General features: G+C 52.5%; 51 protein-coding genes and 1 pseudogene (2 of these 52 cut by a window edge). 20 read left to right on the forward strand and 32 right to left on the reverse strand.

Translation table 11 applies throughout. The annotated features are described in order from the left end of the window. The 4 genes in view from GW579_RS15835 to GW579_RS15850 are tightly spaced (at most 13 nt apart) and all read right to left on the reverse strand, a layout consistent with a single transcriptional unit that may run on beyond the window. Positions 1 to 4, reverse strand: partial view of an ABC transporter substrate-binding protein gene (locus GW579_RS15835; protein WP_165060054.1) — the 5' end (the start) only. It extends 1,505 nt beyond the left edge of the window; only the first 4 of its 1,509 coding nucleotides appear in the window; the start codon lies at positions 2 to 4; its stop codon lies beyond the left edge, outside the window. Positions 5 to 17: 13 nt separating this feature from the next. Further along, positions 18 to 1,256, reverse strand: a complete 1,239-nt coding sequence (locus GW579_RS15840) for an MFS transporter (protein ID WP_165060057.1) — start codon at positions 1,254 to 1,256, stop codon at positions 18 to 20. A gap of 4 nt (positions 1,257 to 1,260) precedes the next feature. Further along, on the reverse strand, positions 1,261 to 2,082 hold the full coding sequence (locus GW579_RS15845; RefSeq protein WP_165060060.1) for an ABC transporter ATP-binding protein: 822 nt from the start codon (positions 2,080 to 2,082) through the stop codon (positions 1,261 to 1,263). Continuing rightward, positions 2,079 to 2,900 carry an ATP-binding cassette domain-containing protein gene (locus tag GW579_RS15850; RefSeq protein WP_206738946.1) on the reverse strand — a complete coding sequence of 274 codons (822 nt, stop codon included), beginning with the start codon at positions 2,898 to 2,900 and terminating at the stop codon, positions 2,079 to 2,081. Before GW579_RS15850 ends, GW579_RS15845 begins: the two co-directional genes overlap by 4 nt. Positions 2,901 to 3,234: 334 nt before the next feature. Here GW579_RS15850 and bamA point away from each other — a divergent pair, with 334 nt between their 5' ends. Then, positions 3,235 to 5,655: an outer membrane protein assembly factor BamA gene (bamA, locus tag GW579_RS15855; protein ID WP_165060063.1), complete on the forward strand. Its 2,421-nt coding sequence runs from the start codon at positions 3,235 to 3,237 to the stop codon at positions 5,653 to 5,655. A 283-nt stretch (positions 5,656 to 5,938) separates the two neighbouring features. Here the strand turns inward: bamA and GW579_RS15860 are convergent, their stop codons facing one another. From GW579_RS15860 to GW579_RS15910, 11 genes are all read right to left on the reverse strand, one after another. After that, positions 5,939 to 7,309, reverse strand: a complete 1,371-nt coding sequence (locus GW579_RS15860) for an efflux transporter outer membrane subunit (protein ID WP_165060554.1) — start codon at positions 7,307 to 7,309, stop codon at positions 5,939 to 5,941. A 5-nt stretch (positions 7,310 to 7,314) separates the two neighbouring features. Continuing rightward, positions 7,315 to 10,425 (reverse strand): efflux RND transporter permease subunit, encoded by a 3,111-nt coding sequence (locus tag GW579_RS15865; RefSeq protein ID WP_165060066.1) that lies wholly within the window; start codon positions 10,423 to 10,425, stop codon positions 7,315 to 7,317. Continuing rightward, positions 10,425 to 11,567, reverse strand: a complete 1,143-nt coding sequence (locus GW579_RS15870) for an efflux RND transporter periplasmic adaptor subunit (RefSeq protein ID WP_152326627.1) — start codon at positions 11,565 to 11,567, stop codon at positions 10,425 to 10,427. The genes GW579_RS15865 and GW579_RS15870 overlap by 1 nt, the downstream gene beginning before the upstream one ends. A gap of 113 nt (positions 11,568 to 11,680) precedes the next feature. Then, positions 11,681 to 12,172, reverse strand: a complete 492-nt coding sequence (locus GW579_RS15875) for a PadR family transcriptional regulator (RefSeq protein WP_152326626.1) — start codon at positions 12,170 to 12,172, stop codon at positions 11,681 to 11,683. Positions 12,173 to 12,436: 264 nt separating this feature from the next. Beyond that, positions 12,437 to 13,018: a PqiC family protein gene (locus GW579_RS15880; RefSeq protein WP_165060069.1), complete on the reverse strand. Its 582-nt coding sequence runs from the start codon at positions 13,016 to 13,018 to the stop codon at positions 12,437 to 12,439. Then, the gene (locus GW579_RS15885) at positions 13,015 to 14,613 is read right to left on the reverse strand and encodes a PqiB family protein (protein WP_165060072.1); all 1,599 of its coding nucleotides are present in this window, start codon (positions 14,611 to 14,613) and stop codon (positions 13,015 to 13,017) included. The genes GW579_RS15880 and GW579_RS15885 overlap by 4 nt, the downstream gene beginning before the upstream one ends. Next, a complete protein-coding gene (locus GW579_RS15890; protein ID WP_165060074.1) occupies positions 14,606 to 15,259 on the reverse strand; it encodes a paraquat-inducible protein A in 654 nt (217 codons plus the stop codon). The genes GW579_RS15885 and GW579_RS15890 overlap by 8 nt, the downstream gene beginning before the upstream one ends. After that, positions 15,223 to 15,843, reverse strand: coding sequence for a paraquat-inducible protein A (locus tag GW579_RS15895; protein WP_338105857.1), 621 nt, complete (start codon positions 15,841 to 15,843; stop codon positions 15,223 to 15,225). The genes GW579_RS15890 and GW579_RS15895 overlap by 37 nt, the downstream gene beginning before the upstream one ends. A gap of 22 nt (positions 15,844 to 15,865) precedes the next feature. After that, positions 15,866 to 16,528, reverse strand: coding sequence for a DUF3313 domain-containing protein (locus tag GW579_RS15900; protein WP_152326622.1), 663 nt, complete (start codon positions 16,526 to 16,528; stop codon positions 15,866 to 15,868). A gap of 227 nt (positions 16,529 to 16,755) precedes the next feature. Further along, a complete protein-coding gene (dctP, locus tag GW579_RS15905) occupies positions 16,756 to 17,793 on the reverse strand; it encodes a TRAP transporter substrate-binding protein DctP (RefSeq protein WP_165060077.1) in 1,038 nt (345 codons plus the stop codon). A 524-nt stretch (positions 17,794 to 18,317) separates the two neighbouring features. Then, on the reverse strand, positions 18,318 to 20,690 hold the full coding sequence (locus tag GW579_RS15910) for a TonB-dependent receptor domain-containing protein (protein WP_420821552.1): 2,373 nt from the start codon (positions 20,688 to 20,690) through the stop codon (positions 18,318 to 18,320). A 426-nt stretch (positions 20,691 to 21,116) separates the two neighbouring features. Between GW579_RS15910 and GW579_RS15915 the strand changes: the two genes are divergently transcribed. The 4 genes from GW579_RS15915 (at position 21,117) to GW579_RS15930 (ending at position 25,337) form a co-directional block, all read left to right on the forward strand. Then, entirely contained in the window at positions 21,117 to 21,728 is a 612-nt protein-coding gene (locus tag GW579_RS15915) for a TetR/AcrR family transcriptional regulator (RefSeq protein WP_152326618.1), read from the forward strand. Between the two features lie 175 nt (positions 21,729 to 21,903). Beyond that, the gene (locus tag GW579_RS15920) at positions 21,904 to 22,716 is read left to right on the forward strand and encodes a siderophore-interacting protein (protein ID WP_165060083.1); all 813 of its coding nucleotides are present in this window, start codon (positions 21,904 to 21,906) and stop codon (positions 22,714 to 22,716) included. A 237-nt stretch (positions 22,717 to 22,953) separates the two neighbouring features. Beyond that, positions 22,954 to 24,684, forward strand: coding sequence for a tannase/feruloyl esterase family alpha/beta hydrolase (locus GW579_RS15925; protein ID WP_235937402.1), 1,731 nt, complete (start codon positions 22,954 to 22,956; stop codon positions 24,682 to 24,684). Between the two features lie 107 nt (positions 24,685 to 24,791). Further along, positions 24,792 to 25,337 carry a PadR family transcriptional regulator gene (locus GW579_RS15930; RefSeq protein WP_152326616.1) on the forward strand — a complete coding sequence of 182 codons (546 nt, stop codon included), beginning with the start codon at positions 24,792 to 24,794 and terminating at the stop codon, positions 25,335 to 25,337. A gap of 63 nt (positions 25,338 to 25,400) precedes the next feature. Here the strand turns inward: GW579_RS15930 and GW579_RS15935 are convergent, their stop codons facing one another. The 3 genes from GW579_RS15935 to GW579_RS15945 form a co-directional block, all read right to left on the reverse strand. After that, positions 25,401 to 26,753, reverse strand: a complete 1,353-nt coding sequence (locus GW579_RS15935) for a glycoside hydrolase family 10-like protein (protein ID WP_165060089.1) — start codon at positions 26,751 to 26,753, stop codon at positions 25,401 to 25,403. Between the two features lie 104 nt (positions 26,754 to 26,857). Further along, on the reverse strand, positions 26,858 to 27,658 hold the full coding sequence (gene map / locus GW579_RS15940) for a type I methionyl aminopeptidase (protein ID WP_420821546.1): 801 nt from the start codon (positions 27,656 to 27,658) through the stop codon (positions 26,858 to 26,860). Further along, positions 27,651 to 27,905 carry a ParD-like family protein gene (locus GW579_RS15945; protein WP_104925134.1) on the reverse strand — a complete coding sequence of 85 codons (255 nt, stop codon included), beginning with the start codon at positions 27,903 to 27,905 and terminating at the stop codon, positions 27,651 to 27,653. Before GW579_RS15945 ends, map begins: the two co-directional genes overlap by 8 nt. Positions 27,906 to 28,064: 159 nt before the next feature. Here GW579_RS15945 and GW579_RS15950 point away from each other — a divergent pair, with 159 nt between their 5' ends. After that, positions 28,065 to 28,454, forward strand: coding sequence for a hypothetical protein (locus GW579_RS15950; protein ID WP_152326614.1), 390 nt, complete (start codon positions 28,065 to 28,067; stop codon positions 28,452 to 28,454). Positions 28,455 to 28,596: 142 nt separating this feature from the next. Here the strand turns inward: GW579_RS15950 and ampC are convergent, their stop codons facing one another. Then, positions 28,597 to 29,682 carry a class C beta-lactamase gene (gene ampC / locus GW579_RS15955; protein WP_152326613.1) on the reverse strand — a complete coding sequence of 362 codons (1,086 nt, stop codon included), beginning with the start codon at positions 29,680 to 29,682 and terminating at the stop codon, positions 28,597 to 28,599. A gap of 164 nt (positions 29,683 to 29,846) precedes the next feature. Between ampC and ampR the strand changes: the two genes are divergently transcribed. Further along, positions 29,847 to 30,725, forward strand: coding sequence for a LysR family transcriptional regulator AmpR (gene ampR, locus GW579_RS15960; RefSeq protein ID WP_165060091.1), 879 nt, complete (start codon positions 29,847 to 29,849; stop codon positions 30,723 to 30,725). 232 nt (positions 30,726 to 30,957) lie between these two features. Next, on the forward strand, positions 30,958 to 31,335 hold the full coding sequence (locus tag GW579_RS15965; RefSeq protein WP_165060094.1) for a hypothetical protein: 378 nt from the start codon (positions 30,958 to 30,960) through the stop codon (positions 31,333 to 31,335). Positions 31,336 to 31,476: 141 nt separating this feature from the next. On the opposite strand, the gene GW579_RS15970 is transcribed toward GW579_RS15965, so the two are convergent. Both GW579_RS15970 and GW579_RS15975 read right to left on the reverse strand, forming a co-directional pair. Continuing rightward, the gene (locus GW579_RS15970; protein ID WP_165060097.1) at positions 31,477 to 31,959 is read right to left on the reverse strand and encodes a glutathione peroxidase; all 483 of its coding nucleotides are present in this window, start codon (positions 31,957 to 31,959) and stop codon (positions 31,477 to 31,479) included. Between the two features lie 201 nt (positions 31,960 to 32,160). Next, on the reverse strand, positions 32,161 to 32,655 hold the full coding sequence (locus tag GW579_RS15975; RefSeq protein WP_152326609.1) for a 2-thiouracil desulfurase family protein: 495 nt from the start codon (positions 32,653 to 32,655) through the stop codon (positions 32,161 to 32,163). A 231-nt stretch (positions 32,656 to 32,886) separates the two neighbouring features. Here GW579_RS15975 and GW579_RS15980 point away from each other — a divergent pair, with 231 nt between their 5' ends. Further along, entirely contained in the window at positions 32,887 to 33,993 is a 1,107-nt protein-coding gene (locus tag GW579_RS15980) for an ABC transporter substrate-binding protein (protein ID WP_165060099.1), read from the forward strand. Positions 33,994 to 34,473: 480 nt separating this feature from the next. After that, positions 34,474 to 35,400: a hypothetical protein gene (locus tag GW579_RS15985; protein ID WP_165060102.1), complete on the forward strand. Its 927-nt coding sequence runs from the start codon at positions 34,474 to 34,476 to the stop codon at positions 35,398 to 35,400. Between the two features lie 199 nt (positions 35,401 to 35,599). Here the strand turns inward: GW579_RS15985 and GW579_RS15990 are convergent. Beyond that, a pseudogene (locus GW579_RS15990) lies at positions 35,600 to 36,071 on the reverse strand (GNAT family N-acetyltransferase). Positions 36,072 to 36,360: 289 nt separating this feature from the next. On the opposite strand from GW579_RS15990, the gene GW579_RS15995 reads away from it, so the two are divergent. Continuing rightward, positions 36,361 to 36,672 (forward strand): antibiotic biosynthesis monooxygenase, encoded by a 312-nt coding sequence (locus tag GW579_RS15995; RefSeq protein WP_165060108.1) that lies wholly within the window; start codon positions 36,361 to 36,363, stop codon positions 36,670 to 36,672. Positions 36,673 to 36,884: 212 nt separating this feature from the next. On the opposite strand, the gene GW579_RS16000 is transcribed toward GW579_RS15995, so the two are convergent. After that, the gene (locus GW579_RS16000; RefSeq protein WP_056770766.1) at positions 36,885 to 37,568 is read right to left on the reverse strand and encodes an O-methyltransferase; all 684 of its coding nucleotides are present in this window, start codon (positions 37,566 to 37,568) and stop codon (positions 36,885 to 36,887) included. A gap of 217 nt (positions 37,569 to 37,785) precedes the next feature. Between GW579_RS16000 and GW579_RS16005 the strand changes: the two genes are divergently transcribed. After that, positions 37,786 to 38,238 (forward strand): GNAT family N-acetyltransferase, encoded by a 453-nt coding sequence (locus GW579_RS16005; RefSeq protein ID WP_165060110.1) that lies wholly within the window; start codon positions 37,786 to 37,788, stop codon positions 38,236 to 38,238. 302 nt (positions 38,239 to 38,540) lie between these two features. Here GW579_RS16005 and GW579_RS16010 read toward each other — a convergent pair whose 3' ends face one another. Together GW579_RS16010 and GW579_RS16015 are read right to left on the reverse strand one after the other, a co-directional pair. Beyond that, positions 38,541 to 39,284, reverse strand: a complete 744-nt coding sequence (locus tag GW579_RS16010; RefSeq protein WP_165060113.1) for an LEM-3-like GIY-YIG domain-containing protein — start codon at positions 39,282 to 39,284, stop codon at positions 38,541 to 38,543. 586 nt (positions 39,285 to 39,870) lie between these two features. Beyond that, positions 39,871 to 40,524, reverse strand: coding sequence for a DUF421 domain-containing protein (locus GW579_RS16015; RefSeq protein WP_165060563.1), 654 nt, complete (start codon positions 40,522 to 40,524; stop codon positions 39,871 to 39,873). A gap of 211 nt (positions 40,525 to 40,735) precedes the next feature. Here GW579_RS16015 and GW579_RS16020 point away from each other — a divergent pair, with 211 nt between their 5' ends. After that, positions 40,736 to 41,731 (forward strand): LacI family DNA-binding transcriptional regulator, encoded by a 996-nt coding sequence (locus GW579_RS16020; RefSeq protein ID WP_165060566.1) that lies wholly within the window; start codon positions 40,736 to 40,738, stop codon positions 41,729 to 41,731. Positions 41,732 to 41,760: 29 nt separating this feature from the next. Here the strand turns inward: GW579_RS16020 and GW579_RS16025 are convergent, their stop codons facing one another. The 3 genes from GW579_RS16025 to GW579_RS16035 all read right to left on the reverse strand — a co-directional run bounded on the left by GW579_RS16025 (position 41,761) and on the right by GW579_RS16035 (position 45,526). Continuing rightward, positions 41,761 to 43,200: a glycoside hydrolase family 32 protein gene (locus tag GW579_RS16025; RefSeq protein ID WP_165060115.1), complete on the reverse strand. Its 1,440-nt coding sequence runs from the start codon at positions 43,198 to 43,200 to the stop codon at positions 41,761 to 41,763. Then, the gene (locus tag GW579_RS16030; RefSeq protein ID WP_165060117.1) at positions 43,197 to 44,447 is read right to left on the reverse strand and encodes an MFS transporter; all 1,251 of its coding nucleotides are present in this window, start codon (positions 44,445 to 44,447) and stop codon (positions 43,197 to 43,199) included. Before GW579_RS16030 ends, GW579_RS16025 begins: the two co-directional genes overlap by 4 nt. A gap of 218 nt (positions 44,448 to 44,665) precedes the next feature. Beyond that, entirely contained in the window at positions 44,666 to 45,526 is an 861-nt protein-coding gene (locus GW579_RS16035; protein ID WP_152326601.1) for a hypothetical protein, read from the reverse strand. 498 nt (positions 45,527 to 46,024) lie between these two features. Here GW579_RS16035 and GW579_RS16040 point away from each other — a divergent pair, with 498 nt between their 5' ends. From GW579_RS16040 to GW579_RS16055, 4 genes are all read left to right on the forward strand, one after another. Next, the gene (locus GW579_RS16040) at positions 46,025 to 46,837 is read left to right on the forward strand and encodes a fimbrial protein (protein ID WP_165060119.1); all 813 of its coding nucleotides are present in this window, start codon (positions 46,025 to 46,027) and stop codon (positions 46,835 to 46,837) included. Positions 46,838 to 46,925: 88 nt separating this feature from the next. After that, positions 46,926 to 47,426, forward strand: a complete 501-nt coding sequence (locus tag GW579_RS16045; protein WP_165060121.1) for a CS1 type fimbrial major subunit — start codon at positions 46,926 to 46,928, stop codon at positions 47,424 to 47,426. 75 nt (positions 47,427 to 47,501) lie between these two features. Next, positions 47,502 to 50,240 (forward strand): TcfC E-set like domain-containing protein, encoded by a 2,739-nt coding sequence (locus GW579_RS16050; RefSeq protein WP_165060123.1) that lies wholly within the window; start codon positions 47,502 to 47,504, stop codon positions 50,238 to 50,240. 9 nt (positions 50,241 to 50,249) lie between these two features. Then, complete coding sequence (locus GW579_RS16055; protein ID WP_165060125.1) at positions 50,250 to 51,413, forward strand: CfaE/CblD family pilus tip adhesin; 1,164 nt, start codon at positions 50,250 to 50,252, stop codon at positions 51,411 to 51,413. Positions 51,414 to 51,457: 44 nt separating this feature from the next. Here the strand turns inward: GW579_RS16055 and GW579_RS16060 are convergent, their stop codons facing one another. The 4 genes from GW579_RS16060 to GW579_RS16075 all read right to left on the reverse strand — a co-directional run bounded on the left by GW579_RS16060 (position 51,458) and on the right by GW579_RS16075 (position 54,031). After that, a complete protein-coding gene (locus tag GW579_RS16060) occupies positions 51,458 to 52,048 on the reverse strand; it encodes a LuxR family transcriptional regulator (protein WP_165060126.1) in 591 nt (196 codons plus the stop codon). 226 nt (positions 52,049 to 52,274) lie between these two features. After that, entirely contained in the window at positions 52,275 to 52,541 is a 267-nt protein-coding gene (locus tag GW579_RS16065) for a pentapeptide MXKDX repeat protein (RefSeq protein WP_165060128.1), read from the reverse strand. Between the two features lie 50 nt (positions 52,542 to 52,591). Then, positions 52,592 to 53,395: a molybdopterin-dependent oxidoreductase gene (locus GW579_RS16070; RefSeq protein ID WP_165060130.1), complete on the reverse strand. Its 804-nt coding sequence runs from the start codon at positions 53,393 to 53,395 to the stop codon at positions 52,592 to 52,594. Between the two features lie 9 nt (positions 53,396 to 53,404). Continuing rightward, positions 53,405 to 54,031: a cytochrome b/b6 domain-containing protein gene (locus GW579_RS16075; RefSeq protein ID WP_165060132.1), complete on the reverse strand. Its 627-nt coding sequence runs from the start codon at positions 54,029 to 54,031 to the stop codon at positions 53,405 to 53,407. Positions 54,032 to 54,185: 154 nt separating this feature from the next. Here GW579_RS16075 and GW579_RS16080 point away from each other — a divergent pair, with 154 nt between their 5' ends. From GW579_RS16080 to GW579_RS16090, 3 genes are all read left to right on the forward strand, one after another. Next, positions 54,186 to 54,908 (forward strand): response regulator transcription factor, encoded by a 723-nt coding sequence (locus tag GW579_RS16080; protein WP_165060134.1) that lies wholly within the window; start codon positions 54,186 to 54,188, stop codon positions 54,906 to 54,908. A gap of 3 nt (positions 54,909 to 54,911) precedes the next feature. Beyond that, positions 54,912 to 56,378: a sensor histidine kinase gene (locus GW579_RS16085; RefSeq protein WP_165060136.1), complete on the forward strand. Its 1,467-nt coding sequence runs from the start codon at positions 54,912 to 54,914 to the stop codon at positions 56,376 to 56,378. Positions 56,379 to 56,610: 232 nt separating this feature from the next. Further along, a protein-coding gene (locus GW579_RS16090; RefSeq protein WP_165060139.1) for a UbiD family decarboxylase crosses the window boundary here: on the forward strand, positions 56,611 to 57,671 show its 5' portion. It continues 436 nt past the right edge of the window; 1,061 of the gene's 1,497 nt are visible here — the first part of the coding sequence; the start codon lies at positions 56,611 to 56,613; the stop codon falls past the right edge of the window.

A 57,671-nucleotide genomic window follows, 5' to 3' on the forward strand; every position in this document is an offset into this window, starting at 1 on the left:
ACATCAGAAGTTCCTTGTCAGATTGCAGGAGGAGGCAGCTGGCGGCAGATTTTCCACATTGCCAGCGCGCTTAAAAACGGAACGGCGGCCAGCGCCAGCCAGGGGATCACCGCGCCGGGCGACGGCACCAGTGCGTCATCGAGCAATCCGCCGAGCAGGAAATTTCCCGCCAGTACCGCGATACCGCCCATCGAAGAGAGCGCCCCGTAATGCGCGCCAAGATTGTGCTGCCCGGCAAAACGCGGAATTAAATCCATGCCCACCGGCACAATCAGCATCTGCCCGATGGTCAGCAACGTGATCAGCAAGACCGACGGCAGCAGGCGCAGCCAGCCTTCCGGCGGCACCGTCCAGGCAAACATCGCCACGGTGGCGAAGGCGGAAGAAAGCAGAAGAAAACCGGCAGGCAAAATGATCTGCGCGCCCATGCGGCGGGAAAACCGCGCCAGCGGCATTTGCAGTACGATCACCAGAACCGATGCCAGCACAAACAGCGGCCCGAGATCTTGCTCGCCGCCGCCGGAGCGACGCAGTTCCACCGGCAGCGCCAGATACAGCTGGTTGTAGCTGAACAGATACGCGCTGTAGGCCACGATAAATGCCACAAAACGCGGCTGACGGAAGGTCTCCCACCAGGGCACAATTTTCAGCCCGGCGGTGCGTTTCGGCGCGGCGGGCAGGGTGAAAAACAGCACCACCAGCGCAACCATAAATAAGCCGGAACCGGCCAGCGCCACCGGCTGAAAGCCGTAGCCGGAAAGCAGTGAACCGAGCAGCGGCCCGAGCACTGCGCCGAGTTCCGCACAAACGGCTGACAGCGCAAACCATTCGGCGCGGCTGCGTTTACCGGCTTTCTCGCTGTGCGTTCCTGCCTGCGCCAGCAGGGCTTCAATCGATGGCGAAAACAGCGCGCCGCCGATGCCGGTCAGGCAGGCACCGAGTATCACCGGCGTCAGCGTGTCGGAAAGCCCGAGCAAAAGGTATCCGGCGATGCGCACCACGCAGCCGCAGAGGATAACCACCCGGGCACCGAAGCGGTCGGATAACGCGCCGCCGAGCAAAAACATCCCCTGCTGCGAGAAGGTGCGCAGGCCGAGCACCAGCCCGATCGCCCAGCCGGAAAGCAGCATGTCATCGCGCAGAAACAGGGCGAGAAACGGCACCACGGCGTAAAAACCGATGTTAAAGACCAGATTGCTGCCCAGCAGCAGCGGAGGCCAGGGCGCAGACGAGCGGGTTTGAGAGCGGGTGAACATCGGGTTATCCGTTAACGATCAAAGGTAAATGAGGAACAGCCGCCAGCAGCTGGCGGGTATGCGGGTGGCGCGGAGCAAGCAGCGCGTCCTGCGTCGGGCTGTCTTCGATAATTTCGCCATCGTGCATGATCAGCAGACGTTCGCACAGCCCGGCCACCATCGAAATATCGTGCGTCACCATCAGCAGCCCCATGCCGTTTTGCTGCGTGACCTGTTGTAAAAGCTGTTTGATTTGCTCACGCAGCGGTAAATCCAGCCCGCTGACCGACTCATCGGCAATCAGAAATTCCGGGCGGATCGCCAGTGCGCGGGCAATCGCCACGCGCTGTGCCTGACCGCCGGACAGCGCACCCGCCGCGCGATGCATCAGCATTTCCGCCAGGCCGGTCTGCGCCATCACCTGTGTCACGCGGGTTTTTATCTCTCCCTGAAAACCCAGACGCTTCAGCGGCTCAGCGATAATCTGCCCGACATTCTGACTGGGCGGCAGTGAACTGGCCGGATCCTGCGGAATGTATTGCACCCGCTGACGGTATTCCCGCAGCGAACGGGCAGAGCCGGGACGGACAGGTTTTCCGTCGCAAAACACATCGCCGCTGTCCGGTGCGTCCATCGCCAGCACAATTCTCAGGAGTGAGGATTTTCCGCAGCCGGAAGCGCCCACCAGCCCGACGCGCTCGTGGCGGCCAATGTGTAAGGATAAGTGTGAAAACAGCGGTGCTGATTCTTGTTTTTTCTGCCAGAAAAAGCCCGGAACGGCCAGTTTCCGGCTGACGTTGTGAAGATGCAAAAACGGTTCGGTGACGAGTTGCAGTGAAGGATTCATCCGATGGCCACCGCGCTTAACGTGGAGGCATTCCGGTGCAGCGCCGCGCTGTGTTTTGCTGCTGCGACCAGCCGTCTGGTGTAGGCGTGTTGCGGATTATTCAGCAGCTGCGCCATCGGGGCGGATTCCACCAGACTTCCGTTTTCCATCACCAGCGCCCGTCCGCAAAGTTGCGCGGCAACGGCGATGTCATGCGTGATAAACAACAGCGCGCGCGGTTGTTGTGCATTTTCACAGGCATCACGCATCACCTGCAAAACTTGTTGCTGTGTGAGCACGTCGAGCGCGGTGGTGGGTTCATCGGCCACCAGCAACGAGGAAGACGACTGCATCGCCAGCGCGATACACAAGCGCTGCCGCTGGCCGCCGGAAAGCTCTGCCGGATACCGTGCGGTAAAGTTTGGGATTTCACCCAGCCCGACCCGTTCAAGCATTTTGGCGAAATCATCAGCGCTGGCCGCTGGCAGGGCGAGATTCAGCTGTTTGCCGAGCGTCATCAGGGGATTGAGCGCGGTGGAGGGATCCTGAAATACCGTCGCCACGCGGCTTTGCGCGCCACGCGTCACTGGATGTTTACCACAGACTTCAATGCCGTTTACGCGAATGCTGCCGCTGAGCTTTGCGCCCGCAGGCGGCGTGCCGGTGATGGTTTTCGCGGTCAGCGATTTTCCCGAGCCGGAAGCGCCGAGCAGGCAAACCCGCTCGCCCGCGCTTACCGAAAAGCATAAATCCGTGACACGCTGTTCTCCGGCAATTTCCAGCGTCAGCCCCTTAACCTCAAGAACCGGTTCGACATTTTTTGCCCTGTCAGCAGTCATTCCCTTCAACCTGTGCATCGCGGTGGTGTTTTTGATATGTGATAACATAACAAAATGTGTCAATTTGATGCAAAAGGTTTTGTGAGTTTTTTTAGATCTGTTGCCTGCGCAGGGACAGGGGATTTTTATTATCAATATTAAAACTCCTCCTGTACGCCTCGCGAAAATAACGTAAGTAATACGTAACAGAATCCCACGTTTTCCGAAAATCAAAACGTCCACGATGAACCTCGGATATTTCCCACAGTCTGTTAGCGAGGTTATTTCTTCTGAAAGCAAAACTTTTTTGTTTTCAGGAAATTCGGTGAGTTGAAAAACGGCGTGCACGGATCACATGACAATGAAAAAATTACTCTTAGCGTCGCTGCTGTTGAGCAGCACGGCGGCTTTTGCGGCTGACGGTTTTGTCGTAAAAGACATTCACGTCGAAGGTTTGCAGCGCGTGACCGTCGGTGCTGCGTTGCTGAGTATCCCCGTGAGGGTGGGAGACACGGTATCGGATGACGATATCAGCCAGACGATCCGTTCGCTGTTTGCGACCGGAAATTTTGACGATGTGAAAGTACTGGAAGAGGGCAACACGCTGATTGTTCAGGTAAAAGAAAGGCCGACGATCGCCAGCATTACTTTCTCCGGTAACAAAGCCATCAAAGACGATATGCTGAAACAAAACCTCGAGGCTTCCGGAGTTCGCGTCGGCGATGCACTGGATCGCACCACCATTTCCTCGATTGAACACGGTCTGGAAGATTTCTACTACAGCGTCGGCAAATACAGCGCCAGTGTGAAAGCGGTGGTGACGCCGCTGCCGCGTAACCGCGTGGATGTGAAGCTGGTCTTCACCGAAGGGGTATCGGCAAGAATTCAGCAAATCAATATCGTGGGCAACAAAGCCTTCACCAATGACGACCTGATCGCGCACTTCCAGCTGCGTGATGAAGTTCCGTGGTGGAACGTGATCGGCGATAAGAAATATGAAAAACAAAAGCTGTCCGGCGATCTCGAAACCCTGCGCAGTTTTTATCTCGACCGGGGTTACGCGCGTTTTAACGTGGATTCCACGCAGGTCAGCCTAACGCCGGATAAGAAAGGCATTTATATTACGGTCAATATTACCGAAGGTGCGCAATATAAAGTTTCCGGCGTCACGCTGACCGGTTCGATGGCCGGACATTCGGCTGAGGTTGAAGCGCTGACCGCTATTCCTGCGGGTGAATTATATAACGGCGCGAAAGTCACCAAAATCGAAGGAGATATTAAAAATATGCTGGGACGCTACGGATACGCTTATCCGCACGTCACCACGCAGAGCGAGATTAATGACGCCGGTAAAACCGTCAGACTGCATATTAACGTGGATACCGGAAATCGTTATTCGGTGCGCCGGATCCGTTTTGAAGGGAACGACACGTCGAAAGACGAAGTGCTGCGACGCGAAATGCGCCAGATGGAAGGCGCGTGGCTGGGTAACGATCTGGTGCAAAAAGGCAAAGACCGCCTGAACCGGACCGGCTATTTCGAGACAGTTGATGTCGATACGCAGCCGGTGCCGGGCTCCACCGATCAGGTTGACGTGGTGTACAAAGTCAAAGAGCGTAACACCGGCACATTCAACGTCGGCGTGGGTTACGGCACGGACAGCGGCATCAGCTATCAGCTCGGCGTGACGCAGGATAACTGGCTCGGCAGCGGTAACACGGTCAGTTTTAGCGGCACGCGAAACTCATACCAGACGTATGTCGAAATCTCGGCGACCAACCCGTATTACACGGTTGACGGCGTCAGTCTGGGCGGCAAAGTCTTTTACAACCACTACGACGCCGAAGATAACGATCTGGCGGCGTACAACCTGCAAAGCTACGGCACCGGCGTTAATCTTGGCCTGCCGGTCAGTGAAGACAATACGCTGAATCTTGGGCTGGATTATGTGCACAGCACGCTCAGCGACATGGAACCGCAGGTGGCAGTGTGGCGCTATCTGAACGCCAGCGGCGTGCAGCCGGGCGTGGTGACCTCCGGCAACAGCACGGCGGAACTGCGCACCAACGACTTTTTTGCCAGCGTCGGCTGGGCGTATAACGATCTCAACCGCGGCTTCTTCCCGTCATCGGGCACGCGCGCCAGCTTAAGCGCAAAGGTCACAACACCGGGCTCGGACGACAGTTATTACAAAATTACGTTTGATGCCAACCACTACATTCCGCTGAGCGACAAATCCGACTGGGTGCTGATGGGCCGCGCGAAAGCCGGTTATGCCGCCGGACTGGGCGGTAACGACGTGCCGTTCTACGATAACTTCTACGCGGGTGGCTCCAGTTCGGTGCGCGGGTTCTCGTCCAACACCATCGGCCCGAAAGCGGCGTATTACAAATGTGCGACCACGGATACGTCGTATTCAACCTGCCCGGTGGAAAAATCCAGCGACGCCGTGGGCGGAAATGCGATGGCGATCGCCAGCGCAGAACTGTACGTGCCGACGCCGTTTATCAGTGAGAAATACGCCAGTTCCGTGCGCACATCGTTCTTTGTGGATTCCGGTACGGTGTGGGATACGAAATGGCAAAATACGGCAGCGACGGAAGCCGCAGGTATTCCGGATTACAGCGATCCGACACATATTCGTGTTTCCAGCGGTATTTCATTGCAATGGCAATCGCCTTTAGGGCCGCTGGTATTCTCGTATGCGCAACCACTGGTTAAATATGAGGGTGACAGCGCAGAACAGTTCCAGTTTAATATTGGTAAAACCTGGTGATAATATTAGCGACTTACAAAGTTATTACTTTATACAGACGCAATGAGGATAGAAACTGATACTGATTCAATTATAATGTGTGCATGATGTTTATTGAGCAACCATTTATGGTAAAACATCATGCCATTATAATATTGTTGGAGTTCTTCCTTCTTTGAGGCCGTCCCTGTACGGCCTCTTTTTTTATTTAAAATATCGGGATTTTTTATTTCTACTCTGCGATTCAATCAAAAAATACCGCATCCCTGCGGTATTCATTTTATCTCTCTTTAAACTCTTCGTGTTATTTCACCCCACCACCGAGCGACTGCCACAGCGTGATACGGTTTTCAAAATCGGTCTGCTGTAAGGCAATCAGATCTGCCTGTGCAGACCACAGCGAGCGCTGGTCGGTCAGTACGGTCAGGTAATCGCCTGCACCGGTTTCATAACTGCGGCGCGCGAGGTCATAACTGCGTTGCGACGCGGCGACGTATTGCTGCTGTGCATCCAGTTGTTCGCTGAGCGTTGCGCGACGGGCAAGGGCGTTAGCAACGTCCTTGAACGCGCTCTGAATGGATTTTTCATACGCAGCGATCAGGCCTTTTTTCTCGGCTTCGGCGTACCGCAGTTGCGCGGTATTGCTGCCGCCGGTGAACAGCGGCAGCGTCAGGCCTGGGGCGAATGACCAGACGTTAGCGCCGTGGCTGAACAGGTTCGACAGCGAACTGCTGCCGACGCCTGCGCTGGCGGTGAGGGACAGCGTCGGGAAGAAGTTTGCCCGCGCGGCGCCGATATCCGCGTTGGCGCTTTTGAGGTTATGTTCGGCTTCCTGCACGTCCGGGCGTCGCAGTAATACGGAGGATGAAACACCGGCGGGCACCAGCGCGATGGCCTCCGGCGACAGGTCTTCCAGCGTGCCCGGCAGCAGGTTTTGCGGCACGGTTTCCCCCACCAGCAGATTCAGGGCGTTGATGTCCTGCGCAACCAGCGTCTGATAGCTGGCGACGCTGGCGCGGGCGGACTGGTACACCGCCATGGATTCGCTGACATCCGGCCCGGAAGCCACGCCTTCTTTCTGGCGCAACCGGGTGATACGCAGTGAATCCGCCGCGCTTTTTTGCGTGTCCTGCGCGAGTTTCAGGTTGCTGTTATCCGCCGCCAGCGTGACCCACGCGGTGCTGGTTTCGGCAATCAGCGTCAGACGGGTGTTCTGCGCGGTGGACTCACTGGCCAGCCAGGTTTCTTTCGCCGCCGTGCTCAGGCTGCGGTTGCGGCCAAATAAATCAATCTCAAAACTGCTCACCGCGCCGTCGGCGGTGGCGGTGCCGGAAACCCCCGCATCCTGCGTGCGGCTGCGGGTTTGCGTCAGTTCCGCATCCACCGTCGGGAACAGGCTCGCGCGCTGCTCCCCGTAAAGCGCTTTTGCCGCTTCGATATCAGCAATCGCTTCCTGCATATCGCGGTTACTGGTCAGCGCCTTTGCGACCACCGCATTGAGGCGCGAATCGGTCATGATGTGTTGCCAGCCGGTGAGCACGGTTGTGGCGGCAGGCTGCGTTCCCTGCGCAGGCCAGACGGCAGGCACCGGCGCGGCAGGGCGCTGGTAGTGCGGATCCAATGAAAGACAACCGGCCAGCAGGAACGATAATGAAATAATACTCAGACGAAACATCATGCTTACTCCTGCGCGTCTTTGTGGCCGGTGAAGACTTTTTTCACCAGAACGAAGAACAGCGGAACAAAGAAAATAGCCAGTAATGTGGCGGTCACGGTGCCGCCGATAATGCCGGTACCAATGGCGATACGGCTGTTAGCCCCCGCACCGGTGGCAACCGCCAGCGGCATGACCCCGGCGATAAAGGCCAGTGACGTCATCAGAATAGGGCGCAGGCGGGTTCGCGCCGCAGAGAGCGCCGCCGCCGTTAACGTGCTGCCCTGTTTGAGCGCCGCCTCGGCGAATTCAACGATCAGGATGGCGTTTTTCGACGAGAGCCCGATGGTAGTCAGCAACGCGACCTGGAAATAGACGTCGTTATTCAGGCCGCGAAGTTCGGCGGCAAGGGATGCCCCAAGCAGACCGAGCGGGATCACCAGAATGACGGAGAAGGGGACAGACCAGCTTTCGTACAGCGCGGCGAGGCAAAGAAACACCACCAGAATCGAGATGCCGTAGAGGCTCAGCGCCTGCCCGCTGGCCAGCTTTTCCTGCAATGACAATCCGCTCCAGGCCCAGGTGGAACCGGCCGGGAGTTTATCTGCCAGCGCTTCCATTTTTGCCATGGCCGCGCCGGAGCTGTAGCCGCCGGTGTTTTCACCCTGAATCTCATAGGAGGTTGAACCGTTGTAGCGCGCCAGACTCTCCGGGCCATACGTCCAGTGCGTGGTGGCGAACGCGGAGAACGGCGTCATGCTGGTGCCGTCGCTGCTGCGGACAAACCATTTGTTCAGGTCAGCCGGTTTGGAACGGAACTGGCTGTCGCCCTGAATGTACACTTCTTTTACGCGGCCACGGTCAATGAAATCATTGACATAGGTTCCGCCCCACGCGCTGCTCAGCGTATCAGTGACGTCACTCAGTGTTAATCCCAGCGCCACGGCTTTGTTGTTGTCGATATCCACCTGAAGCTGTGGCATCTGCGGTAAATCATTGGCGCGGACCGATTGCAGCTCGGGGCTCTTCGCCGCCATTGCCAGCAGTTCTGTCCGCAGTTTCATCAGTTCTGCGCGGCTGGTGCCGCCAGCTGACATCAGCTCGAAGGTGAAACCGTTGCTTTGCCCCAGACCGTCCACCGACGGCGGTGTCATGGCAATGACTTTTGCATCGCGGATCACCGCGAGATCTTTCATGGCGCGTCCGGCGACAGACTGCGCGGTGTTGGCCGTGCCGGGGCGGTCGTCCCAGTTTTTAAGGGAGACGAAGGCCATCCCGGCGTTCTGGCCGCTGCCGCTGAAGTTAAAGCCGGTGATGGTGAAAATGACGTTAGTGTTGTCTTTTTCTTTATCCATAAACCACTGGGTGACGCGGGAGTTCACCGCTTCGGTGCGGTTCGCCGTAGCGCCCGCCGGCAGGGTGTACTGCACCATAATCTCGCCCTGATCTTCGGACGGCAGGAAGCTGGTCGGCAGTTGCCACATCAGCAAGCCCATCAGCGCCGCCATCGCACCGTAAATCAACACCATCGCGACCGGGCGACGCTGAACGTGCGTGACGCCATTTTCATAGCGATGCTCAGTGCGGGAATACAGGCGGTTGAAGCCGCCAAAGAAACCGGTGGTCGATTGCGGTTTATGGCGCAGGAAAGCGCCGCACAGCGCGGGTGTCAGGGTCAGCGCGACCACAACAGAAAGCGCCATCGCGGAGATAATCGTGACCGAGAACTGGCGGTAAATCACGCCGGTTGAGCCGCCGAAAAAGGCCATCGGCAGGAAAACGGCGGAGAGCACCAAAGCAATCGCCACCAGCGCGCCGGAGATTTCACCCATCGATTTCTCGGTGGCATCGCGGGCAGAAAGCCCTTCGTCGCGCATGATCCGCTCGACGTTTTCCACCACCACAATGGCGTCATCCACCAGCAAACCGATCGCGAGCACCATCGCAAACAGCGTCAGGGTGTTGATCGAATAGCCGAATAACGCCAGAACGCCGAACGTCCCGAGCAACACCACCGGCACCGCCAGCGCAGGAATGAGCGTGGCGCGCAGATTCTGCATAAACAAATACATCACCACGATCACCAGCAGGATGGCTTCGACCAGCGTTTTAATCACGTCCTGCACCGACACTTTAATGAATTCGGTGCTGTCTTTCGGATACGCGATGTCATAGCCCTTCGGCATGCTGCGCTGGTATTCGCTGAGGGTATTTTTCACCAGCGTGGCGGTGTCGAGCGCATTGGCACCCGGCGACAACATGACTGCCATGCCTGCGGCAGGATGGCCGTTCAGCTGAGAGGTTGCGGTGTAATCTTCACTGCCCATTTCAACGCGCGCGACGTCGCTGATGCGGACAATCGCGCCGCCGGTATTGCCTTTCACGATGATATTGCGGAACTGTTCCGGCGTTTGCAGGCGCGACTGCGCACGCACGGTGGCAGTCAGTTGCTGAGTACTTGAAGACGGCAAACCGCCGATTTTACCGGCAGAAATCTGTACGTTTTGCGCTTCAATCGCAGTCTGAACGTCTGAGGGCATCAGGTCGTAAGCCGCCAGTTTGGTCGGGTCCATCCAGATGCGCATGGCGTATTCCGCCCCGAACACCTGCAAACTGCCAACGCCGCTGACGCGCGCCAGCGGATCCTGCATGTTACTCACCAGCCAGTCGGCGATGTCCGAGCTGGTGGCTTTGTCGGTTTTGTCATACACCGCCATGATCAGCAGGAAGTTGGACTGCGATTTTGTGACGGTCACGCCTGCGGTCTGCACTTCCGTCGGCAGGCGCGATTCGGCCTGCTGCACTTTGTTCTGCACCTGAACCTGCGCGGTATCCGCGTTGGTGCCCTGTTTGAACGTCACCGTGATATCCACGGAGCCGTCAGAACTGCTGCTGGAGCTGAAATAGAGCAGATTATCCAGGCCGGTCAGCTGCTGTTCGATGACCTGCGTGACGCTGTTTTCCAGCGTTTCTGCGGATGCGCCGGAATACGTCGCCTGGATTTTAACGGAAGGCGGCGCGACGTCCGGGTACTGCGCGACCGGCAGCGTGCGGATCGCCATGACCCCGGCCATCATGATCAAAATGGAAATCACCCAGGCAAAAACCGGGCGACGTACGAAGAAGCGGGAAAACATCAGGCGGCTCCTTCTGTGCTTTGGGCTGCGGTGGCGTCGTTATTTACTTCCACCGGTTTGACGGTGTCGCCGGTTGAGACTTTGTCGCTGCCTTCCACCAGCACGCGGTCGCCTGCCTGTAAGCCTTTAAGGATCAGCCAGTTTGTGCCGCTGGCGTCGCCGGTCACGACATCACGTTGCTCGACTTTGTTTTCTGCGGTGACGACCCGTGCGGTGGCATCGCCTTTTGCATCGCGGGTGATGCCCTGTTGCGGTGCGAGAATGGCGTTTTCGACCACGCCTTCATCGACGTCAGCGCGGATAAACATCCCCGGCAGCAAAACGTGTTTCGGGTTGGGGAACACGGCGCGCAGCGTCACGGAGCCGGTGGCTTCATCGACAGCCACTTCGGTCAGCTCCAGACGGCCTTTTTCGGGATACACCGAACCGTCTTCCAGCGTCAGCGTCACGTTTAAGGTGTCACTGTTGGTCGCCAGCGCGCGTTTGCGCAGGCTGAGTAGATCCGCGCTGGAACGGGTGAGATCCACATACATGGAGTCGAGATTACGGACGGTGGCCAGCGCGGTGTCCTGCGCGGCAGAGACCAGAGCGCCCGGCGTGACGGATGAAATGCCAATCCGGCCCGCAATCGGCGATGTCACGCGCGTCCAGTCGAGATTAATTTTTGCCGTTTCCAGCGCCGCCGCTTTTTCATCAACGCTGGCGCGATCTTCCGCACAGGCTGACTGCGCGTCTTCGGCGTCCTGCTGCGACACGCCCTGTTCCTTCACCAGCACGGCGTAGCGTTTGGCTTTCTGGCAATCGGAAATCACCAGCGCTTTGGCACTTTTCAGCGCAGCGGCGGCCTGATCGTAGGTGGCTTTATAGGAAGACGGATCAATCTGGTATAACGCCTGACCGGCTTTGACCATGTCGCCTTCGGTGAATAAGCGTTTCTGAATAATACCGCCGACCTGCGGACGCACATCGGCGGTTAACGTGGCAGTGGTGCGCCCGGTTAATTCGCTGACCAGATTAAAAGATTGTGCTTTCAGCGTGACAACGCCGACGTCGACGGGAGAAGCAGATTGCTGAACGGTCTGCGAATTATCACAGCCGCTCAGCCCCAGGATAATGAATAATGGCAAAAATCTGGATGGCATTTTGGTGTCCGTAAATAATAAAGAAATAAAAAAGGCAAAAGGGATCCCTCGCGGCTTATTGGAATAAAGCAGCGGGGATAACGTCGGGTTTATTTAAATAAGGTCAGGAAAGTTTAAAGTTCGTTGATCTTTCGTGTCGCCTCATTGACGTATTCAATTATTTGAGCGTATTTCTCCGGTGTGACTTCTCCGTTATACGATTTAGCCCGTACCGTGATTTTTAAATTCTCTATGGCATAAATCAGTTCAGGCGCAGGCGGGGGATTGTTTTTAATCACCAGCGTTTTCATTTTTTCTTCAATAACGCGAATTTCTTTACGTTTGAGCGCCAGAAATGCCGAACCGTCAGGCGTCATGGTGAACTGCTTTTTACCGCCTTCAATGTCGGTGGCGGTGGCGAAACCCTCTTCGACAATCAGCGTTAAAATGGGGTAAATCACGCCGGGGCTGGGGATGTACGCGCCCATCGAATAGCCTTCGATGGTTTTAATGATTTCATAACCGTGCGCCGGGTTGATCTGAATAAGATGCAGCACAAATAACGTCAGTTCCTGACGCGTGAACAGCTTGCTTTTGCGGCGGGCGGCGGGCCCTGAGTTTGTCATCGGTTGTGCCTTCTGCCATGAACCGGAGGGTCTCAAGATATATCTTGTGCAGTTTCAGGGTCAAGATAGTTCTTGGGGCAAAAGGTAGTGTATGGATTACGTTAAGTTTATGTTTTAACTGATTTTTGAAGTCAGATTTTCACGACGGTTTTCCTCGTATTGACAAAACTTAACGTTATTCAATATCGCTAACTTATTGATTTAGAGAATGTTGAAAAATAATGTGACTCAGGCCGGTTTTACACTGTAAGCATTGCGAAAAAGTCAGCCGCAGCGGCGCTGAAGCACGGAGAAAGCGATGTCATCCGCCACGTCCTGCACCAGCTTCTGCCGGATCATCACCTGCTCCTGCATGCCGCCATTTATGGCGCGCTGATGTTGTGTCTGGCAGGTGAGTTGCCCGCTGTCTTGTCCGGGATCCAGCTGCCAGGAGGCGGCTATCGTCGCTTTCTCACCTTGCCAGACATCAAACTGTTCCACCGACACGCGGATACCGATCACCGGTTTGCCCGCCGGTGGCATCAGACTGCGGATGTCCGTCGTCTTCAGCGAACGCTCAAGCCGGGCGGTCAGCGCCGCCCGAATTTCCTCGGGCAGCGGCGCGGCCCAGAGTGCATTATCCGACATCAGCAGTTCGCCGTTGCGCTGATGGACCATCAGCTGCGGCTGATTGAGCCGCTCCGCCACGTTCACCGGTTTCAAGCGGATGACAAAAGGCGCGGCGCTGGCAGCCGCGGGGGCGGGACCGGCGGCAGTGGTCAGCGTGTAATAGTGCGGAGCGGAAGACGCACAGCCGGTTAAAACCAGCAGGGTAAGCGTCGCGTAAGCAGTTCGGGCAAGTTTCATGGCTGTTCCTTTTTGTCATTCTGTCTGCCGGTCAGCAGCGCCTGCGGCTGGCGCGTTAACAGGCCGGTCAGGGTGCGCAGCGAATACAGCGTGCGCTGGAATTCAGCCAGCGTTTGCAGCAGCGGCGAATCCTCCGCCAGCAATAACTGGGCGCGGGTCAGGGTCTGATTCATCGTGCTGAGCGTCTGCGTGGTTTGCGGCAGAACCTGGCTGTTCACCTGAATCAGCGTCTGGTTGAGATTGCCCAGCGTGGCGTTGAGATTATTGCCAATCGACTCAATGGGCATTTTCGATACCTTGCCGATGAGCGTGGCGAGCTGTTCCTGAAGGTGATCAAATCCGCCATTCAGCGTCGGAATGCGCAGCGGCCGCGCATTGATATCGTAAGAAACTGGCGCGGCGTTCGGAATAAAATCGAGCGAAATATACAACTGGCCGGTCAGTAAATTCCCGGTGCGCGCCTGTGCGCGAAGGCCATGTCTGACCATATCCCGCAGGAAAACGGCGGCCTGTTTCCGGGCATCTTTTTCTGGCTTTGGCAGTTTCTCCAGCACCTGACCGAGCCGGTTCGGGTATACCTCAATCGTCACCACCGAAATAAACCGTGAACCGGCTGGCTCGTAATCCAGATCGATGGCGGTCACTTTACCGAGTTTTACGCTGGAGAATTCCACCGGCGCGCCGGTTTTCATTCCGCGTAACGATTGCTGGAAACGCAGCTGAAGGATTTGCGGCGTGCCGTCCTGCGGTGCCATAGCGGACGCCTGATCGTCGGCCAGCGTAAAAACGCTGTGATCGGGGGAAGGTGTGGCGGCGGGAGCGGCGTCTGGTGGATTAGCAAAGGCAATGCCGCCGGCAATAACCGACGCCATGGTCTGCGTTTTCAGCTGTAACCCTTCGGAATCGAGCGATAAATCCAGCCCGCTGGCATTCCAGAACCGCGTGGCAGAGGTGACGAAACGGTCATAGGGTGCGTCGATAAAGACGTTAAGGCTGACGCCTTTGCCGTCAGGGCGCAGCGCGTAGGACGACACCCGGCCCACGGGCACGCGGCGGTAATAGACGGCGGAACCGATATCCAGCGAACCGAGATCGCCCGCAACCACTTCAAACTGCCTGCCGGGCATACCGTTGATGACCGCCGGTGGCGATTCCAGCCCCTGAAAAACTGAACCGGTTCTGCCGGATGTGCCGCTATCCAGGCTGATATACGCGCCGGAAAGCAGCGTGTCGATGCCCGAAACGCCGCCCATACCGACGTGCGGACGCACCACCCAGAAGCGGGTATCGGCTTTCGCCAGGTTTTCGGCATTCTTCATCAGTGACACTGTCACGAGTACGCGCCGGCTGTCCGGGCTCAGCGTGATGGATTTCACCAATCCGACGGTGACGTCTTTGTATTTCACCTCGGTTTTTCCGGCCTGTAATCCGCTTGCGGTCTGGAACGTGATCGAAATCTCCGGCCCGGCGGAGGCCCACATTTGAAAAAACAAAAACAGCCCGATTACCGCAGCGGCGGCAGGTACCAGCCAGACCAGCGACGGACGCCAGCGGCGCGGCGTGATTTCAGGTGCCGGAGAAACGTGTTCACTCATTCTTGTTATTTTCCCAAATCAAACGCGGGTCGAACTTCATGGCGGCAAGCAGGGTAAAAATCACCACGGCACCAAAAAAGACAATGCCGATGCGCGGTTCCGCACTGCTGAAACCGGGGAACTGCACCAGTGCGGCGACCAGTGCCACGACCATGACGTCGAGCATCGACCAGTAACCGATATATTCCGTCAGGCGGTACATCCGTGTGCGGCGAACGCGGCTCCTGGCCTGGCCTTTTCCGGCGGCAAGCAACAGCCCGCCGAGGATCAGGAATTTGGCGCAGGGCACGACCACGCTGGCGATAAAAATGACGGTGGCGACGCCGTATGAACCGGACGCCCAGAATTCTGCAATTCCGCCCGGAATGGTATTTTCACCGCCGTGACCGGCCAATGAGCTGTACATCACCGGCAGTAAATTGGCGGGTAAATACAACAGCAGGGCGGTCAGCAAAAACGCCCATGACTGGCTGCGGCTGTCGGGCTGGCGCGGGTGCAGCGCCGCATGACAGCGCGGGCACGGCAAACGATGAACGCCGGAAATATGCTCGCAGACCAGCCCGCAAACGTGGCAGCGGACGAGCCCCTGCGGTAACGCCTGTACGGGCATCACGGGCGGTAGCCGCGGAGGGTTTTGAGTGTCCATAACGGCTGGAAATCCTGATGATTGATCACGGGTAACAGCAGACATAAACCGAGCAATGCCCAGGTACCGGGGCCGGTGGTGATTTCAACCAGACCGGAGAGTTTGATAGCAGCAATCAGGATACTCAGCAGCGCGACTTCCGCCATGCTCCACGGTGCCAGCCCTGCGAGCAAACGCATGGCGGAGGCAAAACCGGGCGCGGCTTTTTTCCTGCACGCGTGAAATAACACCCAGCCGAGCAGCAAAATTTGCAAACACGGGCAGACAATCATCAGCAACGCCACCGGGATCGCCAGCGGCGACGCATAGCTGTGTGCCAGCGCCATCGCGGTTTGCCATAGCGTGGCCGCCTGCGACTGGCCGTGGAAGCCGATTTCCAGCACCGGAAAAACATTGGCGATGATAAAAAACAGCGCCGCCGTGAGGGTGAGCGCGAACCATTGTTCCAGACTCAGCCAGCTTCCCCGATACAACACCGCCCGGCAGCGCGGGCAGTATGCGGCCTCGCCGGGCCGCACGGATTTTCGGGTATACAGGCTGTCGCAGTGTTTGCAGATGATGTGCTGCGGATAGATTTTCATCATGAGCCCTTTCTGATTCAGCCGGTTATTTCAGCTGTTCCTGCAACTGATCCGCCCCTTTCTCCAGCCCGGTTTCTGCCGCACTCAGCGCGCCAAAAGTCGCCCCGATGTTCAGCGAGTTCGGGTACTGGCGGGAAATATAGGATTTGAGCAACTGATTGGTCGGCGCATCGTAGATTTCCACCGCATAACTCACCGAGCCGGTAAACGATCCTTGTTTGCCGCGGATTGACTGCACGATGTTGTACGGCCCGCCCATCAGGTCAAAGCGGGTGAACGTGCCAACAAACGGCGTACTGGTTTCCGCGCCGGTCAGCGTCAGGCGAATGCGCAAGGTTCCCGGCGTGATGGCGTTGGTCAGCGGGAACCGTTCCGCCACGCTTTTGCCGAAGACCTGCTGCATATGCGCCGCCAGTTGTTGTTTTTGTTCAGGAGAAACGTCATCAAACTGGGCATCCGCTCCCTGATAAATCACCACCGGATCCACAATGGCGCGGGAATATTTATTCCAGTCGACCGGCGTGTTGTAGCTGAAAGCGATATGCCCGGATTCATCCTGCGTGTCAGGTTTCATCCGGGAAGAAGAAGTGACCCCGGTGTAGGGCACAGGCTGGGTACTCGCGCACCCCGTTAGTAAACCTAAAGAAATCAAAGCTGCCAGCAGATAGCTGTTTGTTAACGCAGACATACGTCTTACCTTCTTATGAAAAAATGCAGCGGGATGTCGGTTTACTTTTTCATTAAACCGTACAGTACGGTACATTTATGAAGTAAGACAATTCTCCTGTCAAGAAAATGTACAGGTGGGTTCAGTTATGAAAGTAAAAAACCGAAAGTGTGACAAATAGCGGTTTGCGGGGAAGGGCGAACAAACGGGTTCCGGCAAAGGTGGTCACCTCTGCCGGAGCGATTTAATTACTTCATCTCATCTGCCAAAATTGCGCGGACTTTTTCCAGCACCGGAGCCGCCTGTGTCACGCCTGCTGCGGTTTGCTCTTTTGCCCACGCGGCCTGAATCTCCGGATAACGGCTCACCGTTTGCCAGTGTTCCACTTCGCTGTGCTGAAGTTCGCGGACGTTTGCGCCGCCTTTGCGCAGCGCATCCAGCTGGTTTATATAGCCGTTGTTCATCGCCTGACCGGCAGTTTTGTAGGCAGTTTCTGCGGCGCGGTGAATGGCATCCTGATCGGCTTTCGCCAGCCCGTTCCAGACCTTTTCATTCATCACCAGCAGATAAACGTGGCCGAGCCACAGCTCGCGCGAGACTAAAACCTCCGGTGCCATTTTCTGAATTTTCAGGTCATAACCGCTGTCCACGTTGACCATAATGCCGTCCAGCGCGCCGGTCTGAAACGCTTTCACCGTTTCCGGCCCCCACGGCATTGTTACCGGCTTCGCGCCCGCATTTCGCAGAAAATCCTGATGCCAGAAACTCGCTGAACGCCACGTCGTGCCCCGGATATCTTGCAGATTTTTCAGCGGATGCGTGCTGAAAAACGCCACCGGATAACCGGTACCGAAGAAAATGTTCACGACGTTTTCGTGATGTAACTCGGCAGGAAAAGCCGGAATTTCGGCGTAAACGCGGCGGAAGAATGCAATCTGTTGGTCACCGGTCGGCCCGGCGGGAAAGCTTTTAAAAATCTGATGCAGCGGCAGATCTTTGGCCGCGTATTCCGGCACAACGGTGCCCATATTCGCTGCTGAACCCTTACTGATTACGCTCAGCGCGTTATAACCGGTCGCCCGTTCGCTGCCCCAGTGCGCGTTAATTTTCAGACGACCCTGTGATTCTTTTTCAATCGCCGGGAAGAAAACGTCATTGATGAAGCGGGTGCGCGTGCCACCCAGCGGTTCATGATCGGTGTAGTTCAGCAGGGTGGTGGCGTTTACGCAGACAGGTGACAGCAACAGGGCGAGCACCAGCGCGAGCGGTTTTCTGATTAATTCCATGTAATCTCTCAGTGAAATGATGATGAGGAAAACAGGGAGTCTAGTCGTTTCCGGTGTGGGCTGTTGTGCGCGGCAACCATTTATTTGCTGATAATCAGACACAAAAGCGCCTCTGCGAAAAGCGACAGGGGCGTTAAAAAAACATCTCAGAAGCCATTACGGAACGGAATCCGGAATATGCCCCTGCATATCGACACGCATGACACCGTGGGTTCGACGTTGCCCCGCAGCCCGCAGAGACCGGCATATTGCAACAGGGCAATCACGTTGCAGACGGACTGTTTCTGAGCATTATTTGGCAGATAAATATGGGGGAATGCAGTCCCCTGAGTACGGGTAATCGGCATTTTTTTATTTCCTTTCGCTTTGGGACAGCATGGATGGAAATTAAAAACTAGCACCCGGGAAACGATGAAAAAATCTGCCAGATGGCCGCGGGGTATTGGCCATAACCTGCATCTTGAAACATAAAAAAGCGCCATGTTTTCACATAGCGCTCAGGTTTTCGGGTGATGAATTATCGCTTAGAAATCGACATTCACGCCCAGCTGGAAGCTGCGGCCTGGCATCACGGCCAGCGCTTTGTTGTATGCATCCTGATTGGTGGTTTCAGTCAGGTTGCGGCTGCTCAGGTAATCCCAGTACTTACGGTCGGTGATGTTATAGACGCCGCCGCTGAGTTTTACGTTTTTCGCCACTTTCCAGTAGGCCGTTGCATCAAGCAAACCGTAGCCAGGAACATTCATGTATTCCGTGGTGGAATCCGTGATCGGTGTACCGGCGTTGGTGTAGCTCTGACGGTTGGTCGCTTCGGCTTTTTTACCTTTCACGAAGGTTGCAGTCAGCGCCGTACCGTAGACACCTGACGGATCATCCCATGCCACACCGGCTACAAATTTCATTGGCGGAACGCTGTCGATATCAACGTATTTGTCACCCGCGTAGCTGGATTTGGATTCACCCTTGGCGTAACCCAGTGCGAAGCTGGTGCTCAGACCGTCAACGCTGCTGAACCACGTACCGTAGTTGATTTTAGTGCTCAGATCGCCACCGTAGATAAACGCTTCATCGCGGTTTTCGGCCTGATAAATCGTATAAATATTGGAAGGCACGTTGGTGAACATGCCCGGGCTGCCTGCGCGGGTGTAACGGGTGTTAGCGATGAAGTTTTTGTACGTGTTGTAGAACACGGCCGTTTTGAAGGTCACGCCTTCGGTCGCTTCACCTTTCATGCCCCATTCGAAGTTGTTGCTGGTTTCGGTTTTCAGATTGGTATTACCGATCAGCGCATATTGCTGAGAACCGGCATAAGAAGAACCGAGGTTCCAGGAGCCGTAAAGCTGGCTGGCATCCGGGAACTGTGCGCCGCGACGGTATTGCAGGTAAGTCATCAGCTTAGGCGTGATGTCATAGGTGAATGCCAGTGATGGCAGAACCTGCGTATCGGAGTTGGCTTTACCGTACAAAGTAGAAACCTGGCTTTCAGACACGGTGCTGTTAGACAAATCGGACAGGTCTGTCGCTTTCGTATTCTGGTACGCCACACGCACCGCAGGCACGATGCCGAAGTTATGGCCGTCGAGGTCAAACTTCATGGTGTCTTGCAGGAAACCGCCGAGAACGTAAGAACGGCTGTTGGCTTCCGGCTGCATGATGGTGGTGTAAACACTCTGGTCCGGGCTTTCGCGGAACGGACGTTCAGTGTTAGAGATGCGACCGTTGATCCCGGCACTCAGCTCGTGGCGACCCAGCGTTTTGAGCCAGCTGGTTTCCGCGCCATAGGTGCTGACGTCGTAATCGGAATAGACGTTCATCATCTCTTTGCTGGCGTTCGGCATGTACGTGTTGTCGTGCGCCTGGGTGTACTGGTAATAGACTTTGGAGACCACGGCGTCAGCGAAATCGTTGAACGGTGTCCATTCGTCTTTCAGGCTTGCGCCCCAGCGGCGGGTGTTACTTTGCTGCTGTGCGGTACCCAGAATGGAGCTGCCAGCGCTGTTCCACGCGTCGTAATGGGTGTGATTAATTTTCTCGTAGTAATCGAGCGTGCCGGTGAATTTATGTTCGTCGTTTGGCTGCCAGATACCGGACGTCATGATGGCGTTAGAGTGCCAGTTCGCCGGATAAGCGTCGTGCGTCCCGCTGTTGTTGCTGGTTTCCTGACCGTCGCGGCGGCTGATCGCCACAAGGCCACGCAGGGTTTCATCACCGGCAGCGGCAGTAATGCCGTTGTGCCATGAACGGTCTGAAGAATCATAATCAGACTGGTAACCGAAATAGGTTTCTTTACCCGGACGCAGGTAATCGTCTGCGGTTTTTGGCAGGAAGGAAACGGCGCCGCCGATGGAAGTGTTGGCGCGTTCGGCTGACGTTGCGCCGGATTCGATATCCACCTGGCCGTAAATATACGGGTCGATGTAATCACGGCCGATGCCGGATGTGCCTAAACCAGCGCGGCTGGCGTAGCTGCGGCCGGTAGCACTTGGCTGTGGAATGCCGTCAACGTCGATGCTGACGCGGTTGCTTTCCAGACCACGAATGTTATAGCCGGTGTAACCGCTGCGGTCGAAGCCGCTTTTGCCGTTGCCGGAACCGCCACTTGAGCCGGTCGCGGTGATCAGTGGCTCATAACGCATGATGGTACCGAAATCGTTACCGCCACGTTTTTGCATTTCAGCCGCAGTGATGGTGGTTTTTGAGCCCGGCGTTTTATCCGGCAGGGTCTCGGTGACGGTCATCACTTCTTCATTGTTCTGTGCCAGATCCTTCGCACTGCGCACCACCGGTTTCTTTTTGATGGTTTCTGTAGATTGCGCTTTGTTCTGTGCCAGATCGGTGTTGTCTTTAACGGCTTCCGCTGCGTTTACGTTAAAGGTGGTGGTGAGAATCGTCCCCATGAAAATGACGTTTTTCACCAAACCCTGCTGTGTAAAGGATTTGAACATTTGTTTTTAGTCCTGCACTAATTTTTTTAAGTTCTGCTCGCATTTACTGCCTTTCGACAAATTCAGACGCGCTTGTCATCTGCTTTAATCTTCCGTGAAAAAGCCGTTGTCCTTATAAAATATGGGTTTAATTACAGTCCTTACCCATTTCAGCTTTGTGCGAATGATAATGATACTGATAATTGTTATCAACAAAATGGTAAATAAAAATGCGCTTCTTAACGAAATCTTTGCACTTCGTTCTGAAAAATGGGCTACGCGGGTCGCTTTACAAGGCACAAACCCGTCGTTAGAGTGGGGACATCAGGGAACTGTACTGTACAGTTTCGCCGCGACGGTTTTTTAGCCGTGGCCGTAATAGCAACGTCAGGAGGGAAGATGAAAGTCCGCACCGAAGCCCGCAGGGAGGCGATTATCGATGCCGCAGCGCAATTGTTTCAGGAAACCGGTTACGAACGCGCGTCAATGAATGAGCTCGCCCGGCGTCTCGGCGGTTCAAAGGCCACGCTCTACAGCTATTTCCCGTCGAAAGAAGCGCTGCTGGTGGCGGTGGTGAAAGCCTATGCTACCGGGCATCTTTCCGACGCCGTCAGCGATCTGACCCAAACGTGGGCGGATGCCAATCTTGAAACCATCCTCACCCGTTTTGGCGAAAGAATGTTGCTGGTGCTGACCAATGATGTCTCCGCGCTGGCGGTGTATCGCATGGTGATCGCCGAGTCCGGGCATTCCGAAATCGGCACGTTGTTTTATGACGCCGGGCCACGGGAGAGCGTCGATATCCTGGCAAAATTCCTGGGCAGTGCGATGGAGCGAGGGCAACTGGCGCAGGCCGATGCGCATCTGCGCGCCTTACAGTTTCTGGCGCTGGTGACGGCGCAAACCAACACGCGCGTCTATCAGCGTAATCCGGCACCGCTGGAAATTGCGGAAATCCGCCAGATGGTGAGCAGCGCCGTCGATATGTTTTTGCGCGGCGCGGTGCGTTAATCCACCCGGTGCGTTCTGCTGCACAAACCGCCAGCCGGCCTTCTTCGCGATGGTCGGTTTTTTTTTGAAGTCGTTGCATAAAATATTACTAAGATATATCTTTCACTGAATTGAGAATCATTCACGTCCTGAGCGGGCTCGCGACGATAAGTTTCGCCACCTTGAGAGAAAAAATATGGAACACAAACGCACTGAATCTTCCGCCGCCAACCTGCCGGTGCGCGTTAAGAACGAACTGGTTTTCCGCCACATCACGGTAAAAAGCGCGGAAACGGTTTCCGGCTGTTTTAAACGCATTGTACTGAGCGGTGACGAGCTGAAGGGTTTTACGTCCCGCGGTTTTGATGATCACATCAAACTGTTCTTCCCGGCAAATCCGGGCGACATGATTGTTCCGCCGACCGCCACAGAAGACGGCATTGCCTGGGGCGAAGGCCCGCGTCCGGTTAACCGTGAATACACACCGCTGCATTTTGATGCGCAAACTAACGAACTGACGCTGGATTTTTATATTCATGACGGCGGTGTGGCCAGCGAATGGGCCGACAATGCCAAACCGGGGGATAAACTGATCATTGGCGGGCCGCGCGGTTCCCTGATTATTCCGACGACCTACCGGTGGCAGCTGTATCTTTGCGATGAAACCGGTCTTCCGGCAGTAAAGCGCCGCCTGCGTGAACTGAAAGAGGCGGCTGTAAACGCAAAAATCACCGTACTGGTGAAAGTGAAGGACGTGAGCTGCATCAGTTATCTGGATGAAGAAAAAGATTTCAACATCGAGTGGATCGTCAGCGATGAGCATAATGGCTATCGCGAAGATGATGCGGTTGTGCAGAAATTGCAAAGTCTGATGTTGCCTGAAAATGACTATTACGTCTGGGCCACCGGCGAAGGGAAATTCGTCAAAGGCCTGAGTGATTATTTCACCGAAACCCGCGGGCTGGATGCAAACTTTGTCCGCTGCGTGGCGTACTGGCATGCGAAATAATTTTCTGCGCCGGAACTGATTTACCCCTGTAAAGCGTGACGGAATATTTTCCCGCAGATAACGGAACGTATTTTCCCTGTTATCTGCGGTTTTTTATTTCAGTCGCTACGAATTAATACTTTGTTGCAACTGCCGCGCAAATCATTACGGCAGCCGCCCTGAACGCCATTATTTATTATTTCTGCCATCATTATAATTCTTATGACAAATTCTGAATCTTTATTCAAAGGAATGGTTATGAAATTAAAAAGCCTCAACGGGCGCTGGCGGGCGCTTTGTCTGTTACCTCTGCTGTTAGCCGGATATTCCTCTTTCAGTATCGCTGCTGATCCCGCAGCGCCTGCGCGGGAGGTGGTCAGGCCGGTGATGTCCTGCGCAAAACTTGCCGACGTTTCGCTGACCGACATTGGCGGCGAAGGCAGCCGGATCACGACCGCCAAAGAAATCACCGTGAACGGCGCAGCGGCCTGTGAAGTCGATGGCAATCTGCATCCTGAGATCGGTTTTCAGGTGATCCTGCCGGTTTCATCGTGGCAGCAACGCTATATGCAAATCGGTTGCGGCGGCCTTTGCGGGAATATTCAGCTGCAAATCGGCGCAGCAGCGGGTTGTACGCCCTTAAATACCAACGGTTTTGTTCTGGCCGCCACCGACATGGGCCATTCCATGAAGGAAGGTGACTTTGGTAAAGATCCTCAGAAACGCGTGGATTTCGCCTACCGCAGCCAGCATCTGACGGCGGAAGTGTCGAAAAAGCTGATCACGGCTTTCTATGGCCGCGCGCCTGCATATTCCTATTTTAACGGCTGCTCGGACGGTGGCCGTGAAGCCCTGATGGAAGCGCAGCGCTTCCCGCATGATTTCAACGGGATTATTGCCGGTGCCGCCGCGATGAATTTCCAGTCGCAGAATGCGGTTTATCACGCCTGGCAGGCGCTTTCCAATACCGGGCCTGACGGCAAACCGGTGCTGCTGGCCGCGCGTTTGCCGCTGATCCACAACGCCGTGCTCAAACAATGCGACGCGCGGGATGGTCAGACCGATGGCCTGATTGCCGACCCGCAAAGTTGCCATTTCGACACCTCGGTTCTGGCGTGTAAAACCGATCCGGCCACGCCGCAGGGATCGTGTTTATCCACCGCAGAACTGACGGCGCTGAACCGGTTGTATGCGGGGCCTGTAGATCCGAAAACCGGCAAAAAACTGATTGTCGGCGGCCCGATGCCGGGTTCAGAACTGGCGTGGGAAGGTGTCTTTGTGCCGGAAAAAGCCAGCGACCCGATTTTCAGCCAGATGATCGCGCTGTCGTCGCTTAAATACATGAATTACGAGAAAAATCCGCCAGCGGATTTTACGTTAAAAGACGTGAAGTTCACCGAAGCGGCGTTTGACGAACTGCGCAAAATGCATCCGCTTTATGACGCGACCAACCCGGATCTGACGGCGTTTAAAGCCGCCGGTGGCAAGCTGATTATCTGGCACGGCTGGGCGGATCAGCACATTTCACCGCTCAATTCCGTGGCTTATCATCAGGCCGTCGGCAACGTCATGGGGGCGGCGAGCCGCGATCAGTTTGAGCGTCTATATCTGCTGCCGGGCGTGCATCACTGCTCCGGCGGTGAAGGCCCGAGCCTGGTGGATTTCCTCACACCTATGATGAACTGGGTGGAAAAGGGCACTGCGCCGGATAACATCACCACGTATCAGGCGGCAAAAGAGCAGAAAACGTCGTTCGGGCAACCGCTGCCGGAACGCGGTAAAAAGCCAGCAACTGAAATCCGTCTGGAGAAAATCCCGGCAGATGCCGCTTCTCGCCCGGTTTTCCCGTACCCGGATTACGCAGTGTACAGCGGCAAAGGCGATGTGAATTCTGCCGCCAGCTATGTGCGCAAACCGCTGGCGACGCAGCCTGCGGCTTATCACTGGCTGGGCGAAGATTTCTATAAGCCTTTTACTTTCATGAACTAATGCCATCATAAAAACGCTCCCCTTCGCACGTGAAGGGGAGATTGTGGTCGGGGGCTTAACCCGTTATCTTTAGGGGATATCTTTACGCAATTTTAACCATGGTTCTGATGAAAAATAATCCTCTGGGCAACGACCGTCCTCCCGCCGGATCCGGCAACAAAGCAAACTGTATTGCTGCGAAAAAACACCGTCGTGAAAGAATGTTCGAAACCGGTGATATCCGCCTATTAATGCTGCATTTTCTGCAACAGCGTTCCGCCCACGGTTATGAACTGATCAAAGCCATCGAAGAGCTATCCAAAGGGGAATACACCCCGAGCGCCAGTATTATTTATCCGAACCTGACTTTTCTGGAAGATCAGGGACTGGTTCTGGCGAATCAGGAAGAAGGCGGGAAGAAGCAATATACGATCACCGCAGAAGGCGTGACATTGCTGAACCAGCAGGATGAATTACTGGCGACGGTGACTGAGAGGCTGCATTCGCTGGCGATCCTGTCAAATAACCGCAGCATTCCGGAAATGCAAAGGGCGATAAATAATATCCGTTCAGCGCTGAATTTAAGGCTGGCGAAAGGGCCGATCGAACAGGAAACGCTGTATAAAATCACCGATGCGTTAGATCGCGCAACCAAAGAAATTGAGCGCAGTTAAGGTTGAAAACGAAAAGCCCCCGGCGTCATTGCAGGGGGCTTTTTTTGTTTTATCCGCGCTGGCTTAATGGCCCCAGCGGCTTTTCAGGTAACGCACGGCTTCCTGCGTTTGCGGCTGGTTCAGGTAATTTTCCCGAAACAGAATGGTGCCGCTGATGCCCGGTAACGATTCGTTCATATCGAGCTGTTTCTTCAGCTCCGGTACGCCACCGCCGGTGGTCCATTCAGGCTCATTCTTAGACGGCTCGCCCACTTTATACAGCGCAATACCGATATACAGGCGCGTGTTGTTCGGTTTCACGACATCCGCCCACCATTTCGCCAGCACGTCATACCGCGCCGCCTTGCGGGAGAACGGCCAGTAAAGCTGCGGCGCAATGTAATCGAGCAAACCCTGTTTCACCCAGAGACGCGTATCGGCATAGGCTTCGTCATACGCCGCCGCGCCGCGTGTGTCGGAACCGGCAGGGTCGAACGACAGATTACGCCAGACACCGGCAGGGCTGACGCCGAATTCAACGCCCGGTTTCAGCTGGCGGACGGTGCGGGACACCTGTTCGATCAGCATCTGCGTATTGTGGCGACGCCAGTCCGCTTTTGAGCTGAATCCCTGACCGTATTTTCTGAACGTCATGCTGTCATCGAGCGCCGAGCCAGGGGTTTCGGCATAGAAATAGTCATCAAACTGCACGCCGTCGACCGGATAACGCGTAACGACTTCGGCCACGATGCTGGTGATCCAGTCACGCGCTTCAGGAATGCCGGGGTCAAGCACCAGACGATCGCCTGCGGTGCGGATCCAGTCGCGGTGCAGCACATAAACGCTCGCCGGACTGAGTGACAATGTACGATTCAGCTCGGCAATCGTTGAAGGTTTGGTATTCACCGAAACGCGGTACGGGTTGAACCACGCATGCACTTTCATGCCGCGCTTGTGCGCTTCATCAAGCATAAATTTCAGCGGGTCATAACCCGGGTCTTCGCCAATCGTGCCGGTCAGCATATCGGACCAAGGCAAAATTTTGGATTGCCACAGCGCGGTGCCGTCCGGTTTAACCTGGAAGAATACGGTATTGATGCCGAGCGATTTCAGATTATCGAGCTTGTCGGTGAGGGACTTTTTCTGCTGACTGATACGCTGTGCGGGGCTGCTGACATTCACCGAAGACACCGGTGGCCAGTCGAGACGGGAAACCGTCGCCAGCCAGACGCCGCGCACCGGTTCTTTATTCTGCTCACCTTTAGGCGCAAGAGGTTGCTTTGCGACCGGCGGCAGCGGCGTGACCAGTGATTTCGGCGGCGCGGATGAACAACTCGCCAGTAACAGCGCCAAGGCAATAAGAACGCCTGACTTTTTAGCCGGAGTTGCGAAGGGCAAAACAGGGGAAGAAGCGATGATAAACTCCGGGACTTTCATGTTGTTTTTCGAATGAAAACATTTTCGTAGTATTCGAATTAAAGTCAACCAGTCAGGCGCTTATCATCGCATCGGGCATGATCCGGATGCGGTAAAAATTCCGCTTATTCGTGCTCAGGCCACGGCGTCAGGATTTCGTAGCCATCTTTGGTCACGGCTACCATGTGTTCCCACTGTGCGGACAACGAGTGATCTTTGGTGACCACCGTCCAGCCGTCGGGCAGCACTTTATTCTGCTTTTTACCGGCGTTCAGCATCGGTTCGATAGTGAACAGCATGCCTTCCTGCAAAACCAGACCGCGGTTTTTTTCGCCATAATGCAGCACCTGCGGGTCTTCGTGATAACCCATGCCAATGCCGTGGCCGCAATACTCTTCCACGATGGAAAAACCTTCGCGTTTCGCGACGGCGGCAATGGCATAACCGACGTCACCCAGCGTTGCGCCGGGGCGGACGGCTTCAATGCCGGCCATCATGGCTTCATACGTGGTATCCGTCAGACGGCGGGCAAGAATGCCCGGCTCACCGGCGTAATACATGCGGCTGGTGTCACCGTACCAGCCGTCTTTGATCAGCGCGACGTCGATGTTAACGATATCGCCTTTCTTCAGTGCTTTGTCGGACGGAATGCCGTGGCAAATCACATGATTGACGGAGGTACAGGTCGTTTTCTGATAACCGTGATAGCCGATATTGGCCGGGATCGCCTGCAATTCGTTGACGATGAAATCGTGGCAGATGCGGTCCAGTTCATTGGTCGTGACGCCGGGCACAACGTAAGGCGTGATCATATGCAAAACCCGTGCGGCCAGTTTGCCTGCGATGCGGGCTTTGCTGATCCCTTCCGGCGTTTTGATCATCCGGTTATTGTTAACAAAATACGCGCTGTCTAAACCACTATTCATTACTTGCCTTCCTGTGTGTGCCGCCCACGTTTAACAGCGTACGGAAACTGTCGGTGTTCTCATCGGATTCCATGCTGCAACGCACCAGCAGCCGGGAGATTTCGCTGTGAGTCATGTCCGGATGGGTTTCCATTAACATGCCAATTTTCATCCAGTGTTCGGCCTGCGCGTTGATCGAACGCGTATAAGCCAGGCTGGCGATGCGTAAGTTTTCATGCATCAGTTCTGAAATCTTGATGATGCCCATAAGTGTGCCTCAGTAGTATACGAAACATATATGTTTTATATACTAACCGGAAAAAAGCCGCAGCTCAACCTGTGCCGCTCATGACACCTTTCCGGCGTTGACGTATATTGTGGCCAGTTTTCAATTTCTTATCGTATAAAACACATCTATAAGGTTCACATGAAATCTACAAGTAAGTTACTTATTGGGCTTGTCTGTGTCATGGCACTTTCCGGTTGCGCGCGTACCGAGCCGGTATTAACGCCGCACACCACGCTGACCACGCATAATTCAGAAAATCAGATCCGCACGGCGATTATCGACGCCGGGCAAAAACGCGGCTGGATAATGACGGATGGCGCGCCGGGCGTGATTAACGGCCACCTGAATAACCGTGAACACAAAGCGGATATCCGCATCACCTATAACACCACCGGTTACACCATTAATTATGTGGGCAGCACCAACCTGCTGGCAGAGAAAGGTGAAATTCACCGCAGCTACAACCATTGGGTGAACAACCTCGATAACGATATTCAGATCCGCCTGGCGTCCAGCGCGACGAAATAAGCTGTGGCCGGGGCACGTCGTTATTCATGACTGACTGTCAGCGAAAAGGCCTCCGTTGAGAAACGGAGGTTTTTTTTATTTCAGACAGGTACCTGTTTGTTACGGGGTTTCATACAGGAGTGCCGCATCGGTTTATTGCTGATTACTGCAATGCCTTTAAAATTTGCATCGCAGCTTTTACCCGCTCAGTGTTGGGGTAATTTTTATTCGCCAGCATAACGATGCCTGCCTGTTTTTCAGGAATAAAAGCCACATAGGCACCAAATCCGCCCGTCGCTCCGGTTTTGTGAACCCATGATGCATTTACACGCGGATGCGACTGCGCACTCCGTACCTGTTGCGGGCCCAGCGCGATCTGGTTATCTGCGCCGTTTACTGCCAGCTCAGCCTGAGCTGGCCAGTCAAGCATTTCCCAGCCCAGCCCCTGATAGAGTGCGTCGGTGCGATAAAAACGCGTTTGTGCCAGATCCAAAGCTTGCCGTAACGTCTTATCTGCCACGTCCTGCGGATCCATATTTGCCTGCATCCAGCGCGACATATCTTTTATCGAAGATTTCACCCCATAGGCTTCTGCATCCAGCATACCCGGCGATACACGAACGGGCTTACCCTCACGGTAACCCCAGGCGTAAGCGCTTTTGGCAGAATCCGGCACAGTAATGAAGGTGTGGCTGAGCTTTAAAGGCGTAAATACGCGTTGTTGCATGGCTTGCTCAAAGGAAAGTCCGGTAGGTTTGACCGCTAAAAAGCCAAAAAGACCGATACTGCTGTTCGCATACTGACGCGCGGTTCCGGGTGACCATTGGGGTTGCCACTGCTGATAGAAGTGTACCAATGCCTTCTCATCTGTGACGGCATCCGGGACCTGCAACGGCAGGCCACCTGCGGTGTAAGTCGCCAGCTGAAGCAGCGTGATGTCGTGCCACTGCGGTGTGTTAAGTGCGTGCCAGTATTTGCTGGCCGGATCCGTAAGCGCAATCTCGCCTTTCGTCACGGCGACGCCACCCAAAACACCCGTGAAGGTTTTACTCACTGAGCCCAGTTCAAAGAGGGTGTCTTCTGTGACCGGACGCTTTTGTGCTTCATCAGCCATGCCCCAGGTAAAGTAGTAGGGCTTTCCTTTAACCACCACCGCGACCGCCATTCCGGGAATGCCTTGCTGCTGCATCAGAGGCTTTATCGCCTGGCTCACGGTAGTTTCCACATCCGGGGCGGCTGCGTTACTCATTGAGCACACAGAGGCCAATACCGTCGCTATCAACGTTTTAGAAATTAACTTCACTGTTTTTAACCTTATGGTTTGTTGTCCCACCTGAATTTTGCCCAGTTTGACAGATTGCAACAAACTGTTAATTTTAGGGGCTGGTAAAAGAAAAACTTACAGGTGAAATCGTGGTTCGCCCTTACATCCCTTTAAATGCCCTGAGATCATTCGAAGCCGCCGCCCGCCATCTAAGCTTTACTAATGCGGCCTCAGAGCTGCATGTCACTCATGCGGCGGTCAGCCAACAGGTGAAATCACTGGAACAGCAGCTGGGCTGCCCGTTGTTTGTGCGTGTTTCACGCGGACTGATGCTGACCCCGGAAGGCGAAAGTCTGCTGCCGGTATTAAATGATTCTTTCGATCGTATTGCTGATACGTTGGATCGTTTCTGGGCAGGGCAAGTACGGGAAAAACTTAAAGTGGGTGTGGTAGGAAGCTTTGCCATCGGCTTGTTGTTGCCGCGAATGGATAATTTCAACCACCATCACCCGCACATTGAACTGCAACTTTCCACCCACAATAATCGCGTTGATCCTGCTGCGGAAGGTCACGATTACACCATTCGCTTCGGTAGCGGTGCCTGGCATGGCACAGAGGCACAGTTTATTTGCGATGCCCCCCTGTCGCCGCTGTGTATTCCCGCGATTGCGCGCCAGTTGCAGCATCCTGCCGATGTGCATAAATTTACCCTGTTACGCTCTTTTCGCCGTGATGAATGGAGCCACTGGTTGCAAAGCATTAATGAACATCCACCTTCTCCCGCGCAACCTGTGATGATATTTGACTCATCACTGACCATGATCGAAGCCGCGCTGATGGGGACAGGCATTGCGCTCGCCCCCTGTAAGATTTTCAATCACCTTTTACAAACGGAAAAACTCATCCGCCCATTTGCCGCTGAAATGAACCTCGGAGGCTACTGGCTGACACGGTTACAAACGCGCGCCGAAAGTCCCGCTATGAAGGCATTCTCCAGCTGGTTAAGTGCGCAATTTAGTGCGGAATGAAATAGGAGAGTTGTGTCAGGGTGTTATTGTTGAGCACTAGAAGAAGAAGGTCGAAAAAGAAGCCTTACATTTAATTGTTTCAGTTTCCGGAGGGGTTAAAATCATTGCCTGTGATAATCACCCGCAGAGTTTATTCAGGTTTTGAGCGGAGAGTTTTGAGTTTTACTCCTCAATCTGTTTATTGCAATATCTGATAATATTGCTCAAAGGTATAAACCTAAAGGGTCGCCTGATGCAGAGAACAAACCATAAAAAGATATTTATCCTTATATTTTTCTTACTCTTCGCTCAATTACTGAGCGGGTGCGTACTGACCCGGGTTTCTGAAAAATCGCATGCCAGAGAAGTCGGGAACCTGAATCTTATCGGAATGAGCATGGATGCGGCGAAAGAAAAATTAAGTAAAGAAGGGTTTGATTGCAGCGACTATCCTGAGACCAATAGGGTGCAAACCGAATCCGGCCCACGCACTTTAATACAGCTTGATTGTAGCAAACGAAGCTTAGAACTGATTTGTCCGCAAATACGCTATGCGGTACTCAATGTCGACCCCCAAAGCTTCAAAGTGGTATTGGTGGGAAAACGCATAACTGAACAAGCCTGTTTTTGATGATTAAATCCAGAGGTAATTAGCGAGTAAAAGACGGGGCTGCTTGCAAAAGGGAAAATATCTCACGTTAAGCCTTTTTTTAAGCAGACATCAGTTTTCCGGAATATCTCTAAATATGGACGGTTTGAATGACGGGAACACTTAGATTTCAAGTGCAGCAAGAATGAGGGGTTCCATTCTCTCTGGGGAGGTGAACGGGGCAAAACGTTTGAGCGGTTTGCCGTCGCGACCGATCAGGAACTTAGTAAAGTTCCACTTGATCCGTCCACCCGGCATGCCGGGTAATTGGTCTTTCAGGTAACGAAATACCGGGTGCGTATTTGCACCGTTGACTTCTACTTTCTCAAATATCGGGAAGCTCACACCATAGTTGATGTGGCAGGTCTGCGCGATTTCGTCGGCACCACCGGGTTCCTGATTACCGAACTGGTTGCAGGGGAAGCCAAGCACCACCAGACCTGAGGCGGCAAACTTCTTGTAGAGTGTTTCAAGCCCTGCGTATTGTGGTGTGAAGCCACAATGGCTGGCGGTATTCACCACCAGAACCAGTTTGCCAGCATAGTCGGCCATAGAAATGAGCTGGCCATCCAGGCGGGTGGCGGTAAGTTGATGAAAGGTGGTCATGTCAGTATCCTCAGAGCAGTTTTGCAAAATCGAACCAAAAAAACAACCAACAGGCCACCTTTGACCTGCTCAAGAGCCGTTCATTTGCCGGAAACACCTTACGATCCTTTATTGTGTTGTGGCACAAATTGGCCTGAGAAGGTGTGACGCCATTAATAAACAAAAAACTAATTCCTGTTCATACCTCAATGAAAAATATGTTCAGCGTTCTTTCTCATCAATCCAGGCAATGAGATCGGCCAGCCTCTTCTCAGAAAACACGGCTATCCCGTGTTCCGTGAGTAACGAAGCTGCGACACCCATACCTGACTTACGCTGGCCGCTAAATGAACCGTCATAGATGAATTGGCTACCGCATGTTGGACTACCGTCGGTTAACAGTGCAGCGGTACAACCTGACTCCTGAGCGGTACGTAGTGCCAGCCAGGCGGCAAGCTGATAATGCTCAGTGACGTCCTGCCCCGTAATTTCATGTATTCTGATCTGCGTCTGCATGACGTCTTTGCCATCAGTAGAAACAATCTCCGCCGGAGGACGTGGAATTGGCAATCCGGCGGCCAGTTCAGGGCAATGGATCACAAGACGCTGCTCTTTTTGCCAGCGCTGCAACTGATCGGTCATTTGTGCTTTCTCGCTTCCGTCATAGCGCACTTTGAACCCCATCAGGCAAGCACTTACCAGTATTTTATTCATCATCGTTATCGTCTGTGAGTGCAAATGAATGCCTGGATTATAACACCTTCTCATTTTACACTTTTCAATTTATTGAATTTCAGGAAATGTTATGGGAATAATACGGTGGTAGTGACAGAGCGGGATTTTCAATCTTTTTTGGCAACTTAAGTTAAATTAAAATCTGATAAATCTGTTTTTATAAATATAAATTTTGGCCTCAGATAATAATCACACAATACCTAAGGGAATTAAATGAAGTTACTTCAAGGCTTGCTTTTCATATTGTCCGTTGCAATAACCGGTCAGGCCAGTGCCGCCACCACCACGCTGACGGATGTGCTGGGAAATAAAATAACCTTACAGACGCCGGTGAAAAGGGCGGTATTGGGTTTCTATTTCGAAGATTATATGGCGGTGGGGGGTGAACAGGCGTTTGATCATATTGTCGGCATTTCGCGTGAAGCCTGGCATGGCAAAGTGCCTGCGAACTGGGATATGTATATTAAACACCGTCCTTCCATTGCCGACATTCCGGATATTGGCGAAATCGACCTGCACAATGTGTCGCTGGAAAAGTTAATCAGCCTGAAGCCGGATGTGGTCATTTTGGCCAGCTGGCAGTACGCGGCGCTGAAGTATGAAGTCACGCAACTTCAGAACTTGCATATTCCGGTTGTCGTGCTCGATTACAATGATCAGACGGTAGAAAATCATGTGAAATCTACGGAAATAATCGGGATATTAACCGGCCAGACTGACCGCGCCAATGAGCTGGCCCTGCTTTATAAAAATAACATCACACTGATTGAAGACAGGATCAGACAGGCAAATCTGCCTAAGCCAAAAGTCTACATTGAGTTTGGTAATAAAGGTCCGGCGGAGTATTCCTTCACCTATGGTGAAAATATGTGGGGCGTGATGCTGCGTCTTGCAGGCGGCGAAAATATAGCTGCGCCATTTGTTAAACAGTGGGGCGAAATTAATCCTGAGCAGTTGCTGGTCGCCAGACCGGATGTCATTTTTATTTCCGGCAGGGAAAACAATAAAGTTGATACAGCACTGGAAATGGGCATCGGCGTCAATGAAGCCACAGCAAGAGCTAAACTCAACGGGTTCGCCCACCGTGACGGCTGGGGTTCATTACCGGCGATTCAGAATGGCAAACTCTACGGTGTATATCAGGGGGCATCTCGTACGCTGGTCGATTTCACAATGGTACAGTTCATCGCTAAATCTCTTTATCCAGATTTATTTAAGGATATTGATCCGGTGAAAAACTATCACGATTATTACCAAAAATACCTGCCAGTTATGCCGGTGGGCACCTTTGCGTTATCGGCCAGCGGCGGACAACACTGATTGCTGATCTTTGTCGTTAAAATAAGCCCGGATTATCTCCTAATGCTTATCAGTTAAGCTTTTGACGAAAGCCGTAACGCCGGGCGTTGCGGCTTCTTTTTAGCGCTCTTGGGCAGTTTCTTACCCACTGACTTGTCAGTACAAAACTCTCTGCCATCTCCGGTATCTCTGATCGGCTGCCATAGATTTACACGGAACAATGTTAGTAACGTTCGCTGATGGCACGGAACGGAAATGCTGAAGTGAATCTTCCGCGATGAGCGAGGAGCGGAAGTTTGTACTTTTGCGCGCAAAACCGGGAATGTGTACGTACGGTGCTGCGTCAATAGAGAAAATTGAGTGGATGGTTTCGTCTGCAGGCAGAGGGGAGCTGATCCCGGTAGATGTTTTTCAGTTTGTCTGGTCGAAAATAATTAATACTATAATTTTTAGAAAGTTAAACTAAGCATGATGCATAAGACATGAAGCTAAGGGGCAGACATGACAGCATATTCCAATTCTGATGCGGCAAGGGATTTGCGCTCGGCCTTAGATAAGGCACCCGCTGGCGCTGTGAACGGAGAATGGTTCTTTATCACCGAACAGGCCGGAGTCTCCTCACAAACCGGAGGCTACATGTACGCAGACGGGAGTCATGTTGCAGAGGGTAACCACGCCATTCAGAAGGTCCGGGAGATTGTCGAGAAACTGGAAGCATCACGGGTACAGCCCTTTAATAAGGTCATCGTTCATTGGACAAGGTCTAAAATACCGTTGATACGGGGGCGCGTTACGGTTGAGACACTCTTCGATGAGACAATTGTGCCGCGCGGTCCTCAGGATCCGATTTATGAGGCTGCATCTGTAGCAAGGCGAGCCTTCTGGGAAAGGTATGGCCGCGTCTCAGAGGGTTTTAAGGCTGAGCGAGATGACGCGAACGTACACAACCAGACGAAATGGTTCGGGCCCCATCGCCGGGTGCTCGACATTAAGAACAACACCACATTAACGCTGGTCACTGATGGCCTCTCGACACCCTGGTGCGGCATTGCAGACCCGGAAAATGGCGTAGGATGTGAACTTTTCATGGAGTTCGACGCGTCGAATATTATCAGCCACCAGATTGATGACTGGGCTCATCTCTTGATTAACCTCGGGGATCTCGTTGCCGATGGGTATCAGGTTGCTGCCGACGTAGAAAAATATGGAGCAATCCTGTTTTGTACGCTTACAGATGAATATAACCCAATGACCCGAATCATCCTCAGCCGTGATACCCATAGTATTGATAAATTGCCTTTCGGTTCGGTTCCGCTCATTCGTGTCACGCCGATAGCAGAGTCAGAGATTGAAAATCTGGACCAATCCGATGAATGGGCATCAAGCGCAGCAAGACATGCTCTCGCTGAACGGCAGATAGCAATATAGACACTTATCACGAAGTTCTTTACGCCCTTACGAGGCAGAATGAGTTCAGTCGCCTTCGTTAAAGGAAGAACAGCATCAAATAATTGAACCTTGTTCCGCTATGAGCGAAGAGCGGACGTTAATTTTAAAGCTTTTAAGATCTACCCGCCGTGTTAACTGGGCATATTGATCATTGCGATAAGACAACGAACCACTATCTCTAGAGTTTTACAGACATTTCCATGCAGCGCAGTTCAGCCTGCGCCAGGGCAGATGAATACATACTTTCCCGCAAAAGTTTGAAACCATGCTTCTCATAAAAAAGCTGGGCATTAGGGGTTGAGGACAAAGTCAATTGCTCAAATCCACGTTCACGAGCTTCACTTTTGAAGGCTTCAATAATCTGACTACCTAACCCTTTACCTGTATATTGAGGTAACGTAAATACAGCCTCAACACTGCCTGAAGACAGATCAAGAAAGCCTGTAGCTCCCAGCCTGCCATCAGTGGCATCAACAACGAAAAAAGGATTCGCTACAATGACGTTTCTGTAGCTTTCAGGCATTTTTTTCCGGTGTCCAGGCTGCAATAACCGCATCATCGTAACTATTCTTACATCCGTAACGTATAGCCTGATTTCGAATGTTCCAGCATTCCTCTGCCTCCACAGGCACAGCAAGTCTGATCTTCATAGCTTTTCCTTGTACTTTTATTCTGCGAACCCCTTACATCTACCATAAAAGTTCTAAAGCATACCCATCGAATTTCAGTAAGGCGACAACGCCCGCTCCTGGCACGCAGCGGACATTGCTGACTGAGTTGAAGGTCCGTTGTGAGCGAGAAGCGGACATCCAGATCGGAATAATGGCTGCGCAATTATAAAAATATAACTCGAACTTTGGACCTTATCTTCAGATAGCTCACAATTTAATGCCTCCCAATGGTATGGTTCTGTTTTTGCCGATAAAAGAGGAAAAGCTAATGATTGTAAGAACCTGGCACGGCTGTGTTCCGCTTAAACATGCAGAAGGATTTGCAAAACACCTTGAAAAGACCGGTGTGGAGCACTCAAGGAGCATACCGGGAAATAGAGGCGTATTCGTGCGGAGGGAAAGCTTGGATGACTGGGAGCATTTCTTTCTGGCTACCTACTGGCAGGACTTGCATGCGGTAAAGGCATTTGCCGGAGAAAACTATCACGTGGCGGTAACTTACCCGGACGACAAAGAATTCGAGTTGCTTTCTGACCCCTACGTATTCCAACATTTAGTGGAAGCCCTTTCACCACTTTAGCCTTCCTGGGCCCGCATTTCAGTTGGCCCGATTTTACTTATAAGCGGAAAGTTCAGCTCATGGCACGAAGCAGACAAAGGCAAAACTTAGGGCTGCTTTGAGCGAGGAGCTGAAGCTCTGGGCATAATTCAAGCAGCACAGCTTTTGACAATCCTTTAGAAGTTGTGATTAAGAGCTGGCGGTGAGTTCGTTCTTCTTAGCGAAAAATATAATCACCGGGCTTTAACGATAGCCATGACGAAACCATCCCATCCTTTTTCACCAACAGTCTGTACTGCTGTAGCTTCAAGTCGCTCATCCTCAGAAATCATCTGAACAAACTCTCGCAGACCTTTAACGTTCGGATCATCACTGCTGGAGTCGATTACACCGCCACCGCGCACAGTGTTATCCCCAACGATAACAGTACCTTGTTGCGACAGTTTGATAGCCCATTCAAGATAGTGTGGGTTATTCACTTTATCAGCATCGATAAAAATCAGGTCAAAGGGGGCTTTAAGTGTTGGCAAGACATCAAGTGCTGCCCCAATATGCAACGTAACGCGCTCAGCCAGCCCCGCTTTGTTTATATTCTGGCGAGCAACCTCTGCATGATGCTCGTTGAATTCAATTGTCGTTACGCTTCCATGTGGTGGGAGAGCCCTGGCCATCCATATGGTGCTATAACCCCCAAGCGTGCCTATTTCAAGAACACGGACAGCACGTGACATACGAATGAAAATGGCCAGCATTTTCCCCTGCAAAGCAGATACATCGTGTGCGGGCAATCCTTGATCTATGTTATTAGCGAGAGTGTATTTTAAATCTGAGTCTTCAGGGGCGAGCTTTTCAGAAAACCAGGCGTCTACCTGTGCCCATTTATCAGAATCTCGCGAAGGATAATCAGGAATTCGCATATGAAATCTATTCTCCTTAAAAAAACCATATGAAATTTTAGCAGACATTTGTTACATCGGTTGGTACGCCTACTTTTTCGGAAGGTTAAAATCAGTAACGTCCGGTCCTGGCACGCAGCGGACATTGATGGCATTAGAAGTGTGAGAGTGCCATTGTCATACTGGACACAACCGTAATTCTGTTCAGATTATGCAGATTGAAATCACTGGGAGAATCATGGATATCCAACTCATAAACGTCACCCCGGACAGCCCAGGATTTGCTGAGTTAAAATCGCAGAGCATGGCTGAAGGATTTAACATGTTACGCCGACTGGAAGATAACTGGCTTAGCGGACAGAACCGCTTTGACAGACCCGGAGAAAAACTAATTGGGGCTTCTGTAGATGGATTGATCGTTGGCGTTTGTGGACTCAACGTTGATCCATTTACGCTAAAAACTGGCATCGGACGTCTGCGACATCTCTATGTAGACTCAGTATGGAGAAAAAGGCAGGTTGGCAGCGCCCTGCTCAGGGAGATACTTAAGGATTCTGTCCACTGGTTTGATTTTATCAACACAAACGCTCCTCCATCGGCATTCACCTTCTATGAACGAGCTGGCTTTGTTGCTTTAACTGGCATAGAAAAAGTCACGCACCATCTATGCCTCAGAGACCCAGCGCGTTAATACAGTCACGTCCTGGATAGACCGCATATTCTATCCAGTGAACCACTTTTCAGGAACGCCTGCCTAGATACAGCCCTGACGCAACTAAACCGAACCACTTTCAGGAAAATCAGAGCCATTACAGTTAAATCCGCGCCGCCCTGGACACACTGCGTTTTCTGACCCGGCATGCAGAACGGCGGCTGAAACATCTTCAGGAAATCAAAGGAACTGACTGGCAGCTTTGAGCGAGGAGCGGACGTTGGTAGCCTCGACAACATGACTCGCATTGAGGTGTATCAATCAACGGGAAGCTGGTCAGTTTATTGCGCCAGCCCGACCTTTACGAAAGGGCTACCATGACTACGCGATTTTTTGATTAGCTTGCCTACGTATAATTCTCTGATTTCTGGTGATGCGATTCGTCCAACAAACTCTGAACGGTTGGTTTCAGGGGGGATAACCAGTTCCCGGGTAAAGTACTGCTGAGAGCCTGCCTTTAACCAGCACTGTATCTCGTAAACTTCCATCACCAAACCGCCGTAGGTAGCGTATGCAAATTGTAGGTTTTCATCTTTTGGTACTTTTGCCCAGACGCCACGTGTAGCTTCATATAATGCAAGTGCACTCATGCCAGACTTGTAGGTGCTGTTTAGCAAAAAGGCAAGCCCAGCATGTTCAGGTGCGATCTCAGTCTCTTGCTTAAGAAGGAGATGGTTGAGCTCATCCAGCGTGATTCGCCCCATAAGGGAGCTGCTCCCTCGTACTTTGTTGGTCAGTTCTCCAACACCTAAGAGATCAATACATGTTGCTTCAACAAGCTTCGCGGTTGCCTCATCCATGCCATGGCGTAGTATGTCGATACCCAGATTTCCTGTTTTTAACAGATGATTAATTCGTTCTGATTTCGGAGAGCCATCATTATACTTTATATGATCAAGGCAGCGTTCTGACTTGCCTTTGCCTATATAAAATGGCTTTTTAGCTGCATCTTCAATGTCATAAAATGCATAAACATAGAACTTAGCCATCCCTAACGCTTTTGAGTATTTTGAATAATCTTTCAAACCTTGCTTCCTTAAAGCAAAAGTACTTAATTTTACTATCGGCACTATTCTTCAGACCTTAAGCGCAAAACAATTAGCGCATAGATTGACCTGCGCCCATTGATGAATATGGGCCAAAGTTAGCAACGACTGCTCCTGGCACAAAGCAGGCAAACAAATGACGCTGAAGGTCTGTTGAGAGCGAAGAGCGAAAGCTCGCAGCTGTCCTGCACGCTGATTTCATATTTACTGGCAGTTCTGATGGTTAGTTAACATGGCTCAGAGTAGTGAAGTTTCCCGCAGGTCGGACGATAATCGATAGCAATCATTCCGTTTTAAGCGTCTGCTGGTGCAAATAGAACTGTTGCGCAAAAGATAATCATGTATCACTTATTAAGAAGGGCTTTCATTCACTAAGCTTTCGTCACTATGTAATCATTAGAAACGTTACTGTCTACGATTCATTAATATCTTACTCTTCATGACATGCTCAAGGCAAAAGCAAGCAGCGCAAGGTCCGCTATGTGAAGCGGACCTTAAATCTCATCTGCCAACGTAAAAAAAAGCCGACCTAAGCAGCATCGCTTAAAATTATCCTGGTCAGCCACTACCTGCACACTTTCCCGTCGGACATCACCAGCGTCATTTCTCCCTGCCAGAACTCGGCGAGGAAGATTTCGCTGATCTGCGTCACGCCCAGTGAAGTGATTTTTTCATGCAGCCATTGTTCATCTTTCTGAATAGCGTCCAGCTCTGAGTATCTGATCCTGCCATCTTTAATCAGGATCACCGACGGCATGTCCGCGCCTTCGCAGACCGCGGTGATCTGGCCGCCCGGTTCGATTTGGGCATATTTCAGGTTCTGAAAAGAGTGAATGCCCTGCGCATGCAACTGGGACGCGACGTTCAGGATATCAATCTTGTTTTTTCGTTTTAGTATGTTTTCCATAATAAACTTCCCATCCTTGATAATAGGGATGGGATTACCAATCGCAAATGAACGAAAGATAAAAAATCTCTTGCTGACGGCATTTAGCAAAGATATCAGCATAACGCCGATAATAAGCACGATAATATACTGGTATAGCGGGATAACATCGTTGTAAATGACGCCGCCGATAATTCCACCCAGAACGAAGTTGCCGATAAAATCGACGGGTGTCATCTGAGAGAGCTGTGTTTTTCCTGAGAAATTCAGGTGTGAAATGACGATCAAAAAACCAAGGACGAATTTTGCCAAGACTAAAAGATAATATTCCATTAGGTTAACCCCCTCCACTTATAATTCAGTAATATATCACAACCCATTCAGGTATTCAGTGGTTCAACTGTTCTGGCTGATAGTCGAACAATATCCGGACATGTTTTCAGTTAAATATGTTCTTACCTCTCAATAGAAGGGTTTTTTAAGTGCGCAGCGGCCCTGTTTTTGTGTAGGATCTGCACATAGAAATATTATGAGCTGGAGAATTATGGCTTCTCTGAAAGAAGTGGCCCAACGGGCCTCAGTTTCGCTGATGACGGTGTCGCGCGCCATTAACGAGCCGCAACGACTCAAGCCGGAGACGCTGGCACGGGTGCGGGAAGCTATCGATGCACTTAATTATGTGCCCGATTTCTCCGCGCGAAAAATGCGCGGCAAAAGCAGCAAAATATCCACGCTTGGCGTGCTGGCGCTGGACACGGCAACCACGCCATTCTCCGTCGAGCTTCTTCTGTCTGTTGAACTCACCGCACGCGAATTTGGCTGGAGCAGTTTTCTTGTCAGCATTACCTCGCAGGCCGACAGCGAGCGGGCGGTGAGCCAGCTCCTTTCTCAACGCCCGGATGGCATCATTTACACCACCATGGGGCTGCGTGAAGTGAAAATTCCGCCGCGCCTTATCGGTAAAAATCTTGTACTGGCCAACTGCATCAGCCCTGATCATGAACTTCCGGGTTACATCCCTGACGATTTTGGCGGGCAGTATCAGGCCATGAAATTGCTTTTGCAAAAGGGATACCGGCATCCTTTGTGCTTTTATTTACCGGAATCCATTCCCGCCGGGATCCGCCGTCGCGCTGGTGCAGAGCAGGCCTGGCGCGAAGCCGGAATGCCGGCGGCACAACTTCGCCAGTTCCATATGGAACCCGGTGATGAACATTACCGTGACATTGTGCAGATTCTGGAAAGATTTGCGCCCGACGGCAAACCTGACTTTGACGTGCTGATTTGCGGCAATGACCGCATTGCTTTTCTGGCTTATCAGGTCTTGCTGGCGAAGGGGATTCAGATCCCGCAGCAGGTTGCCGTGCTGGGATACGACAATATGGTCGGTATCGGCGATTTATTTATCCCGCCGCTGACCACCGTTCAGCTGCCTCACCGCGAAATTGGCCGCGAGGCGGTGTTGCATCTGATCGAACAGCGCCCCAATCAGGGATTGATAAAAATCGATTCCCCTGTACTGGAGCGCGAGTCTTTATAACGTCTTTTCTTTCTACAATTTCCGCATAATCAACCTGCGCTCAGCGTCCAGAAGTCACCCTGAACTAAGGTTGCTTTACCGTATGTAGCAAAAACGGAGAGGGCGCGCTGGCCGGGTTGTGGATAAATTCTGCTGCTGAACGTCGCGTCTCCCTGATTGACGAAAACTTCCACCGACGAACGGTCGATGAAAATGCGTAAATCCAGAAGCTTACCCGGAGGCAGTGCGGTGCTGCGGGCGTCTTTGATCCCGTGCATCGGGAAGTCCCTTTCCAGACAGAGTCTTTGCGCCTGTGTATCCACAAAAAAGGATACGCCTTCGCCGAGTTTTATCCCGAAGCTTTCCGCATCTGACGCGGCCAGATCCCATTGCATGATGATCTCCCCGGTCTGTGCGTCTTCCATCAGAGGGCGTACGTCGTTTCTGAGCACGCAAGGGGTGACCGGATAATGTTCACGGCGCAGCGTCCGAACTTCTTCCACCGGCATCATGCGCACTTTGCCATCACGCAGCGTCAGTTCACGGGGCAATGTCATACAGCCCGCCCAGCCTTCTGCTTTTGACGGCATCACGGATTCCCACATGTCCATCCATGCGATAACAATCCGCCGTCCGTCGGCCGCCGTAAATGACTGCGGCGCGTAGAAATCATGGCCATGATCCAGCTCGGCAAAGCCTTCCGTAATCATGAAGTCCTGGCCCGGTTTCCACGATCCGCGCAGGCATCCGCTCTGGAATAAATTCTGATAATCATAGCCTTGCGCTTTGATCCCTTGCGGAGAACACATCAGAATATGTTCATCGCCGAGCGGAAAGAAATCCGGGCATTCCCACATATAGCCGGTATGGCTGTCCGCTTTGGCCAGTACGCGATCCAGTTCCCACTGTTGCAGGCTCTTGCCTTTATAGAGCAGTACCTGCCCGCAGTCGCTGTCATCGCGCGCGCCGATCACCATCCACCAGCAACCGTTTTCACGCCAGACTTTCGGGTCACGAAAATGCATGATGTTATCCGGCGGGGCGAGCACCACGCCCTGTTTGGTGAAATGAATGCCGTCCTCGCTGGTGGCCAGGCATTGCACTTCGCGGATGGCACTGTCATTGCCTTCACCATTGAGCCAGACATGGCCGGTGTAAATCAGGCTGAGTATGCCGTTGTCATCCACGGCGCTGCCGGAAAAGCAACCATCGCGGTCATCATCGTCGCCCGGCGCCAGCGCAACCGGGAGATGTTGCCAGTTCACCATGTCCTTGCTGACGGCGTGCCCCCAGTGCATTGGCCCCCAGTTTTCACTGAACGGGTGGTGCTGATAAAAAGCGTGGTACAGGCCCTGATGAAAAATCAGACCGTTCGGGTCGTTCATCCAGCCAGCCGGTGGGGCAAGGTGGAAGAGTGGGTAGAATGCATCGCCGCGTTTTTCTGCCGCATCCTGCAAAGCGTGCTCAGCACGTTCAAGTCGCTGTTTCATACGTTTTCGCCCTTTTTAAAGTCCATTGAACAGGGAGTCCGGCTCTTATCACCGGTGAGAAGGAAAGCGGAAATCAGAGTGAGGGAAAGTACCAGCGTGCCCAAAATCATGTAGGTGTCGGCGAAGCCGATCACGTCATAGCCTTTGCCCGCCAGCGGTGAAAATACACTGGCGCAGACCTGCGTAATGAACTGAAAACCCACGAGATAAAGCGTGGCAGAAAGGCGAGGGTCAAAGCGCGTGGTGATGTACTTAAACATGGCGATCAGTAGAATGGGTAATTCCACCGCGTGCAGGAGTTTCATGCACGAAATCGTGACCGCATCGGCGGCCAGTCCGGAACCAAAGACGCGCAGAGCCATAATCAGACCGCTCAGCAACAAGCCGTTTTTAGCGCCAATCTTATTGACCACAAACGGTGCAAGGAACATCCCGCCCGCTTCCAGAAATACCTGGAAGGAATTCAGGAAGCCGTACATCTCGTTGCCGTTTCTGACGTCCGGGAAAAGTGACGCGAAGTACACCGGGAATTGCTGGTCATACACGTTATAAACGCTGACGCCGGTGACAAACACAATCAGCGCCCAAAAGCGGGGCTGGCGGAACAGGTCAATGGCGTCGGACAGGTGCAAATTACCCGGTTTGCCGTACTCGAGCTGGCTCAGAGCATCGGTTTTGACTTCGCGTAATCCCCACAATAACAACAGGAATATCAGCGCGGAACAGGAGCCCATCCAGAAATTAAGATTTGGATTGATGTTAAAGAGCATTCCGGAAAAGAACGTTGCAGCCGCCCAGCCCAGCGATCCCCACATTCTGGCTTTGCCAAACTCGAAGCCTAAAATGCGGCTTACACGTTCGGTGTACGACTCCAGCGCCCCAATTCCGGCAAAAAAAGTGGCGCCGACATAAAGCCCGCCGGCCAACGCACCCGCTAAAATATTGGCCTGTAACAGCGGGGCAAAAATAAAGATGAAAAAGGGGCCACTGAGCAGCAACAAAAAACCAATGGCCCAGAGCAGGTTTTTGCGTAACCCCAGCTTATCCTGAATAAAACCGTACAACGGCTGAGCGCACAGCGCCGTCAGGGCGATGGCAGAAAATAATAATCCGGTGTCAGCACCCCGCAGACCAATCTTCTGACTTAACCAGAGTGAGATAAGCGAGAAGGCTGATGACCAGGTGTAGAAAAAACAAAAAAGTAATCCGCTAAGCAATGTGTAAGGACTTCGGTTGCTGTTCTTCATATGTGTGTCCGTTCATTATTAGAATGTGTAGACCACATTGTTAACGTTAACTTTTAGTTTTTCACAGATGTTGTAGGGCGAGTTTATGATGTTAATCACAAGTGTTAACGTTAACATAATTGAAGTGTGATCTGAACCACAATTTTTGGGGAGTGAGTTTTCAAGCCACCGGTTTTATCCCGCACAGAGGCCCGGAGAGGCCGCACAAAACAACGCAATCAGCAGGGGCGTTGTGTCATATCTGGCAGACCGCTAAGCCCATACTCGACCATCGCCATGTAAACGGAAAAATAGCTGAGCACCATTTGCATGAAGGTCAGATGCAACACGATCGTGTTATTGGCAGAGTCGAGCCTCAGCAGACCACCGGCCTCTGCGGCTTTCAGACATCGTTTAATGTGTGAGCGGGAAACCCCGCATTTTAGCGAAGCTTTCAGATAGTTATACTCGATTACCGCATTCTGCTGACGGATGCTTTCGATGTACAAATCCATCAGCATCATGTGCCCGGCATCCCTGAAAATGAACTCCTTACAATCGGGGACCATATCGAATAAATAGATCTGATTGAGGATGATTTCCGAATACTTCCGAAAATAATCAGCATTGAAATTTTCCATCTTCAGGCAGCGTGAAACATCGAAATCCGGGTACAACATGCCATAGGGGATCATCATGGTATTAATGAGCGCGCGGGTTTCATCCTGCGCTCTTGATGTCACCGTATAGTTCAGCTTTCGTTTATCCAGCGGGTCCTTTTTAACTTCCATTCGCCCGCCCACACGAATAAAGAGCAGGAAAGAGTCAACGGTATTTTCACTGATTAATCCCGTTGTCTTACAAAAGTCTTTCACTTGTCGGAGAGTAGGATTCTCTGTCGTGAAAAAATAGGTCATGACAGCGGTTCCAATAATAAATCGATTGGCTTTGAAAATAACCTTAAAGTAGAGAGGTTTAGTCAGATAAAGTTTAAACATAAGTTTGTAATGTTTCTGCATGACTAACTCTATATCCTTATGCGATTTAATCTCCTCTGCACGATGAGAAATTAAATCCCTGAGTTCTTGTTTGCTCTTCATTTCGTTTCTTACTTTTCCCGATGTCATATTACAAATTAAAAAATATCGCAATTATTACTTAGCGTTAATTTAAGTCGTGTTGAAAAACAGTTTAGAATGCTATATCGCGACGGGGGTATTGCGTGTTTTTGTTAAAAGCTGAAAGGTCTGATTTTCCTCGCTAAGTATAATCCTAACACCGCATTAACGAATTTGCATAAGAGTTGATCTTATTTTGCCCGGTGATATTACTTTTTTAAGTAATGGCATTTTTATTATTTTTAAGATTTTAATTAATGGTTTCATCGGGTTATGTCGGTTTTCTAACGGGAGTTTTTTTAGAGTTATCCCCTCTGGAAAAATTAACCACAAAAATGGACAGTGACTTAACAAACGCCATGTGAGAATTTTCTTATCGCCAGGTTATTCCCGTGGGCTCAGAAGTCCGGATTAACAGGCAGAACCCTCTGGAGAGGGAATCGCCGGCACGTTTTTTAATGGAATTTATAAGGATTTATCATGGATGAGTCACGTCATCAGTCCCTGCGACACAACATTTCTCTTGGGCAATTTTATAAAAAAAAGATTGCCGGGATACTGCGTTTCTCACTGATACCCATGACTTTTTTGGGCATCCATTCTGCCTGTGCAAATATGAGCGTCTATCCGATGGAAGTGGCGCTAAATAATCAGGGCGCGGCGCAGATTCAGACCTTATCTCAAAGCGGTGAGGCGCAGTTTATTAAAGTCAGCATTAAGAAAATTGAGCGTCCGGCGACGCCTTTTGAAAAAGAAATAGCGGTTAATGATGCGGTTTCACCGTCGCTGATTGCCACGCCGGACAAATTCGCCCTGGCTTCGGGTTCGCAGAGAATTATTCGGTTGATCTCGTTACAACCGCCGGAGAAGGAAACTGCGTGGCGTGTTTATTTCGAGGCTGTCGGTGCGCCTGATGAGCTGAAAGATAAATCCGGGCAGGATAATAAAATATCCAATCAGGTCGGCATTAATTTAGTCTGGGGCGTGCTTGTTCATATTCCGCCAAAAACACCGGTATTATCTTTGCGTCAGTTAACGGGCAGCGAAGTAAAAAATAATGGCACAGTGCGCATTGTTATCCGTGAGGTGGGGATCTGCCCGCAAGGAAAAATGAGCGGTAGTTGTGAGTGGAAAAAAGAACATGCCACGGTATACCCGGATGAAACCCTGACATTTAAATCGTGGACGCCTGCGCAATTAAATTCAGCACATGAAATAAGAATTAAATATGTTGATCAGAATTCGAAAAGCCTGAATGAGTACGCTATCGAAAACACAGTCAGCATGTTCTAAGGGAATAACAACCTGTTTGTTATGAGACGGTTCATTACCGACGAGACGGTCATTAAAGACCATTACATGGATTTTCATGGAGCTACAAATGCAAAAATTAATTAAACCTCTTTTCATCGCAACAGTATTAACGGCTGCATTTAATGCACAGGCTGTGCAGAAAGATATTACTGTGAATGCCAACGTCGATGCCACAGTGGATATGACGCAGGCGGACGGTACCGCATTACCTGGCACGATTAATATGCAATATATCCCGGGCCGTGGTCTGTCTACCTATTCACTGGACACCAGGATCTGGTCTAACTCTTCTACCGCAAGCATTAACGTTGCGCTGGTCAGTGCTGCGCAGTTAAACGAAGCGGTCAGCGGCACTGCGGTACCGCTGAAAGTGACGCTGGGTGCAGATCTTAAACCGATCACCACGACCTCAACGACCCTGACTTATGCCTCATTATTCCCGGCGGGTACGACGAACGGTTCTTCAGTATTGCCTTTGAAAATCTCTCCGGCAACCGTTGCACCTCTGGCGACCGGCACTTATTCCGGCGTTGTCAGCCTGCTGATCACACAGGCGACATCAAGCTGATTTGCCTGAGTTGACTGATCGATTATTTCGGGGGGCAGTCTGCCCCCTTATTATTCTTTTCAGCAGGACGCTGTAATGAAGGTCAATATTCGCGTTGTATTAATAGCCTCTTTCATTACCCTGATCCCCTCTCTTTCTGTCCGCGCAGCGACACAGGTCCCGCCGGGTTTTGAATCGCTGGTGACCGGGCAGACTCTGTGGGTCAATCTTTCTGTCTACGGACAATCGCTCGGGCTTTTTGAAGCCACCGTTTCCCTGGACACCGTGACATTCCTGAAGCCTGAAGATGTCGCCCGTGCGGTTATGCAGCACTATCAGAAGAACCCGCAGCAGGAAAAGCACTTAGACGGCCTGATCCGTCAGCCTCTGGCGCGCAACGGCAATCTGGCTTGCAGCAGTAACGGCGGGGTGGCCGGATGTGACTATCTGGATACAGATTCTGTCGCCGTTATCTATGACGAGAATAATGCCAAAGTCGCGCTGTTCCTCGGCCCGGAATTTATTCCGCTTTCCGCAGGCAATGCCTCGCCCTATTACGAACAGACCGCCGAAACCGAAGCGGCATTTATTCATCAGCAAAATATCAATTTCGTGACTAACAGCGGCGACCAGACGTTATCCCTGCAAGGCGCGGGCGCACTGGGTTTGACGCAAAACAGCTATGCCGGTGTTGACTGGGATTACCTTGCGCAGAAATACCGTCAGCAGAATCATCAGGAAGTTCGTTTCAATAACGCCTTTCTGCGTCGTGACCTGGGCAAACGCTACTACGTTCAGGCCGGACGCATGGATTCGCGGGACATTTTCAGCAACGCTGGCGGAAACATCACACTAAGCCAGTTACCGCTCAGCACCATCGAAGGTGCGCGCGTAGGTTCCACACTGGCCTGGGTGAACAGTACTCAGGCCGCACAGGGCACGCCGGTGACAGTATTCATTACCCGCCCGTCGCGCATTGATGCCTATCGTGATCAGCAATTGCTGGGCACTTTTTACCTGAATGCGGGCACGCAAAACCTCGATACCACGGCTTTCCCTAACGGCAGCTACACCGTGACGCTGCGTGTGTATGAAGACAATCAGTTGTCGCGCACTGAACAGGTGCCTTTCAGCCGGACAGGCAGTTCCACCAGTCAAAACGTTGAGTGGTTTGTACAGGGTGGCGCTATTCCCGGACGGGAGGGGCAAAGTAACGGCGCGGAATCGCAAAATGGCGCCGATCGCCGCGTAGTTCAGGCGGGGATCAAAGTCCCGCTGAACCTGGAGACCGCGCTGACCGGCGGTGTCGCGATGACGAACCGTAACCATTTTGTCGAAAGCGCCCTCGACTGGAGCCATGGATTCGACAACGCACTTCTCGACGGCATTCTTGCCACCCGCTTCAGCTATCTGAAAGGCAGTGAAGGCTCACGCGGCAATATTCAGCAGATTTCGTATAACGACGGTTTCTCTCTCAGTTTCTACCGCAGTGCGCTGTTTGCGCAGGATTGCTACAGCAACAATGGCGGGCAATATGGTTTCAGCGGTTGCTACCAGAGCAGCAGCCTGATGTTCAGCGTGCCGGTTAAAAGCTGGTATGTGAACGCCGGTTACAGTGCCAGTGAGAATGAAGGCCGCAATGTTATCCCGGCGTTTCGCGATGAAAACGATGTCGTGCCGGTATGGACCCGCCGCAATATTTACAGCAAAACGAAAACCACGACATGGCAGGCCGGGCTCGGGCGCGGATTCAGTTTCAACGGAATCAACATCAACACCAGCGGCAACCTTTTTACACGAACTAACAGTACCGGTATGAAACGTGATAACGGGGGATTCTTGTCCGTTTCCCTTTCGCGCGTCAGCACGCCGACGATTGATGCGCGCTCGAACTACAGCTCGCTGGGCATGACGTATCAGTCAGATCGCAGCAATAAAAATCAGCTCGGCTACAACGTGGCGCAGAACTGGTATTTCGATGCGCAGAACCAGCAGGAAATCGGTGTGAATCTCAACGGCAATCAGGAGAACACCCTGAATGCCTCGGTTTACGGTAAAGCCGGCGGCGAATACGGCAATGGCAGCCTGGCGGTAAGTTCGGCGTCATCCGGTTCGTCCGGCCAGCGTTTCAGCAGCAGTGGCAGCTATAACTCCTCACTGGCCGTGGCACGATCGGGCCTGTACTGGGGAAAATGGGGCAACGGTTTACCGGGGGCTGCGGTGGGGCTGAACGTCGAGAGTACGGATGACAGCCGTGATACCCGTGTGGATGTCTCGGTTGACGGAGCAGGCAGTGCCAGCCTGCACGGCACAGGCCGCACATTATTCAGCGTTCCGGCTTACACGCAAAGCCATATCAGCATTAATGATTCCATCGAATCAACTGCCGGTATGCGCAGTGAAATTACTCAGGGTGCCGGACGCCGCGCGCTGTTTATCCCGCCGGGCCGGATGCTGGTTGGCAAGGTGAATATCGTTTCGCGTTACACCTATCTCGGCAGATTGATGGTCAATCAGCAAACGCCGCTTGAAGGCGCAATTCCGCTCAATGTTGTCAGCTGGTCAAGTTTAGGGCAGGGAGGATTTACTGCTGAAACCGATCACCGCATGAAAGATTTATACATGGCGCGCGGGATGCAGATGTATCGCTGTGAAATGAAGGTAAAAAGCACGCACGACGTCGTGCGCTACGTCGGAGATACCGGTTGCGAAACGATCAGCCTTGCATCAGTGCCGCAGAACGTTCAGCAGCAGGCAAAAATGCTGATCGCCACGCGGCGTGCTGACGATGTCCCTCTGGCACGTGAGCAGTCTTTCCGGCAGGAACAACAATAAGGATTTTGTATGCAACTCAGATTTATCGCGGGGCTGGCGCTGGTCGGGTGGATGACAGGCGTTCAGGTGCAGGCGGCAACGCTTACGCCATCGGGACGTAACACCAGCGTGGCGGTCACGTTCGACCGGATGTCTGTGCCAGCGCAGTTGCCGATCTGGACGAACGAAAACGGGGGATATGACACGAATGACGCGCCGAAATGGGGACGAAATACGCTGGTTTGTCAGTCACGCACCAGCAATCAGTATGGTGCCTGCCCGACATTCCCCGTCTGGCTCGAAGCTACGCCTGCTCCCTATCCTGTGCCGGTCACTTTCACCGAAAGCACCACAAAACAGACGCTTGTGCTGAATATCTACCTCACCAAACGCAGATCGTTGAATAACGTGGTGGTGGCCTCCAACCTGGTGCCGCTGAATGCGTTCGGTGGGGCGGTGACGCCGCGTGGTGACGGGACGGACTATTCTGCTTATCTGCCGTCGGCTGAATTAAGTAAATTTCCGTCGGCCGGAACCTGGAGTGCGACCCTGAAAATGTCGCTGATGCAGTGGCCAGCAACCTGCACCGGTAACTCCCAGAATGTCAGCGTCGGTTGTACCAATGCGACAAAGTTAGCCGACTGGATTGCTACCCTGGCGTTTAACGTCACGGATTACGGCAACCAGCAGATCTACCTGCCTGAGTTTGGTAATGCGGCCGCCAATGTGGATTTGGGACTGAAAATATTTCCCGGCGGGCGCGGCACAACGAATGTAACGGGCAGACGCTCACTGGATATGTGTTTGTACGATGGCAATAATTCGGACAGCAACCGGGTGAGTTTAATCCTTCAGGATGAAGGCTCCGCCGCGCCCTCCCGCGCCACCGGGTTGTTCTCGGTATATCGCAAGGGCGGGGATAAAAATCTGGCGCAAGATCGTCTGGATTATTCCGTTGAAGTGGTTAACCCGCTGACCAAAGGGCGGCAGGTGGTACAAAACGGCAGTGAGATCGTCTGGAGCGGGACGAATAAAGGAATATTGCGACGCGTCGTCTTACCGGGCCAGAGAAATTCTGTGTTATGTGTTCCCGCTCCCATGGAATTAGTCACCCCGTCTTTCACCTTATCGTCGAAAACAGCGGGGCGCTATAGCGGAACGCTCAGAATTATTTATACCCCGACGACGCAATAATACATTTCAGACAAAATGAGCCACTCAGTAAAATGGGCGGCTTATCAGTTGAGAATAAAAGATTTATACAAATGAAGTGTGTTTTTTAAATTGAGCTTCTTCACCAAATTAGCCTGGTAGCTGTAGAGCGCTTTCGGTTTTTTACGGGTCACTCTTGCCACGCCGTCTATTGAACCTTTTGTAAATAAACAACGTAAGAAGATTATCTCATTTTCATTTAACTCATTTTGGGCATGAATGGCAAAAGGCCTGGGGGTCTTTGTTTCATTTTTAATGATTCTGTTTATTAAGCTCAGGATGATTGCGGGAGGCAGTTTCTTATCTACAAAAAAGTCTACATGCATACTGTTTTTGTTGAAATTAAAGGGTTTTTTGTTTTTGTCAGAAAAAAGGATTAACTTCACGCCGAACTTTCTCTTCAGCTCCGCCAGGCGTTCTGCGCAGGTGAGTGCGGTAAGAAAGTGCGCGGGAAAGTCGAAAATAACAAATAATGGAGGCTGGAAGAACATTTCGGTTTGGGAGAGAATGTTATCAATGTCCCGTATATCACTGCAACAATGAATGTTTAATTCGTTTATCAGTGATGCTAATCCCTGCTGATGAAAAGCAGACTGGTCTATATAAATAACATTCATCTTTTATAATTCCTTTTATGATTTCATGTTTCATAATATCTCCGGAACGGATGAAGTTGAATGTCCATTTTTGGTGTTATTACTGCATGCGCTTTTGTTTTTCGCGATTTATCTGAAGGTCATTGTATTTAAAATGACAATTCATATTTGAGTTGAAAGCAGAAGCCGCCCTCAGACGGCTTTTACAAAGAATGCATGACCCTTTGAATTTAAAAATGCATTCGGATTACTGGCTCATCGCATCTTTTTTCATGGCATCTTTCGACATGCTGTCTTTCTTCATTGCGTCTTTGGACATTTTGTCTTTCGACATACAGTCTTTGCCCATGCTGTCTTTCGCCATCGAGTCTTTGCTCATGCTGTCCTTTTTCATGCAGTCTTTGGACATATGGCTCATGCTGTCTTTTTTCATCATCGCGTCAGCGGCGTAGGTGGTGCTCACTGCGCCCATCATCAGACAGGCAGACATCATCATTACGGTTAACTTTTTCATGGGGTATTCCTTTTCTCTGTTGGGTTTTATTGAGATCGTCGTCATGTGTTCTAACTTCCACCAAACCAGTTGTAGCCCTGATCTTCCCAGTAGCCACCGGTGAATTTATTGGTAATTTCAATCACTTCGATGTGTTTGGGGTTCTTGTAACCGAGCTTGGTCGGCATCCTGAGCTTCATCGGGAAACCGTATTTGCGCGGTAAAATCTGTCCGTCATAGGTCAGCGCCAGCAACGTCTGCGGATGCAGCGCTGTTGCCATATCAATGCTGGTGTAATACTCGTCGGCACATTTGAAACTGACGTATTCCGCGGTGAGGTCGGCACCAATCAGCCGTAAAAAATCACCAAACGGCACGCCGCCCCATTTGCCAATTGCGCTCCAGCCTTCCACGCAGATATGCCGCGTCACCTGGCTGACCTGCGCCATTTTGTAGAGGGTTGGCAACGACCATTCACGTTTATCCAGCGCCAGCCCGGCGATTTTCAGGCGATAGGTCAGGCCGTCAACTTCCGGGGCATCGTCTTCGGCGTAAAACGCATTAAACGGAAACGGGCGGGTGATCATGGATTCGGCATACACCGGCGCAAGGCGCGTTGAGCCAAACAGCCAGCCCTGAACGCGGTCGTTGAAGCCGGAAATTTTCCCCAGTGCGGTTTCCACGCTGGCGTTATCGCTGATGTCGCAGCCGGTCAGCATGGCAATGCCGCCGAGCGTCAGCCCGCGTTGCAAAAACAGTCGGCGCGAGGGCGCGTCGAGTTCGCGGATAATCTGTTTTTTAGCTTCCTGCACAATCGCTTCACTGTCCGACGTGCTGAAAATCTGAACGATGCTTTTTTTGATGATGTTCTTCATATTCAGCCCTTAACGTCCGCGGATCATGGCGATCAGCGTTTTTGGCACCAGCGCCACCATGATTAAATGCAGCACGACAAACCCGACTAACGACGCCATCGCTAAAAAGTGGACGTAGCGCGCGGTGTCGTAACCGCCCATCAGTTCGCGCAGTAACGGAAACTGTACCGATTTCCACACCACCAGCCCGGAAAGCACCAGCACGATGCCGTCGAACATCACGAACACATACGCCGCGCGCTGCACCATGTTGTAGTGGCGTAAATCGTTGTGTTGCAGCTTGCCGCGCAGGGCCGCACGCAAATCGTTGAAAATGCCGCGCGGGGTCAGCGGCCAGAATTTTCGTTTCATCCGGCCGGTCAGAATGTTCATCAGCAGATAAAACAGACCGTTAAAACCGAACAGCCACATCCCGGCGAAATGCCACTGGATTGCGCCGCCCAGCCAGCCGCCAAGGGTGACGGTGGAAGGGAAATCAAAATCAAACAGCGGCGACGCGTTATAAATCTGCCAGCCGCTGGTCACCATAATCAGCACCGCCAGCGCATTCAGCCAGTGCGCAAGACGCAGCCATAAAGGATGAACGGTGGCCGGTTTTTGCCCCGCGACCTGAGGGATTTCTGTGTGAATTGTCATGATGCGTTTCCGCCATCTGCCCGGTGATGTAGCGAGTATTGAGCGGATTTGTTCCCCGAGACCTCACGCAAAGTTAAATAAAATGTGATAACTCAAGGGTCATTGCTTGTGTAGACTCAAACGATATGAGGACGCCACGCGGTGGGATAACAAAATGGATAAAACGAAAAAAATCCTGATCGTTGAAGACGACGGGGATATTGCGGAACTGCTGAGCCTGCATCTGCGTGACGAAGGTTATGAAATTACACATGCGGCGGACGGCAATCTCGGCGTCGCTCATCTGGAAAAAGGCGGCTGGGATGCGCTGATCCTGGATCTGATGTTGCCCGGCATGGACGGGCTGGAAATCTGCCGCCGCGCGCGCAACATGACGCGCTACACGCCCATCATCATTATCAGCGCCCGTTCCAGCGAAGTGCATCGCGTGCTCGGGCTGGAACTGGGAGCCGATGATTATCTGGCAAAACCGTTCTCCATGCTGGAACTGGTGGCGCGGGTGAAAGCGCTGTTCCGCCGTCAGGAAGCGATGAGCCGCAACCTGAAAATGGATGCCGGAACGCTGAGTTTTGCCGGGCTGGTTATCGACCCGATTGCGCGCGAAGTGATGCTCAATCATCAGCCGGTAGAACTGACGCCGCGTGAGTTTGATTTGCTGTACTTTTTTGCCAAAAACCCCGGCAAAGTGTTCTCACGCCTGAGCCTGTTAAATCAGGTCTGGGGCTACGAGCACGAAGGGTATGAACATACGGTGAACACCCATATCAACCGGCTGCGCATCAAGATAGAAGCCAATCCGGCCGAGCCGGAACGCATTCTGACCGTCTGGGGAAAAGGCTATAAATTCGTGTCTTCGGCTGAAGATGCGCAAGGGTAAATCATGAAAAATCTCACGCTGGCGCAAAGACTGACTCTGGTGTTTACGGTGCTGCTGATCGCCTGCTGCGCGCTTTCCGGCTATATGCAGGTGCGCTCGAGCAATCAGTACAGCCAGTCGGTGATCCAGCGGCTGTCCGCGAATCTGGCGACGCAGATTGCGGCCAATAATCCGCTGCTCAGTCAGGGTGACTGGGATCCAAAAGCCGTGCATTCGCTGTTTGATCAGCTGATGGCGGTGAACCCGAGTGTGGAAGTGTATCTGCTGGATAAAGACGGCAAGATAGTGGGCAACGCGGCACCGGCAGGGCGTCTGAAAACCGATAAAGTCGATCTGACGCCGGTTAACGCGCTGCTTGAGGGCGCGAATATGCCGGTTTACGGCGACAATCCGCGTGATCCGCAAAACCGTCAGGTGTTTTCGGCGGCACCGCTCAAAGAACACGGTGTGACCAAAGGTTACGTGTATATCGTGCTGCTCGGCGATGAATACACCGCGCTGACCAGCGATGCGCAATACCAGTCTTCCATTGCACTGGCGCTGCGTTCCATGGGGCTGGTGGCGCTGTTTGGTTTACTGGCGGGTGCGCTGGCGTTTCGCTGGGTGACGCGTCCGGTGCGTAAACTGACGCAGCAGATTGCGCAGCTCGACAGCGGCGGAATGGACGCCATTCAGGCGCTGGCAAAAAGTCCGACGCCTGCCGGTGCGCCGCGCGATGAAGTATCGCAGCTGCAACAGGCGTTTGTCGCGCTGGCAAAACGCATCGACCAGCAGTGGCAAAGCCTGATGGTGCAGGATCAGCAGCGCCGTGAATTTATCGCCAATATTTCCCACGATTTGCGCACGCCGCTGACCTCACTGCACGGTTATCTCGAAACGCTGTCGGTGAAATCCGATCATCTGAGCAACGAAGACCGGCAGCGGTATCTGAATATTGCGCTGACGCAAAGTAAAAAAGTCGGGCGGCTGGCGCAGGAATTATTTGAACTGGCGCGCCTGGAATATGGCGTGGTGAAACCGCAGAAAGAGCCGTTTTCCCTGAGCGAACTGGTGCAGGACGTCTTCCAGAAATTTGAGCTGGCGACCGAAACGCGCGGGCAGAAATTGCTGGCAGATATCACGCCGGGTATTCCGCTGGTGAATGCCGATCTGGGCATGATTGAACGCGTGCTGACGAACCTGCTGGATAATGCCATCCGCCACACGCCGGAAGGCGGCGTTATTGAGATTAAACTGTGGAAAAACGGCGAACAGGTTATGGTACAGCTCAAAGACACCGGGCCAGGCATTGCCCCGGAGCTGAAAGACAGCCTGTTTGTGAGGCCTTCAATTCTCAGCACCAATAAACACCGCGCGGGCGGGCTGGGGCTGATGATTGTGCGCCGTATTTTGCAACTTCACGGCGGGGATATCCGGCTGGTTGAGCAACAAAAGCAGGGCGCGTGTTTTCAATTCTCCGTTCCGCTCTAAACTCCCTTCTTTTTAATTTGCGTTACGCTGTGACCGGCGTAACGCAAATATCCTGTTTTATTGTCACAAAGTTATTATTATGTATTCCTAAGTGTTAAATAATAATTTAATTTTATAACGTAAACCAAAAAGGTTTAGTCTGTATATTTAAACGGTACTTTTTGATTTATATTCAGGCCGATATATTAACCACGACGAATAAATACTTTCTCATTATTACGTGGAATATATTATGTCTAAGAAAGAAACCCACCCTCAAAATAATAAAGTGCACGATCTGCGCTCCGCTATTGAATTCCTTGAAAGCCTGCCAGGCGAAATGGTCAGCACCGATGTGGAAGTCGATCCGCATGCGGAATTGTCCGGCGTTTACCGTTATGTTGGTGCCGGTGGAACCTGCGAACGTCCGACCCGCAAAGGCCCCGCGATGATGTTTAACAACATCAAAGGTTTTCCGGGCGTCCGTGTCGTGACCGGCCTGATGTCGACCCGCGAACGCGTCGGCCATCTGCTGGACTGCGCGCCGGAAAAACTCGGTTTTCTGCTGAAAAACTCCGTGAAAAATGCCATCGCACCCGTTGTTATCGACCGCGGCACTGCGCAATGTCAGGAAGTCACGTATCTGGCCGATGACCCGAACTTTGACCTGCGTACCTTGCTGCCCGCGCCGACCAACACCGAAGAAGATGCCGGTCCGTATTTCACCATGGGCATGTGCTACGCGTCTGACCCGGAAACCAAAGAGTCCGATGTGACCATTCACCGCCTGTGCATCCAGAGCCGTGACGAACTGTCGATGTGGCTGACACCGGGCCGTCATATCGACGCATTCCGTGAAAAAGCGGAACGTGCGGGCAAACCGCTGCCAATTTCTATCAGTATCGGCGTGGATCCGGCGATTGAAATTGCGGCCTGTTTCGAGCCACCGACCACGCCGCTCGGCTTCAACGAACTGAGCATTGCCGGTGCCTTGCGCGGTAAAGCAGTTGAACTGACACACTGCGTCTCCATCGACGAAAAAGCCATTGCCCACGCTGAAATTGTGATCGAAGGTGAACTGCTGCCAAACGTACGCGTCCGTGAAGATCAGAACACCAATACCGGCAAAGCGATGCCTGAATTCCCGGGTTATACCGGCGAAGCGAAAGCGGCGCTGCCGGTGATTAAAGTGAAAGCGGTCACTCATCGTAAAAACCCAATCCTGCAAACCACATTAGGCCCAAGCGGCGAACATGTCAGCATGGCCGGCATTCCGACCGAAGCCAGTATTCTGGACATGATTGACCGCGCCAT

Origin of the sequence: Rahnella contaminans (assembly GCF_011065485.1) — a bacterium.
Classification (GTDB): Bacteria; Pseudomonadota; Gammaproteobacteria; order Enterobacterales; family Enterobacteriaceae; genus Rahnella; species Rahnella contaminans.

Excerpts from the sequence above, each read along its gene's own strand:
- GW579_RS16070 (WP_165060130.1), bottom strand. The coding sequence starts at position 53,395 with ATGAAGAACATCATCAAAAAAAGCATCGTTCAGATTTTCAGCACGTCG.
- GW579_RS16060 (WP_165060126.1), bottom strand. The coding sequence starts at position 52,048 with ATGAATGTTATTTATATAGACCAGTCTGCTTTTCATCAGCAGGGATTA.
- GW579_RS15985 (WP_165060102.1), top strand. The coding sequence starts at position 34,474 with ATGACAGCATATTCCAATTCTGATGCGGCAAGGGATTTGCGCTCGGCC.
- dctP (WP_165060077.1), bottom strand. The coding sequence starts at position 17,793 with ATGGAATTAATCAGAAAACCGCTCGCGCTGGTGCTCGCCCTGTTGCTG.
- GW579_RS15845 (WP_165060060.1), bottom strand. The coding sequence starts at position 2,082 with ATGAATCCTTCACTGCAACTCGTCACCGAACCGTTTTTGCATCTTCAC.
- GW579_RS15945 (WP_104925134.1), bottom strand. The coding sequence starts at position 27,905 with ATGGGCATCATCAAGATTTCAGAACTGATGCATGAAAACTTACGCATC.
- GW579_RS16040 (WP_165060119.1), top strand. The coding sequence starts at position 46,025 with ATGGATGAGTCACGTCATCAGTCCCTGCGACACAACATTTCTCTTGGG.
- GW579_RS16025 (WP_165060115.1), bottom strand. The coding sequence starts at position 43,200 with ATGAAACAGCGACTTGAACGTGCTGAGCACGCTTTGCAGGATGCGGCA.
- GW579_RS16000 (WP_056770766.1), bottom strand. The coding sequence starts at position 37,568 with ATGCGAATTCCTGATTATCCTTCGCGAGATTCTGATAAATGGGCACAG.
- GW579_RS15950 (WP_152326614.1), top strand. The coding sequence starts at position 28,065 with ATGAAATCTACAAGTAAGTTACTTATTGGGCTTGTCTGTGTCATGGCA.
- GW579_RS15975 (WP_152326609.1), bottom strand. The coding sequence starts at position 32,655 with ATGATGAATAAAATACTGGTAAGTGCTTGCCTGATGGGGTTCAAAGTG.
- GW579_RS16080 (WP_165060134.1), top strand. The coding sequence starts at position 54,186 with ATGGATAAAACGAAAAAAATCCTGATCGTTGAAGACGACGGGGATATT.
- ampC (WP_152326613.1), bottom strand. The coding sequence starts at position 29,682 with ATGAGTAACGCAGCCGCCCCGGATGTGGAAACTACCGTGAGCCAGGCG.
- GW579_RS15895 (WP_338105857.1), bottom strand. The coding sequence starts at position 15,843 with ATGATGAAAATCTATCCGCAGCACATCATCTGCAAACACTGCGACAGC.
- GW579_RS15875 (WP_152326626.1), bottom strand. The coding sequence starts at position 12,172 with ATGACAAACTCAGGGCCCGCCGCCCGCCGCAAAAGCAAGCTGTTCACG.
- bamA (WP_165060063.1), top strand. The coding sequence starts at position 3,235 with ATGACAATGAAAAAATTACTCTTAGCGTCGCTGCTGTTGAGCAGCACG.
- GW579_RS15980 (WP_165060099.1), top strand. The coding sequence starts at position 32,887 with ATGAAGTTACTTCAAGGCTTGCTTTTCATATTGTCCGTTGCAATAACC.
- GW579_RS15965 (WP_165060094.1), top strand. The coding sequence starts at position 30,958 with ATGCAGAGAACAAACCATAAAAAGATATTTATCCTTATATTTTTCTTA.
- GW579_RS15860 (WP_165060554.1), bottom strand. The coding sequence starts at position 7,309 with ATGTTTCGTCTGAGTATTATTTCATTATCGTTCCTGCTGGCCGGTTGT.
- GW579_RS15900 (WP_152326622.1), bottom strand. The coding sequence starts at position 16,528 with ATGTCTGCGTTAACAAACAGCTATCTGCTGGCAGCTTTGATTTCTTTA.
- GW579_RS16020 (WP_165060566.1), top strand. The coding sequence starts at position 40,736 with ATGGCTTCTCTGAAAGAAGTGGCCCAACGGGCCTCAGTTTCGCTGATG.
- GW579_RS15995 (WP_165060108.1), top strand. The coding sequence starts at position 36,361 with ATGATTGTAAGAACCTGGCACGGCTGTGTTCCGCTTAAACATGCAGAA.
- GW579_RS15970 (WP_165060097.1), bottom strand. The coding sequence starts at position 31,959 with ATGACCACCTTTCATCAACTTACCGCCACCCGCCTGGATGGCCAGCTC.
- GW579_RS15850 (WP_206738946.1), bottom strand. The coding sequence starts at position 2,900 with ATGACTGCTGACAGGGCAAAAAATGTCGAACCGGTTCTTGAGGTTAAG.
- GW579_RS15935 (WP_165060089.1), bottom strand. The coding sequence starts at position 26,753 with ATGAAAGTCCCGGAGTTTATCATCGCTTCTTCCCCTGTTTTGCCCTTC.
- map (WP_420821546.1), bottom strand. The coding sequence starts at position 27,658 with ATGAATAGTGGTTTAGACAGCGCGTATTTTGTTAACAATAACCGGATG.
- GW579_RS15840 (WP_165060057.1), bottom strand. The coding sequence starts at position 1,256 with ATGTTCACCCGCTCTCAAACCCGCTCGTCTGCGCCCTGGCCTCCGCTG.
- GW579_RS15885 (WP_165060072.1), bottom strand. The coding sequence starts at position 14,613 with ATGAGTGAACACGTTTCTCCGGCACCTGAAATCACGCCGCGCCGCTGG.
- GW579_RS16045 (WP_165060121.1), top strand. The coding sequence starts at position 46,926 with ATGCAAAAATTAATTAAACCTCTTTTCATCGCAACAGTATTAACGGCT.
- GW579_RS16075 (WP_165060132.1), bottom strand. The coding sequence starts at position 54,031 with ATGACAATTCACACAGAAATCCCTCAGGTCGCGGGGCAAAAACCGGCC.
- GW579_RS15915 (WP_152326618.1), top strand. The coding sequence starts at position 21,117 with ATGAAAGTCCGCACCGAAGCCCGCAGGGAGGCGATTATCGATGCCGCA.
- GW579_RS16085 (WP_165060136.1), top strand. The coding sequence starts at position 54,912 with ATGAAAAATCTCACGCTGGCGCAAAGACTGACTCTGGTGTTTACGGTG.
- GW579_RS16015 (WP_165060563.1), bottom strand. The coding sequence starts at position 40,524 with ATGGAATATTATCTTTTAGTCTTGGCAAAATTCGTCCTTGGTTTTTTG.
- GW579_RS16030 (WP_165060117.1), bottom strand. The coding sequence starts at position 44,447 with ATGAAGAACAGCAACCGAAGTCCTTACACATTGCTTAGCGGATTACTT.
- GW579_RS16050 (WP_165060123.1), top strand. The coding sequence starts at position 47,502 with ATGAAGGTCAATATTCGCGTTGTATTAATAGCCTCTTTCATTACCCTG.
- GW579_RS15910 (WP_420821552.1), bottom strand. The coding sequence starts at position 20,690 with ATGGGGACGATTCTCACCACCACCTTTAACGTAAACGCAGCGGAAGCC.
- GW579_RS15865 (WP_165060066.1), bottom strand. The coding sequence starts at position 10,425 with ATGTTTTCCCGCTTCTTCGTACGTCGCCCGGTTTTTGCCTGGGTGATT.
- GW579_RS15880 (WP_165060069.1), bottom strand. The coding sequence starts at position 13,018 with ATGAAACTTGCCCGAACTGCTTACGCGACGCTTACCCTGCTGGTTTTA.
- GW579_RS15870 (WP_152326627.1), bottom strand. The coding sequence starts at position 11,567 with ATGCCATCCAGATTTTTGCCATTATTCATTATCCTGGGGCTGAGCGGC.
- GW579_RS16065 (WP_165060128.1), bottom strand. The coding sequence starts at position 52,541 with ATGAAAAAGTTAACCGTAATGATGATGTCTGCCTGTCTGATGATGGGC.
- GW579_RS15890 (WP_165060074.1), bottom strand. The coding sequence starts at position 15,259 with ATGGACACTCAAAACCCTCCGCGGCTACCGCCCGTGATGCCCGTACAG.
- GW579_RS16055 (WP_165060125.1), top strand. The coding sequence starts at position 50,250 with ATGCAACTCAGATTTATCGCGGGGCTGGCGCTGGTCGGGTGGATGACA.
- GW579_RS15925 (WP_235937402.1), top strand. The coding sequence starts at position 22,954 with ATGAAATTAAAAAGCCTCAACGGGCGCTGGCGGGCGCTTTGTCTGTTA.
- GW579_RS16005 (WP_165060110.1), top strand. The coding sequence starts at position 37,786 with ATGGATATCCAACTCATAAACGTCACCCCGGACAGCCCAGGATTTGCT.
- GW579_RS15930 (WP_152326616.1), top strand. The coding sequence starts at position 24,792 with ATGAAAAATAATCCTCTGGGCAACGACCGTCCTCCCGCCGGATCCGGC.
- GW579_RS16035 (WP_152326601.1), bottom strand. The coding sequence starts at position 45,526 with ATGAAGAGCAAACAAGAACTCAGGGATTTAATTTCTCATCGTGCAGAG.
- GW579_RS15920 (WP_165060083.1), top strand. The coding sequence starts at position 21,904 with ATGGAACACAAACGCACTGAATCTTCCGCCGCCAACCTGCCGGTGCGC.